The sequence below is a fragment of the Thermosulfurimonas marina genome (genome assembly GCF_012317585.1).
Lineage (GTDB): Bacteria > Desulfobacterota > Thermodesulfobacteria > Thermodesulfobacteriales > Thermodesulfobacteriaceae > Thermosulfurimonas_A > Thermosulfurimonas_A marina.
In genome coordinates this window covers 1659634-1714986 of sequence record NZ_CP042909.1, presented here as the reverse complement: position 1 = coordinate 1714986, position 55353 = coordinate 1659634, and the positions used below count along the sequence as shown (strand labels likewise).

Genomic DNA, 55353 nt, shown 5'->3' with positions numbered 1-55353 from the left:
GTCCTCGTAGAAATCGGCCACCTTGTCTAGCATCTGTTCCAGGGCCCCGGTGGCCTCTCCTACAGAAATCATTTGGGTGACCATGTGGGGGAAATACCCGCTTACGGCCATAGGTTCGGCAATGGACTGCCCCTCCGAGACACTTACCCGAACCTCCTCCACCACCCTTTCGATGACCCGATTGCCTGAGACCCTTCCGGCAATGGAAAGCCCCTGGAGAAGAGGCACTCCGCTGGCAATGAGACTGCTCAGAGTGCGGGAAAACCGAGCCAAAGCCGATTTATGAAAGAGATCTCCGAAAAGAGGAAGACGTAAAAGAAGCTTGTCTATCTGATAGCGCCCTCTTTCTGTGGCGTAGTAACGTTTTAAGAGAAAAACTAAAACGATCACTCCCAAAACAAAGAAAGGAAAGTATCTCTTGGTGAGGTTGCTGGCGGCAATCACGATCTGGGTGGGAAGCGGCAGGGCCTGGCCGGCTTCGGCAAACATCTGGGCGAACTTGGGAATCACGAAGACCATAATCACGGAGAGGACCAGGATGGTCACTACGATAATCACTATCGGATACATCATGGCGTGCTTGATTTTGGATTTGATGGCCTGAATCTTTTCTTGATAAGTGGCCAGGCGGGAGAGAATGGTATCCAGATTTCCCCCGGCCTCTCCGGCCTCCACCATCTGACAATAGAGGGTGTCGAAGACCTTGGGAAATTCCCGCAGGGCATCTGCCAGACTGCTTCCTCCCTCCACCGAACTCTTGACCTTCCGGATGACCTCCCGAAAGTAGGGATTTTTTTGCTGGCTGGCCAGGGCCTCTAGGGCCTGCACCAGAGGGAGCCCCGACTCCAGCATGGTGGCCAGCTGCCGGGTGAAGACGGCAAGTTCGCCTCCGCTTACCTTCTTGGGCTGGAAGCGGGCCAGGAAGGATTCTTTGCGCTCTTCGACCTTAAGGGGCGTAATCTGGAGACGCCTTAGCCGGGCCTCCACTAACTTGGCGTCTGCGGCCTCCATTTCCCCCCGCCGGACCTCTCCGGAAAGGGTCTTGCCTACCCAGTGATAGAGGGGCATCCCTACCTCCCTAGCCAGTAATTGGGCGCCTCTTTGACGATGGCTACGTCGTGTACGTGACTTTCACGCAAGCCCGCCATGGTGATCCTTACAAATCGGGCCTTGCGGCGGAGTTCCTCAATGGTCCGACAGCCACAGTAGCCCATCCCCGACCGCAGGCCGCCTACCAATTGGAAGATCATGTTGGAGACCGGCCCCCGGTAAGGCACCCGCCCCTCAATACCCTCGGGAACGAATTTGGCCGGTCCCTCCGCCTGACCGTAACGCTCCCGGGCCGCCCGCCCGCTCATCATGGCCCCCAGAGAGCCCATACCCCGGTAGATCTTGTAAGTCCGACCCTCATAAAGAATGGTCTCTCCCGGGGCCTCCTCGGTTCCAGCAAGAAGGGAGCCGATCATCACCGCGTGGGCCCCGGCCCCGATGGCCTTGGTGATATCCCCGGAAAACTTGATTCCTCCATCGGCGATCACCGGCACCCCGTAACGATCCGCCACCTGGGCACAGGCATGGATGGCCGTGATCTGAGGCACCCCCACCCCGGCCACAATCCGGGTGGTACAGATGGATCCCGGACCCACCCCCACCTTGATCCCGTCGGCCCCGGCCTTGATCAGGGCCTCGGCTCCTTCGGCGGTGGCCACATTCCCGGCGATGACCTGGGCTTCCGGAAAATGGGCCTTAATATCTTTGACGGTCTCGATCACGTTCCGGGAATGGCCATGGGCGGCATCCACTACCAGAACGTCACAGCCGGCCTTAAGCAGGGCCTCCGCATGAGCCAGCCTTTCTGGCCCGGTTCCCACGGCTGCCCCCACCCGGAGTCTCCCTAATTCATCCTTACAGGCGTGGGGATACTTCCGCAATTTCTCGATATCCTTGATGGTAATGAGACCTTTGAGACAGAAATTCTCGTCCACGATCAGGAGTTTTTCGATGCGGTTTTCGTGGAGGATACGCTTGGCCTCCTCCAGGGTCACTCCCGGGGGCGCGGTGATCAGATTCTCCCGGGTCATGACCTCCCTGACCGGCCGATCTAAAGCGGTCTCAAACCGGAGATCCCGGTTGGTCACAATCCCCAGGAGTTTTTTCTCCGGGCCCTCCACCACCGGAATTCCCGAAATGTGATATTCCTCCATGAGGCGCAGGACCTCCCGAATGGGGGTCTCCGGTCCCACAGTCACGGGATCGAGAATCATCCCGCTTTCGGACTTCTTGACCCGTTCCACCTCCCGGCACTGTTCCTCAATACTCATGTTGCGGTGGATGACCCCCAATCCCCCTTCCCGGGCCATACTGATGGCCATGCGGGCCTCGGTTACCGTATCCATGGCCGCGGAAACAATGGGAATATTGAGCCGGATCTTCGGGGTGATATAGGTGGAAACATCCACTTCCCGGGGAAGGACCTCGGAGTAGGCCGGGACTAAGAGAACGTCATCAAAGGTAAGGGCTTCGCCTTCCCAATAAAACTCCAACATAAAAAGACCCTCCTTTCCTTTTTAGGTGAAATTCCTCAAAAAGACAAGAGGAGGCCTTCCAAAAGACCCCATTCGCTGACCAGAAGTTCCTTGAGGCCGAAGTGACGCATAAGCTGTTCATAGATCAGGATTCCCGGAAGGGCGATATCCTCCCGCCCGCGCTCCATACCCCGCAGGCGAGCAATTTTGGAAAGGGAAAGCCCCCGCAGGTGGTCCACCAGGGCCTGAACCCTTTCCAGAGGGAGACGATGGCCGTGAAGCTTCTCCGGGAGATAGTAGGCCAGGCGGAGATCCAGAGCGGCCAGAAGGCTAGCCGTGCCCCCGCAGGCCACGAACCGGGAAGGAATCTCCGGAGGACGGAGATTCTGGAACTCCCGCACCAAATAGTTCCGCAGGCCCTGAAACTCCTCCCGGGTCAGGGGATAATCTCGGACAAAGCGCTCCCGCAATTTCACCGCTCCAAAGGGAAGACTCACCCCCCAGATACGCCGGCCTTCACGTACCAGGGAGACCTCCGTACTTCCTCCTCCGGCATCTACCAGGAAAAAGGGGTCGGCAAGTTTGAGGCCGTGGAGCACCCCCTTTAAGACCAGCTCCGCTTCCTCCTCGCCAGGGATAGGTCTTATAGCAAAGCCCAGGCGCCGGGCCTCGCGATGAAAGTCCTCGGCATTTTGGGCCTCCCGCAGGATGGCCGTCCCCACGGCCTGCACCTGCTCGACCCCCAGGTGGTCCAGGATCTTCCGGAATTCCGCAAGGGTCGCCAGACCCCTCTGGATGGCCTGCGGACTCAACTTTCCTTCCCGGAATCCCTCCCCTAGCCGAACATTTACCCGGTGCCGGAAGATGACCCGCAGGCCCCGGCCCTCTCCTTTCCCCAGGGCCAGACGAAAGGTCTGGGTGCCCAGATCTAAGACGGCCCGAGGAGGACGATTCAATCTCTCCTGGAGATCCTTTCCCACCTTGAAGACCACCCGGCGGTTGCCCCGGACATGGTAGGTCTTCTGATTTTTGGGATTGACAAAAAGACGCTCCCGCCCGTGATGGACCTCCAAGCGGCCAAAGCCCCGAAATTCCAGCGGACGGTCTTCGAGGAGGGCCTGGGTCATCTCCTCAAAGGCCGCCTCCACCAGGGCCTCCAGATCCTTCCTCCGAAGATCCGGAAAGTGGACCGAAAGCCTCAGGGCCAGATCTCTTTTTTTCATGACCCTCCCGTCCAGACAAACCAGGGCGCCGCCCAAAGTCCCAGAAGCCGGCCCTCCACCCGACCTTCAAGAAGCCTACGGAGAAGCCCTTGCTCAGGACGCCCGTAGATCACCCGGGGAGGGCCGGAAAGGCCGGCCATCTTTGCCGCAACCTCTACCGCCCGGGCCAAATTCCCGAAATCGTCGATCAGCCCCAAGGCCCGGGCCTGGCGTCCGGTAAAAATCCGGCCGTCGGCGATCCGGCGCACCTTCTCCTCCGGAAGCCCCCGGCGTTCACTCACCGCCTTTATAAACTGGGTGTGAATATCGTCGAGGACCTCCTGAAGGAGACGCTTTTCCTCCGGGGTAGGCTCCCGATAATAGGAAACCAGGTCCTTGTGGGCCCCGCTTTTTAGCACCAGGGGCTTGATGCCCAGTTTCTTAAGCAGCCCCTCCAGATTGGGCACCTGCAAAAGGACCCCAATGCTTCCGGTGACTGTGCCGGGAAGGGCCAGGATCTTTTGCCCTCCGAGAGCCACATAATAGGCCCCGGAAGTGGCCAGGGAGCCCAGGGAGACCACCACCGGTTTTTCCTGAGAGACCTGACGCAATTCTTCATAAAGTTCCTGGGAGGCCCCCACCGTGCCCCCGGGACTTTCGATACGGACCACCACCGCCCGAATCTCTTTGCGACGCCGGAAATTTTCTAAGAGGTCTATCTGATCCCGAACCTGGGTGATGAGCCCCCGAATCTCTACAACTCCGACGGCCTCCCTCCCCGGAAGGCCCTGACCCTTAAGGGTCCAAAAGGAAAGGAGAAAGGCCAGGGCCACTAAGAAAAGAAAGAAGGCCCCTACCAGGGCTAAAGCGTATAGGACCCCCTTGCGCATATAAAAAAGTCCTACTTAGATGGGGTGGCCTCTTTCAGAAAATCCCCCAGGGTGACTCCGGCCCGGCTGCCCTCTCCGAGATAGGCCTCCCTTTCCGCCTCCTCTTGATAACGGCGAATGGAAAGGGAAAGACGCCTCTTTTCGGGATCGAGCCGCAGGACCTTGGCCTTGACCTCCTGGCCCACCTCAAAGAGCTTGGCCGGGTCTTCCACCCGCTCCTCGCTGATCTCCGAAACATGGACCAGCCCTTCCAGGCCCCCCTCCACCTCCACAAAGACCCCAAAGTCGGTCACCTTGGTCACCCGACCGCTCACGGTGCTCCCCACCGGGTACTTCTGAGGAGCCACCTCCCAGGGGTCCGGACGGAGCTGCTTGATTCCCAGACTGAGCTTTTCCCTTTCGGGATCGATCTTAAGGACCACCGCCCGGACCACATCCCCGGGTTTGAATCTTTCCGAAGGGTGCTCCAAGCGCCCCCAGGAAAGGTCCGAAATATGGATAAAGCCGTCGATATCCTGGGTCACTTCCACAAAGATTCCGAAATCGGTCACCGTCTTTACCGGGGCCTCGATCACCGTTCCCGGAGGCATATTTTCCGCCAGGATCTCCCAGGGATTGGGTTCTACCCGGCGCAGACTCAGAGAAAGCCTCCGGGCCTCGGGATCCACCTTGAGGATGACCACCTCCACCTGGTCGCCCACCGAGAGCATCTCTCGGGGATGCTTGACCCTCTTGGTCCAGGAAAGCTCGGAGATGTGGATCAGACCCTCTACCCCGGGCTCCACCTCCACAAAGGCCCCAAAGGAGGTCAGGGAGACCACCCTTCCGGTCACCCGGTCTCCCTCACGATACTTTTCGGCCACCCTCTCCCAGGGGTCCGGGGTGAGCTGCTTGAGACCCACCTTGATCTTGGCCTTTTCCCGGTCCACCGAAAGGACCCGCACCCGGAGACGATCCCCTTCCCGCAGGAGGTCTTCCGGATGGCGGACCTTGCCCCAGGAAAGGTCCGAAAGATGCATAAAGGCATCCAGACCCCCGAGATCCACAAACACTCCGTAGTCCAAGATCTTGCTTACCGTACCCTCCACCACCTGTCCCTCTTCCAGGGACTCCAGGAGCTCGCGGCGGCGGGCCTCCCTTTCTTTCTCCAGGACGTTTTTATGAGAGACCACCACGTTGTTCCGCCTGCGGGAGGCCGAAAGGACCTCCACCCGAATGGTCTTCCCCACAATCTCGTTGCGCTCCCGCGGGGGCTCCAGATAGGCATGCGAGAAGGGGAGAAAGGCCCGCACCCCTTCGATCTCTACGGCAAAACCTCCCTTGATCGGTTCCACCACATAGGCCTCAAGCACCCCACCTTCTTTCTGGGCGGAAAGGATGCGCTCCCAGGCCCGAGACTGAAGGAGCTTGGCAAAGGAAAGCCGGACCAGGCCGTCCTGACCACGCACCCGCTCCACCAGAACCTCTATACGGTCCCCCTCCTGCACCCTAAGCGTGCCGTCGGCCCGCCGGAATTCCTCCGTAGCCACGATCCCTTCGGACTTATACCCGATATCCACAAAGGTCCAGTCGGGATTGATGGCGAGCACCCGGCCTTCCACCACCGCCCCTCGACGAAGGTGCACGGGCTCGCTCTGGGTTTCAAGAAGGGATTCAAAGTTTTCCGTGACCTGTGTTTCCGACATTACGACCTCCTGGGATGAAAAGGGACTTTGAAGAGCTTATACCACCGAAGCGGGGAGGCTTCAAGGGAGGCGGGAGAGGATCTCTTTCAGGACCTCCTCCGGGCTCTTTTCCGAAGTGTCGATCACCAAGGCCCCTTGAGGGATGGTCAGCGGAGCGGTCTTGCGGGTGGAATCCTTCTGGTCGCGGGCCTTAAGGCTGGCGAGAACCTCCTCCCGGGTTACGGAAAGCCCCTGGGCCCGCCAGTCCCGAAGGCGTCTTTCGGCCCGAACTTCGTCCGAGGCCGTAAGAAAGAACTTGGCCTGAGCCTCGGGAAAGACCACGGTCCCCATGTCCCGGCCCTCGGCCACCACCCGGCCCTCCCGGGCTAGCTCCCGGAGGATCTCGCCCACCAGCTCCCGCACTTCGGGCACCGCCGCAAGCTCGGAAACCCGGGCCTCCACCTCCGGAAGGCGCAACTCTTCCCTGAGGGGCTTTTCCCGGAAAAAAAGAGAAAGCCCCTTCTCCGAGGCCTCAAAACGCAAATCCGGAAGGCGCTCCCGCAAAAACTTCATCAGCCGAGGTCCCCTCTCCTTGAGAAGTTCCGGGGCCTCGGAAAGGGCCAGCCAGGTAAGGGCCCGGTAAAGACTTCCCGACTCCAGGAGCCGCCAGCCTAGATGCCGAGCGAGCATCCGGGCCACGGTGGTCTTTCCGCTTCCCGCCGGACCATCAATGGTAATGATTTCCGGAGCCCTCATGCCTTTTCCAACATCTCCCTCAGGGCCGCGACCAGGGCTTGATTCTCCTCGGGAAGCCCCACGGAGATACGCAGGGCCTCAGGGAAACCGTAGGCCTCCATGGGGCGCACAATAAGGCCCCGCTTAAGGAGGGCCTCGTAAAGGGGACGGGCCGGCCGGCCACAGTCCACCAGGACGAAGTTGGCCTGCGAGGGATAGGGCTTGAGACCCAGGGCGGAAAGCTCCCGGAGCAAAAAATCCCGTCCCTCCCAGGTCAACTCCTGGGTGCGTTGCAGGTGTTCCTCGTCGGCCAGGGCCGCCTCCGCGGCTACGGCCGCCAAGAGATTAACATTGAAGGGTTGACGAATGGCGTTAAGGACCCGAGCCAGTTCTTCGGGCATGAGCCCGTAGCCGATCCTCAGTCCGGCAAGGCCGTAAGCCTTGGAGAAGGTGCGCAGGACCGCCACCGGATAACCGGCCTGGAGAAACTCCACCCCCCGGGCAGCCTCCGGATCGCGCACAAACTCCCCGTAGGCCTCGTCGATCACCACCAGGACCCCCGAAGGAAGCTCCTCAAGAAAGGCCTTCAGTTCGGAAGCCGCGAGCACCGAGCCCGTAGGATTGTGGGGATGATCGAGAAAGATCATCCGGGTCCGGGGCCCCGAGGCCTTAAGGAAGGCCGCCAGATGGTGACGCCCCTTATGCAAGGGAATCCTGGTGATCCGGGCCCCCGCGGTCTGGGCCAGCTTTTCATACATCAGAAAGGAGGGCTCGCTCATCAGGACCTCATCCCCCGGGGAGACCAGGGCCTTAAAAAGGAGGTCCAGGACTTCGTTTGAGCCGTTTCCCAGGACCACCATCTCCGGCAAGACCCCAAAGCGCGCAGCCAGCGCCTCCCGCAAGCGGCGATAAGAGGCCTCCGGATACTGGTGCACCCGGGAAAGGGCCTCTTTAAGGGCCGCCAGGGCTCGCGGAGAGGGCCCCAGGGGATTCTCATTGGAGGCCAGTTTGTAAATGGGCCCGGTAAGACCGAGCTCCCGTCGGACCTCCTCCAGGGATTTTCCCGGAGGATAAGGGGAAAGCTCCCTCAGCCAGGGCTTTATCTCCATGGAGGATATTATAGCCCGGCCCGAGCTAATTCCACGGCCCGGTCGATCCGCTTTTGAAGTTCCGCCGGAAGTCCCTCGATACGCACGTTGAGAAAACCCTGGACGATAAGCGAGGTGGCCTCCTCCTCGGAAAGCCCTCGGGCCATGAGGTACTCAATCTCCTCCTGGGCGATCTTTCCCACCGCGGCCTCGTGGGACATATCCACGTTGGCGTAATAGGCATCCAGCTGGGGAATGGCCTTGATGGCCCCTTTGTCCGAAAGCATGAGCCCTTGGCACTCGAGATGGGCCTTAATTTCCGGGGCCTGGCCGATAAGGTGCCCCCGAGCAATAGACTCCCCCCCGGTGGAGACACTGCGGGAGATAATCTCCGCCCGAGTCCCCGGGGCCTCAAGCGAGACCCGGGCTCCCAGATCAAGGAGGCTTCCTTCAGGGGCGATAACCACCGAGCCGAAGGTGGCTCGGGCCCCGGGCCCCAGGAGACGACAGTTGGGATAGGCCTGAATAGTGGCTACCTGGTGCAGGGTTACGTAGGTGGAAATGTAAGTGCCCCCTTCTTCTACGATGACCCCGGTCCGCGGACGCACATGGGTCTCCTCACTCCACTGATGGATCATGGTGAAGGTGAGCTTTCCGTTGCGCTTGACGTAAAATTCCGAGACCCCGATATGGAAGCCAGAGCGCACCCCGGGGTGGGTGGTACAGGCGGTAATGAGGTTGAGTTCCGCCCCCTCCTCCACGATGATGAGATTGTGCACCTTCTGGACTACCTGAGGGGTGCGGATGTAAAGGCAGGTGGTTACAGGGTAGACCAGGCGGTATCCGGGAAGGACCCGGATGAAATACCCGTCGTCCAGGTCTTCGGCCGTGGCCTTGGTGTATTCGTCCTTTTCCGCAGGGACGGCCTTCCACCAGTAGTCCCCAATCCAGTCGTATTTTTTGAGGGCCTCAGTGACCGGAAGGAGCTCCAGTCCCTCGGGAAGACTCCGGCACTGGACCACCCGGGCATCCGCCTGAAGAAACTCCCCCTCCTTGGGGGCCTCCTGGTCAAACCCGGCCTCCCGGAGACGGGCTAGCTCCTCCGGAGAAAGCTCCTCCAGAGAGCGGGGGGCCTGGGCCTCTTTAGCCGGACGAAATTCCTCTATTCTGGGCTCTAGGCTTCGATTCTTCTCAGACATGATATACACTCCTCGTAGCCGTGTTTCTGAATACCCTCGAAGATCTCCTGAGGGTTCCCCTGACAGTAAATCTGTCCGTCCATCATCACATATCCCAGATCCGCCGGGACATACTGCAAAATAAAGCCCGTATGGGTGATGATGAGGCCGCTTTTGGTGCGGGGGCGATGGGTGTCTTTCTGAAGGAGTTTGCGGATCATGCGTCCGATGACCTGGAGGTTCTCCACATCCACTCCGGATTCCGGCTCATCGATCAGGGAAAGGTCCGGACTCTGGATAAGAAGCTGGAGAAGCTCGCTCTTTTTGAGCTCCCCTCCGGAAAAGCCGCGATTAACATCCCGATCCAGGAAGGCCTCGAAACCGAACTCCCGGGCCAACTCCTCAATCTTGACCCCGTTTTCCTTGGCGCAGAGCTTGAGCATCTCCCGGAGCTTAACCCCCCGGATGGTGGGCGGGCGCTGAAACATGATGCCGATGCCCCTCCGGGCCCTCTCGTAGGGGGGAAGTTGGGTAATGTCTTCGCCCTTAAAAATAATCTTTCCGTGTTTCACCCGATAGGTAGGAAAACCCATAATGGTCATGAGAAGGGTGGTCTTTCCCGAGCCATTGCGTCCGAAAAGGGCGTGGGTCTCCCCCTTGGGAATGGTCAGACTCACCCCCTTGAGGACCTCCTTGCCCTCCACCTCTACCCAGAGATCCCGCACCTCCAGAAGCGGCTCCTTCACCAGGGCCTCCTTAAAGTGGATTTAATTCATCAACTATATAAACTACTCTTTCCAACCTGTCAAGGTCTAACTTATAGGGCTTTTAAGATTTGGCAAGGCGGGCTTTTCCTTTTGGAGGCTCCGGGTTAGGTTAGGAGGGATCCTCAAAAGGGAGGCCGGTCCTATCCGCTGGTCGCGCTGGCTGGAAATTGATCTGGGGGCCCTGAGGGCCAACCTGCGGGCCTTAAAGGGGCTTCTTCCGCCGGAGACAGCCCTTCTCCCGGTGGTAAAGAGCGAGGCCTATGGACACGGTCTGGTGGAGGTAGCCCGGGTGTTGGCCCAGGAGGGGGTTTACGGCTTCGGGATCTCCGAGCCGGAAGAGGCCTTCCGCTTGAGACGGGCGGGGCTGGCCCTACCCATCCTCCTTCTTTCAGGCTTTGAAAGGCACTGGCTTCCCGAAATAGTCCAACTCCGGCTTATTCCGGCCGTGGCCTCCGTGAAAATGTTAGAGGCCGTAGCGGATTTCACCCGAAAGAAGGCCCTCTCCCTGGAGATCCATCTCAAGCTGGAGACCGGAATGCATCGCTTGGGGATCGCCCCGCAGGAGGTCCCCCGGGCCTTGGAGATCCTTAAGGCCAACCCCCAGCTCCAGGTGACCGGCCTCATGACCCATCTTGCCGCAGCCGAAAATCCCGAAGATCCCTTAACCCGAGAACAAATAGCCCTTTTCGAGGAATTAAAAAGAAAAATCCTCTCTCAGGGCCTTTCCGGGATCCGTTTTTTCCATCTGGCCAATTCGGGAGGGATTATCTTCCTGCGGGGGGCCGGGGGCAATCTGGTTCGCCCGGGACTTTCCCTTTACGGGGCCTATCCCTCCTTTCGGGCCCGGGCCTATGTAAAATTGAAACCGGTCATGACCCTGAAGGCCCGGGTGCTCGAGGTCAAGGAGGTCCCGGCCGGGGGGGCGGTGGGCTATGGTCCCCTTTACCGGGCCCGCAAGCGGGAAAGGCTGGCCCTAGTCCCGGTGGGCTACGACGACGGATACCCTCGGGCTTTGAGCAACAAGGGTTTTGCCGTCTTACGCGGTCAAAGGGTCCCCCTCCGGGGGGCGGTCTCTATGCGCACCCTGGCCCTAGGGGTCAGCGGTCTAGAGCCCCCGGTGAACCCGGGAGAAGAGGTCCTTCTCCTCGGAGGGCCGAAAGAGGAAGTCCCGGCCGACGAACTGGCCCAGCTGGCCGGAACCATCAGTTACGAGTTATTTTGCAGGCTGGGCAAAAGCCTCGAGAGGCGTTATCGAGATGTTTAATATTGGTTTCCCGGAACTGGTAACCATCCTGGTGGTGGCCCTTCTGGTCCTCGGCCCGGAGAAATTGCCGGAGGTGGGGCGGGCCATGGCCCGCCTGGTGGTGGAGTTCCGGCGGGCCACGGAGGAGCTCAAACGGGAGCTGGGAGTGGACGAACTGGAAGAGGCCCGGGAGGAAATCCGCAGCCTGGCCGATCCCCTAAAAGAGCCTTCGGCCAAAGAGGAAAAAGAGGATGCTTCCCCGCAGGGATCTCCCTCGGCTACCCCTTGAGGTCCATCTCGCCGAACTGCGCCGGAGGCTTCTGGTCTCCTTGGCCTTTCTTTTCGGCCTCTGGGTCCTTCTCTTTTCTTTCTTCCCCCGCCTTACTCCCGTTTTCCTCTGGCCCTACCGGAGGGCCCTGGGAGATTTTTCGGCCCGCATGGTCTTTACCACCCTCCCTGAGGCCATCATGGCCGCCCTCAAGGCCACCTTCTTCTTGGCCCTGGCCCTAATGCTTCCCCTTCTCCTCTACCAGGGCTGGGCCTATATCTCTCCCGGGCTTTTTCCGGAAGAACGTCGTCTGGGCCGACGCCTTCTGGTGATCTCCTTTTTCCTGATGCTGGCCGGAGGCCTGGCCGGATATTTCGTCTTTCTCCCGGCCCTGCTACACTTTTTCCTCTCCTTCGGTTACGCCCACTTTGAGGCCAACCTCCGTCTCCAGAATTATCTCTCCTTCATGGCCAAGACCCTGCTGGTTTCCGTGCTCCTTTCCGAAATCCCCCTCCTGGTGGCCCTGCTTACCCGGGTAAAAATTATCTCCCGGCGAGTGCTTTCCCGCCGGCGCTGGCACCTCCTGGGAGGTCTTTACCTGGTGGCCCTCTTTCTTACTCCGGGAGATTTTCTTTCCCAGATTCTCCTTCTTCTTACCCTCTACCTCTTTTTAGAGCTGGGCTTTCTTTTGGCTAGATTCCTTTAAAAAGTTCACGGCCTTTAAGATAAGTCCTTTTTAAATCCTGCCAAAGGTTTAAAAAAGCTCCCAAAGGATTTTATGGACTTTGACCCGGAGGGAGAAAAGGACTATATGTGTAACAAAAAGTTTAAGGAGGAGGGCTATGCGTAAGTGGCTGGTAATGCTCGGAATGGTAGGTTTGATTCTTGGGACCTACGGAGTGGGTATCGGGGGCTGTGATAAGGGTCCGGAGGTTATCAAGCTCCCGGCCCCCAAGATGAAACACAGCACGGTGGTCTTCCCTCATTGGAAGCATCAGGAGGTCCTTAAGGGCAACTGCGGAGAGTGTCACCACAGCCGCACCGCGGACTGGAAGCAGGTGCCTTACAAAGAGGGGATGAAAATCCAGGAGTGCAAGACCTGCCACAACAAAAACCACCCCAACAAAAAGCTTAACTCCGTAAAGAAGGCCATGCACACCAACTGCAAGGGCTGCCACAAGGAGATGAAAAAGGCCGGAAAGAAGACCGGTCCTACCAAGTGCACCGGCTGCCATAAGAAGTAAGTAAGAAGTAGGTTTCAGGGGTCTCGCTGAAAAATGGGGGGCAATGTCCCCCCTTTTTTTTATTTCTGCCACTTCTAGTTTTTAGGAATTTCTCCCTTGCCTTTACCCAAGACATTCGTTATAATAAATGCAAAGTCCTGCCCAGGAGGACAGGAATGCCCAAGTGGTTGGAGAAAATGGTCACCGAAAAGGACGAGCCGGTCTTTCCCATTGGGGTGGCGGCTAAGATTCTGGGAGTGAACCCCCGGACTCTCAAAATTTACGAGCAGGAAGGCCTGGTCAAACCGGTAAAGAAGGGCAATAAACGCTATTTTTCTTATAACGATATTGAATGGCTCAAGTGCCTGCGTTCTTTCATCCATGAGGAAGGCATTAGTCTGGCGGGAATTAAGAAACTCCTAGAACTTACCCCCTGCTGGGATATCAAAAACTGCCCGGAAGAGGTGCGCAAAAATTGTACGGCTTATCGGGATCGCACCCGTCCCTGTTGGCAGCTAATCAATTCCGCCTGCAAAAAGATGGAAAAATGCGAAACCTGTGAGATCTATCTGAGAGACAAGGCCCATCTCCTCCGGAAAGACCCCTCTCGGTAGAGGTTCCCCTCTTTTCCTCTCTTTCTTTTAAAGGCCTCAAGAAGTCCTGAAAAATTATTTCCGGGAATTTGGAAATAAAAATTTCCAGAAAAAGGAAAATTATACATGGATATTGACAATAATTTTCGACGTATTAAATTTTTACGAAGAATCTAATCTAGGAGGTTGGTGATGAAGGGACTCAAAGAAGTGGGGCTTTTGGGATTGGGGCTCTTGGGGTTTATGGTGCTAGGACCGTTTGCCATTATTCCGGCCATTGCGGGTCTGGCCTTTATCTCTCGGATGGGAACCGCTTACCACACGGCTACCGAAAAGGAAGAGCAGCCGGAGCTGGCTACCGCCTAACCTAGTCCACTTTCCCTATGACAAGGGGCCCCTGGCTAGGGGGCCCTTGTCATAGGGGATGGCGTGTTAGAAAGCCGTTTCAAAAATGTTAAGGGAGGGTTAAAATGTGGCAGGAGGGGTGGCTTTTTTTTAGGAACTTCGTAAGGCAGAACAAGTTTTGCTTACTGGGAACCCTTATTCTCTTGCTTACGGTCCCCCCGTTAACCATCTTCTCTATTTACGACAATATCCATCATGTAGAATCCCACGTTTGGCAAGAAATCTTTTATCTGGGACTTTTTCCCTTGATGCTTTTAGGTCTAGGGCTTTTTTGTGTGGGCATCTTTATCTCTCGCCAGGGGTTTTTCTCTCGGGAGACCGTTCAGGAATTGATGGCCAAGGCCGACAAGGCCAAGGTCCTGAGGGAGACGGCCTTTCTTACCTCGGTCATACTCACCGTGGTCCTCATTTGCATGGGGGCCATCGTTTACAGCGCTTACCACTACACGGAATCCGTGAATTTCTGCGGAAAACTCTGCCACCGGGTCATGACCCCCGAATTCACCGCTTATCAGCATTCCCCCCATGCCCATGTCAAGTGCGTGCACTGTCATATCGGTCCTGGGGCCAGCTGGTTTGTAAAGTCCAAGTTGAGCGGAATGAAAGAGGTCGTGGAATACCTCACTAATACCTATCCCCGGCCCCTTCCCACCCCGGTCCACAACCTCCGGCCGGCGCGAGAAACCTGTGAAGAGTGTCACCGTCCGGAATACTTTGTGGGTTATAAGCTGGTCATCAAAGAAAAGCGCCAGACCGACAAAAATAATAGCAAACTCTATACCGTGCTCCTTATGAAGACCGGAAGCGGTGGAATGAAGGGAAAGGCCTTCGGGATCCACTGGCACGTCTCTCCGGAGGTCAAGATCTACTACAAATATACGGACCCGAAGCGGGAAAATATCGTAGAAGTGGTCAAGATCGAAAAGGGTAAAAAGACGGTCTTTAAAGGGAGCGAAGAGGCCCGGGAAGGAGAGGTACGCCTCATGGACTGTATGGATTGTCACAATCGCCCTACCCACATCTTCCACTCCGCAGAAGAGGCCCTGGATCTCGAGTTCGTAAGCGGAGCCATGCCCGAAGACCTGCCTTTCGTAAAAAAGGTAACCCTGGAGGCTATCACCCAGAATTATCCTTCCCGCAAGGAGGCTAAGGTCAAGATCGCAGAATATATTCGCAACTATTATCAGAAAAACTATCCGGATCTAGTCAAAAATTCCCCAGAAAAGATAGAACAGGTTATTGCCGCGGCTCAGGAAGCCTATCTCCTCAATGTCTTTCCGGAAATGAAGATTACTTGGGGGACCTATACCAACTTCCTCAGCCATGACGGCTGTTTTCGCTGCCACAACGAGGAGCTGGAAAGCGAAGACGGCGAAGTTATCTCTCAGGATTGCTCCCTGTGCCACAATCTCTTGGCGGAAGAGGAGGAATCCCCGGAAATTCTGGAAACCCTTCTGGGAGAATAAATCCAAGACGGGGGGCCGGTTTCCGTCCGGCTCCCCTTTTCCTTTCGTCTAAAAACTCTCCAAAAAATTCTTTAAAGTTCTCTTAGGGTCCACCAAAAGTCTCTTCTCCCTTAAAATTCCATTTGACCTTTAAGGTCTCCTGTCGGTAAGGTTTTTATCCTAAGAAGTGGAAATTTTAAATTCCAGATTTAAAGGAGGGACCTATGGTAGTAGCTGGTAATGTTAGGCAAGGTCGAATAATGGTTTTATTTGTGATCTCCTTGATCCTTTTGGGGGTGGGGGTGGCCGCCGGGATCCGGGGTTTTCTGGTAGGACACACGGAAGTTTACGGAGTGACCCGGGAGATCCCCTGGGGCATCCTGATCTCCACTTACGTCTTCTGGGTGGTCACCTCCACCGGTCTATGTCTAACCTCTTCCATCGGGCATGTCTTTGGTTACAAGCCCATGGAGCCGGTGGCCAGCCGGAGCATTTTTCTGGCCATCGCCACCATTGTTTCGGGTTTTTTAGCCATTGGCCTAGAGCTAGAAAATCCTTGGAGGCTTCCCATATGGAACACCCTTTCTCCCAATCTGCGGTCCAACATCTGGTGGATGGGAACCCTCTATGGGGCCTACCTCTTTTTCATGCTGGTGGAGTTTGGGCTCATCCAGCTCCACAAGCACAAAGAGGCGGGGCTTGCCGGTCTCCTGGGGGTGATCTCCGGTGTGGCGGCTCACAGTAACCTAGGAGCGGTCTTCGGGCTTTTGCATGCCCACGAGTTTTGGTATGGCCCCTACATGCCCATCTACTTCATCGCCTCGGCCATGATGAGCGGGGCGGCAGCTATCCTCTTTTTTACCTGGCTGGCCTATCGCCTGACCGATCGCCAGATGGAACCCGAGGTGGTGCGCGCCTTACAGGTAACCGGAAAAGTCTACGCCCTCCTTACCGCGGTAGTGATCTTCTTTACCATCTGGAAGATCATCGCCAGCCTGGCCGGAAAACCTCACGGAAAATGGGAAACCATTATGGCCATGCTCAAAGGACCCTTCGCCTTCAATTTCTGGGTCTTTGAGATCTTCTTGGGACTGGTGCTGCCCTTCCTGGTGGTAATCGGGGTACGGGCCCGGGATATCAACGCCATGGCCTATGTGGCCGGACTGGCCCTTTTGGCCATCTTTGTCATGCGCTATGACCTAGTTGTTGGGGGTCAGATCGTGCCCCACTATCACGGTATGCATATCTACGGACTTCCCGAATACTACCACTACACCCCTTCCCTTTCGGAGTGGCTGGTAGTCTTGGGTTCTTTCGGTCTTTTCGGGGCTCTTTTTTCCTGGGGAGAGATGGCCTTTAAGGGTCATCCTCCGGTGAAACATTAAAACTCTTAAGGAGGTGAAAATATGTTCAAGGGTTTTGCCGAATGGCTCAAAAATCTTAAAAACGAAGGGGTAGAACATATTTCCGTAGAAGAAAGGCGGGCCTTTCTCAAACTGGGCCTGGTGATTACCGGGGTCTACGCCGGGGGAACCCTTCTTTCGGTGGTCTCCAGGGTAAGGGAGGTCTATGCGGATATCCCCGAGTATGTGGGACATTACCCCTATAAACCCCACTACAGCATGGTCCTTCGGACCGACCGCTGTATCGATTGCGAACGGTGCATGGAGGCCTGTCGCAAGACCAACCACGTCCCCCCTTACGGCTGGCGCACGCGTATCCTGGAACAACATTTTCCTAAAGGCCCGGGAGAGTGGGAACGACGCTTCATGCCCATCCTCTGCAATCACTGCAATGAACCCCCCTGTGTGCGGGCCTGTCCCACCAAGGCCACTTTCAAAGACCCCAAGACCGGTATCGTGCGGATGAACATCAAAAAGTGCATCGGCTGCAAAACCTGCATGGCGGCCTGTCCTTACGATATGCGGTATTTCAACGAAGAAAAACGGGCCATTGACAAGTGCGACTTCTGCTGGGAGTCCCGGCTCTCCGAGGGAGAATTTCCCACGGCCTGTGCCAAGGCCTGTCCGGCAGGGGTGCGGATCTTCGGCGATCTTTCCGATCCTGAAAGCCAGGTCTATCAGCTGGTCCATGATCCTCAGCGAGCCATCTGGGTCCTGAGACCCTCGATGGGGGCCCGGCCCAATGTCTTTTACACTATTAACTAAAGGAGGTAAGGCCATGAAAAAGAGCCTACTTCTCATCACCATATTTTTGACCCTGGGACTCATCCTGCATGCCTTGCCCTCGGTAGGGCAGGATGGTGAAGAGGAGGCGGAGTATCCCACCTACCCCATTATTTTTACCAAACCTCTAAAGGCCGTCCTTTTCGACCACAAGATCCACGTGGAAGAGGCCGGCCTTTCCTGTGAAGACTGCCATGAGGAGGTCTTTCCTATGGAAGCCGGAGCCACTCAAGAAAATGAGGACTTCAACATGGAATCCCTCTATAACGGAAATTACTGTGGGACCTGTCACGATGGAGAGACGGCCTTTGCCTCCAATACCCGCTGTGCCACCTGTCATATCGGAGTTATGGGGTGGAAGAGACTGACTCAAAAGACCGAAGAAGCTGAAGAAAAAGGAGAACACTAAAACCTCCTTGCCTCCCCCGGGCCGAGGGATTATCTTCCCCCTGGATGGCGGGGGAAGTAGTTTCCGAAAAAAGGATCGGCCCGGGGGATCGCGTCTCCTTCCGCTATCGGGTGCTGGCCGAAGGCGGCCTGGTGGACGCCTCCGAGGAGCCGGTGACCATTATCGTGGGGGAAGGCCGCTTTCCCCCTTCCGTGGAAAAGGCCCTCCTGGGGCACACGGAGGGGGAAGTCCTTTCAGTGTGGGTCCCCCCGGACGAACATTACGGCTGGTATGACCCCCGTAAGATCCAATTTCTGCCCGTAGAAAAGATCCCTCCCCAGGCCCGGCCCGGGGAGACCATCTTCGTCCCAGACGAACTGGGGGTACTTCACCCGGCAAGGCTTGCCCGGAGAGACTCCCGAGTGGCGGTAGTAGATCTCAACCATCCCCTAGCCGGAAAACCCCTGCGCTTTGACCTGGAAATCCTCAAGGTGGAAAAGATCTCCGAGCCCCAAGGAGGCCAGAAGATATGAAATACATTCTGCTGATCGGCGACGGTATGGGTGATTTCCCTTTAAAGGAGCTTGACGGGCGCACCCCTCTCGAGGTGGCCACCATACCGGGGCTGGATTTTTTGGCCCGACACGGAGAAATAGGGTTGGTTCAAACCGTGCCCCAGGGGATGCCTCCCGGAAGCGACGTGGCCAACATGAGCCTCCTGGGATATCCCCCAGAGAAAAAATACACCGGCCGGGGACCCATTGAGGCCGCAAGCTTAGGTATCCCTATGCGGCCCGAGGATGTGGCCTTCCGGTGCAACCTGGTGACCTTAAAAAGGGTGGGGCAGAACCTGATCATGGAAGACTACAGTGCCGGACACATCTCCACCGAAGAGGCCCGCATCCTCATCGAGGACCTTAACCGGGAACTGGCCGACGAAAAGTTGGAACTCTTTTGTGGGAAAAGCTACCGCCATATCCTCCTCTGGCGCGGAGGGCCGGAGGGCCTGCGCACCGTCCCTCCGCATGATCTCCTGGGGAAAAACATCTACCATGCCTGGCAGGCCTATCGGGAAGAGCCCCTGTTAAGGAATTTCCTCATGCGGGCCATCCGCATTCTGGAAAAACACCCCCTCAACCAGAAACGCATCGCCGAGGGCAAACCCCCGGCTAACGCCCTCTGGCCCTGGGGACAGGGGCGTATGCCTCTTCTGGAGCCCTTTTCCCAAAAATGGGGCCTTACCGGGGCCGTAGTGGCTGCCGTGGACCTGGTCAAGGGACTGGGGCGCCTGGCGAAACTGGAGGTGATCGAGGTAGAGGGAGCCACGGGGTACCTCGACACCAATTACGAGGGCAAGGCCTTGGCGGCGCTGGAGGCCTTAGAAAGCCGGGATTTTGTCCTGGTGCATGTGGAGGCCCCGGACGAGGCCTCCCATCAGGGGGATGTGGATCTCAAAATTAAAGCCATTCAAGACTTCGACCGTTATGTGGTTCGCACGGTCATCGAAGAGGCTGCCGCCCGTTTTGAGGCCTACCGCATCCTGGCCGCCACCGACCATCTCACCCCTATTCCCCTGCGCACGCATTCCTCCAAACCCGTGCCCTTCGTCCTCTTTGACTCCCGTTCCGGAGAGGAAAGGCGGGCCGAGGGCTTTTCCGAAAGAACGGCCCAGGCCAGCGGACTTTTCATCCCCGACGGACAGAGCCTGATGAGCCGCTTCCTGGAAAGGGAACCCCGGCTTCCAGAGGAGGCCTAGATGGCCCTCCGCACGGATATCTTGGTCATCGGCTCCGGCATCGCCGGACTCACCCTGGCTCTAAAACTGGCGGATCTGGCCGAAATCACCGTAATTACCAAAAAGCGGGCCGAAGAAACGGCCACGGCCCTGGCTCAGGGGGGTATTGCCTGTGTGATGGCCGAGGACGATTCCTTCGAGCTCCATATCGAGGACACCCTTCGGGCCGGAGACGGGCTCTGCCGAAGGGAGACCGTAGAACTGGTAGTCCGCCAGGCCCCGGAAAGGATCCGGGAGCTCCTGGAATGGGGGGTGGAATTTAGCCGGGATCCCCGGGACCCCTCCCGTTTCGATCTGGGCCTCGAGGGAGGCCATTCCCGAAGGCGGATCCTTCACGTGGAGGACCACACCGGTCGAGAGATCGAACGGGTACTCCTGGCTCGGGCCCGGGAAAGGTCCTCCATTCGCCTTCTTGAAGGTCATTTGGCGGTAGACCTTATCACTTTAGGGAAACTCCGAAGGGATACCGGAAGAGATCGGGTCCTTGGGGCCTATATCCTGCGCTGGGGGGACGGGCACATCGAGACCGTACTAGCCCCGGTGGTGGTGCTGGCCACCGGAGGGGCGGGCAAGGTCTATCTTTACACCAGCAACCCGGACAACGCTACCGGGGACGGAGTGGCTCTAGCGGTGCGGGCGGGGGCCCGGGCGGCCAACCTGGAGTTTGTCCAGTTCCACCCCACCTGTCTTTACCATCCTCGGGCCAAAAACTTCCTTATCTCCGAGGCCCTGCGGGGAGAGGGGGCCGTGCTCCTTGATCCTGAAGGCCGTCCCTTCATGCACAAGTATCATCCTGCCCGGGAGCTCGCCCCTCGGGACATCGTAGCCCGGGCCATCGACCTGGAACTCAAGCGCAGCGGGGCCGACCATGTGTGGTTGGATATCTCCCACAAACCCGCAGACTTTGTCCGTCAACGCTTCCCTTACATCTACGAGACCTGCCTGCGTTTCGGGATCGACATCACCCGGGAGCCTATTCCGGTGGTCCCCGCCGCCCATTATATGTGCGGGGGAGTGCTCACCAACCTGCGGGCCGAGACCGATCTTTTCGGGCTTTATGCCGTGGGAGAGTGCGCCTGCACCGGGCTTCACGGGGCCAACCGCCTGGCCTCCAACTCCCTCCTTGAGGCCCTGGTCTTCGCCCACCAGGCCGCCCTTTCCATCCGCGAAAACTGGTCCGCCCTGCGGGAACTTCCCCAGGTAGAAGTCCCGGACTGGGACCCCGGAGGGGCGGTGGACATGGAAGAAAAGGTCCTCATCTCCCACAACTGGGACGCCATAAGGCGCCTCATGTGGAACTATGTGGGAATCGTCCGCAGCCTGGATCGGCTGGAGCTGGCCCGCCGGCGCCTGGATTTCATCGCCCGGGAGGTAGAAGACCACTACTGGCGTTATATTCTCACCCCGGAATTTGTGGAATTGCGCAACCTCTGCCAGGTGGCCCGACTCATTGTGGCCTCAGCCCTTTCCCGCAGGGAGTCTCGCGGGGCCCATTTTCTCAAGGAATACCCGGAAAAGGACGAACGCTTCTGCCGGGAGACCCTGGTCACCCGGGAGGTCTTACGGCTTTGAGCCATGGGTAGAGTTTGGGGACCGGAAGAAATCGCCCGCCGGTTTAAGGAAATTCGGGAGCGGGTGGCGGAGGCGGCCCTGCGGGTCGGCCGCCGCCCGGAGGAGATCCGCATCCTGGGGGCGGCCAAGGGCCAAAATCCGGAAAAGATCCGGGCCGCGGCCGAGGCCGGCCTGCGCCTGGTGGGCGAAAACTACGTGCAGGAGGCCGAGCGCAAGCGTCCCCTTCTCGAGGACCTTCCCCTCTCCTGGCACCTCATCGGCTACCTCCAACGCAACAAGGCTCGCAAGGCCCTGAAGGTCTTCGATCTCATCGAGACCGTGGATCGGACAGAAATCGCCGAAAGGCTTTCTCGTCTGGCCCTAGAGGAGGGACGGAGGTTTCCGGTCTTCATCCAGGTCAAACTGGCCCCGGAAGAGCGCAAGGCCGGGGCTCCTCCGGAGGAGGTCCCGGCTCTGGCCCGCCGGGTGCTTGAGCTTCCGGGTCTGGAACCGCGCGGACTCATGACCATTCCTCCTTATTTTGAAGACCCCGAGGAGGTGCGCCCCTATTTTCGGCGCCTGCGGGAGATGCGGGATCACCTCTGGGAAACCCTGAAATTGCCTGGCCCCGGAGAACTCTCCATGGGAATGAGCCATGATTTCGAGGTGGCCATAGAGGAGGGTGCCACCCTTGTGCGCCTGGGAAGGGCCCTTTTCGGCCCCCGGCCGCCCAAGGCCTAAAAGCCCTCCGCTGCTCTTAGCCACCCCGGCGCTGGCCCTGGGTCTCCTACTCTCCTTCTGGGAAACCTCCCCTTTCCTCAAAGCCCTCCTCCTGGGAACAAGTCTTCTCCTGCGCCGGCCGACCGTCCCCTTGGCCCTTCTCCTGGGGCTCCTCCTCGGGTCCTGGCACCTCCAAAAAGACCGGAACCTCTTTCTCAAGACCCCGCAGGTTTTCTCGGGAAAGATCCTTGAAGAGAAAGCCTCCTTCGGAGGGACCCTCCTTGAGGTTCAGACCCGAAAGGGCCGGGGCCAGATCCTGGCCCGAAGGATCCCTCCGGAGTGCCGGGCAGGGGCGGACTTCGTGGCCCGGCTCTGGCCCGGACCCCGGGGCTTCCTCAATCCGTTTTCCCCAACGCTTTCCGAAAGCCTCCTCGCCCAGGGGCTCCGTTTCCGGCTCCGCCTGAAAAATAGCCGGGATCTGGAGTGTTTTCCTCGTAAATCTCGGGGAATCTCCGCCTTGAGGGCCAGGCTTTACGGTTTTGCCCTGGGGCTTTCCCCGGAGGCCCGGGGCCTCTTTTCGGCCTTGATTTTGGGAGAAAAGGTCTTTTTGGAGGAGGATTTCCGGGAAAGGATCACTCGCCTGGGCCTCTTTCACTTCCTGGCGGTCTCCGGATTTCATCTGGGTCTCCTCTACGGCCTCATCTTCTGGGCCACCCGGAACCTTCTTTCCCGCCTCTGGTCTTTCTCCGGGATCCCGGTCCAGATCCCCGCGGCCCTGGCCGGTCTTTTTTCCGCGATCTTTTACGCGGCCCTGGCCGGTTTCCCCCCTTCGGCCGAAAGGGCCCTGGCCATGCTCGGGCTCTTCACCCTCTCCCGGATCTTTTTCCGGCGGGTCTCGGGCTGGGAACTTCTGGCCGGAGCGGTGGTCCTTCTTCTTTTCCTGAAACCCCAAGAGGTGCTCTCGGTCTCTTTCCGGCTCTCCGTGGCCGCCGTAGCCGGCATCCTTTTGGCCCACGGCCTCCTGAAAGGCCGTCTTCCCCAACGACGCCTGCTGGCCTGGCCCCTGGAGGCCCTGGCCCTCTCCCTCGGGGCCTGGGCCTTCACCCTTCCTTTGGTGCTTTATTATTTCGGAGAAGCCGCCCTCCTGGGCCCCCTGAATACTCTCCTCACTTTCCCCCTTTGGTGTGCGATCCTCATTCCTGGGGAACTCCTCTGCGGGCTCCTGGCCCTGATCTCTCCAGGAACCGCTACGCCGATGGCCGAGACCCTGGGGCATCTCGCCGGAATTTTCCGCAACCTCCCCCTCCCCTCCCCCGTCCTCCGTCCCCCTTGGCCGGTGGGACTTTTCAGCCTGGCCCTGGCCTCCCTTCTCGCCTCTCTGGTTCTTTTCTTTTACCAACGGAGATCGGCGGCCCTTTTCTCCTGCGGGCTATTTTTGCTCTTAAGTGCCCTGGGTTGGGGGGCTCGGGAGAGGGTCTTTTACCTTTTGGTGAGCGATATCGGCAAAGCCAACGCCGTGGCCGTCCATCTGCCCGGAAACCAGGGAGTCCTCTTCGATGCCGGGGCCCGCTTTGGAAATTTCGAGGCCGGAAGATACGTCCTCAGGCCCCTTTTGAAAAAGTTGGGCTTTCCAGACCCGAAGCTGGTCCTTCTCTCCCATCCAGACCTTGACCACACCGGAGGACTCCCGGCCTTGAAAGAAGATTATCCTCTGCGGAAGGTCCTTTCCGGAGCCTTCCGGCCGTCTTCCTGGAGGCCCCTGGGAGAGATCCCCGAGGCCCTTAAAAAACCCATGGTCCTTTCTCTGGAAAGGGCCCAAATCTTTCTCCTTCCCGGGAGACCCGCTCCCCCGGCGCGCCTTGAAAACCGGGAGAGCCTGCTGAGCTTTTTGGAATATCGAGGGCTTACGGTCTTCTTTCCCGGGGATGCCGATAGGGAAAGACTCTTGAGACTCCTCAGGGAAGGCGCCCTTCTGCCCTCGGAGGTCTTTATCCTGCCCCATCACGGGGCTGCAAGCGGCCTTTTCGCCCCGGCCTGGGAGGCCTTGAAACCCCGGGTGGCCCTGGCCTCGGCCCGGGGCCGGAAACACCCTCACCCCGCGGTACGCCGCTGGCTCAAGGTCCACGGGATCCCCCTCTACGAGACCGCCCGAGAGGGAGCCCTCACCCTCTTTGTCCGTGGAGACCAATTCCTCCTCTGTCCGGAAAAGAGGCTGCGGAAGGGACTTCCGAAAGAACTCCTCTGGCCTTATATTCCCTATGTAGTTTCGGGAGAGTACTGCGAGGCTTATGAACTTCACACCTTACGAGACCTTTGAACACGGAGCGGACATCGGAGTCCGGGGATACGGACGGACGCTGGAGGAGGCCTTTGCCAACGGAGCCCGGGCCCTTTTCGCCCTCATGGTAGAAAACTTCGAGGAGGTTTCCCCCCGGGAAAAAACCCCGGTCACGGTCTCGGCGGAACTCCTCGACGAGCTCTTCGTGACCTGGCTCAACCGCCTTCTCACCCTTTCGGCCCTGGAACATCGAGTCTTTGCGGATTTCGAGGTGGAGATTCGGCGTGAAGGGCAGGAATTCCGTCTTACGGGCCAGGCCTGGGGCGAGCCCTTCGACCCGGAAAGACACCTCCTGGGAGTGGAGGTCAAGGGGGCCACTTTTACCCTGGCCCGGGTGGAAAAGGAGGGAGATCTCTGGGTAGCTCAGTGCGTGGTGGACGTATGAGAGCGGTAGCCGAAAAAATCTCTCTTTTCCTCCCTCCGCCCTCCCTTTCCGACCAGCGTGCGGATGAAAGGCGCCTGCGAGAGGCCCTAAGCGAAGTCCTGGGAGAGGCCCCGGAGATTCCCCTTTCCGTATTAAAAAAACTTCCGGAGACCTTGCGGGCCGGGGATTTTCAGGTGGCGACCGTGGTGGGAAAAAGGGAGCAATCCTGGGAAGTGCTGGAAGTCTGGCCCCGCAAGGGACCGGAGCCCCTGGGTTTGGCCATCGACTTGGGAAGCACCGGGGTGGTCCTCTATCTGGTGGATCTTTCCCGAAAGGAGGTCTTGGCCAAACGCTCCTTTCGCAATCCTCAGATTCCTTACGGGGAAGACATCCTCACCCGACTGCATTTTGCCTCCAAGCCGGAGGGTCTGGAAGAGCTTCGTCGAATTACTCTAGAGGGGCTCTCCGAAGAGATCCGCAAACTCCTGGGCCCAGAGGTTTCAAGGGTTTTTTACTACGCCCTTTGCGGGAACACCACCATGACCCACTTCCTTCTGGGGCTTCCCACCCGTTGGCTCTACCGCGAACCCTATATCCCGGCGGCCAACTGGCTGGACGTCCTCAAGGCCCGGGAGGTGGGTCTTCCCGGACATCCCGAGGCCCTAATCTTCCTTTTTCCCTCCGGGGGGAGCTATTTCGGAGGAGACCTCTTGGCCGGACTCTACTACGTAGAGCTCCTTCGGAAGGAGGGACTGGCCCTTTTCGTGGACGTGGGGACCAACGCGGAAGTGGTTCTGGGAAACCGGGACTTTCTTTTGGCCTGCGCCGGAGCCGCCGGCCCGGCCCTCGAAGGGGGCATCCTCTCCTGCGGTATGCAGGCCGCCCCCGGGGCCATAGAACGCGTGCGCTGGGAGGAGGGGAAATTCGTCTATCAGACCATCGGAGGAGAAAAGCCCCGCGGGATCTGTGGCTCTGGAGCCATAGATCTCCTGGCCGCCCTTTTTCTCTCCGGCCTCCTCTCCCCCGAAGGGGTTTTCCGGCCGGAAAAGGCCCCCGAACATTTCCGGGAAATTAAAGGCGAGCTGGCCTTCATCCTCGCCGACGAAAAGGAGACGGCCCACGGAAAACCCCTCTATCTTACCCAGGGAGAAGTTAAAAATCTTATCCGCTCCAAGGGAGCAATGTTTACCATTCTTAGAGTAATATGTGAAAATCTTGGTGTAACTTTTGATGATATTGAAGAAATTTTTATTGCTGGAAGCTTCGGCAACCATATTGATCCGGAGTCTGCGGTAACCATCGGGATGCTTCCGGATCTACCCCGGGAGAGATTTCGTCCGGTGGGAAACGCCGCCGGAAAGGGGGCGGTGAAATTCCTCCTTGAGGGAGGTTTTCAGGAATTGCGGGAGATCTTACGCCGGCTCACCTATCTGGAGATGAATGTGGAAAACCGTTTTATGCAACTCCTTACCGGGGCCCTCTTTCTCCCCCATACCGATCTGGATCTCTTTCCTTCGGTCAAGGAAAAGGTGGCTCGAAATGCCTAAAGTAGCCCTTATCGGACGCCCCAACGTGGGCAAATCCACCCTCTTCAACACCCTGATCGGGGAACGCAAGGCCGTGGTGGAACGCACCCCGGGGGTCACCCGGGACCGGGTTTACGGAGAGGCGGAGATCGAGGGACGACGGGTGACCTTTATCGATACCGGGGGGCTTGAGCCCGAGGAGGGAGACCTCCTCAAGCAGGAGACCCTGCGTCAGGCCGAAGCCGCCCTGAAGGAGGCCGATCTGGTTCTCCTGGTAGTGGAGGCCAAGACCGGGCTCACCCCTCTGGATGAAGAGGTAGCGGAGTTGGTCCGGGCCTCGGGAAAGCCCCTTATCCTGGTGGTCAACAAGGTGGATGGAAAAAGGGATCTCCTGAACCTTTCCGAATTTTACGCCTTGGGGCTTGAACCCCTGGTCCCCATCTCGGCCAAGCATCGCCGGGGTCTAGAAGACCTGATCCAGCTTATCCTGGAAAGACTTCCGGAAGAAGGACCTCCGGAGGAGGAAGGAAAGGCCCCGGTGGTAAAAGTAGCCCTTCTGGGAAGACCCAATGTGGGCAAAAGCTCCCTTCTTAACCGACTGGTGGGCTACGAACGTATGATTGTCTCGGACATCCCCGGCACCACTCGGGACAGTATTGATACCCTGCTCGAGCTTCCGGACGGCCGCCGCTATCTCCTCATTGACACCGCAGGCATCCGCCGCCGGGCCCGCATCAAGGAACGGGTGGAAAAGTTCAGTGTGGACAAGGCCTTTGAGGCCCTGGAGCGGGCGGAGGTGGCCCTCCTGGTGCTCACTGCGGAAGAGGGCATCACCGACCAGGATCAGAAAATCCTCTCCCAGATCGAAAAGCGTCACAAGGCCTGCCTCATCCTGGTCAACAAATGGGACCTCCTGGACGGAAAACGGGAGGAGGGAAACATCCTCCTGCAACAGATCCGCTATGGGGCGCGCTTTGTGCCCTGGGCCCCCATCCTTACCGTTTCGGCCAAGACCGGGCGACGGGTAGCCGAGATCCTTCCCCTGGTGGACGAAATTTACGCCGAATACTCTCGAAGGGTTCCTACCTCTCAGGTCAATCGGGCCCTGGAAGAGATCCGTAAGGAAAGACCCCTTTACACTCCCTCCGGTAAGAGATTAAAATTTTACTATGCTACCCAGGCGGAAATTAGGCCGCCGACCATCGTAATATTTACTAACTATCCGGAAGAGATTCCCAAAAGTGTAGAACGATTTGTGCGCAATCGCTTGCGCGAATATCTAGGGTTCACTAAAACCCCGATAAAGGTCCTCTTTCGGCCTCGGCGCTAGATGTCCAAGACGGTTTACGGTCAGACCACCGGTCTTTCCCCCAGCCAACTCCGAGCCTTGGAGCGCCTTTACCGGAGGCGAGTGCCCCCGGATTATCTGGTCACCCACGAACTCTGTCGAGAACTGGCCCACCTTTCTAAAGAACTCAACCGCCAGATCGGCCTTCTCTTGAACCGCCGAGGAGAGGTAGAATACGTCATCCTCGGGGATTATCACCGCATCGTGATTCCGGAGCTCGAAAGGCCCCGCAAAGCCCCGGGGCGCCTCCTGGGTCTGCGCTGCCTCCATACCCATCTTTCTCATCCGGGGCTGGATCAGGACGACCTTCTGGACTTGGCCTTCCTGCGCCTGGACACCATGACCGCCCTCGAGGTCCAACCCGAGGGGCTCCCCGGAAGGCTCTACACCGCCTATCTCCTTCCCCGAAAAGAAGGGAACGGTTACTACGGCTTTTTGGAACCCCTTTTCCCCTGGGAGTTGCGCGGGGACTTTCGGGATCTGGTGGAGTCCCTGGAGGAGGAGTTAGAACGCCAGCGCCCCCTCAAGGAGGTGAGCGACCGGGAGGACCGGGCCCTTCTCGTGGGGGTCTACGAGGGGCCGCGCTTTCTGGCTGAGGATCGCCTGGCGGAGTTGCGGGAACTCGCCCGTACCGCCGGGGTGGCCGTGGTGGGGGAGGTCCTTCAGCGGCGGTCCTCTCCAGACCCGCGCTACGTGGTGGGTAAGGGAAAGCTTTCGGAGATCATCATCCAGGCCATGCAGACCTCGGCCAACCTCCTGATCTTTGATCGGGAGCTTTCCCCCTCCCAGGTAAGGGCCCTCACCGAGATTACCGATCTAAGGGTGATCGACCGCACGCAACTCATCCTGGACATCTTTGCCCAGCGGGCCCGCAGCCGGGAAGGCAAGATCCAGGTAGAGATGGCCCAACTGCGCTATATGCTCCCCCGACTGCGGGCCAAAGACGACGCCTTCTCCCGGCTGACCGGAGGCATAGGGGGCCGGGGTCCGGGAGAGACCAAGCTTGAGGTGGACCGGCGGCGCATTCGGGAGCGCATGGCCCGTCTGGAACGAGAACTCAAGGCCATCTCCTCCCAGCGGGCCCTGCGGCGCAAGCGCCGCCGACGGCAGGGCCTGCCGGTGGTGGCCCTTATCGGTTATACCAACGCCGGAAAGACCACCCTCCTCAATACCCTCTCCCGGGAGGAATTCCTGGCCGAGGACAAGCTCTTCGCCACCCTGGACCCGGCCACTCGCCGGGTGCGGCTTCCCGACGGTCAGGTGGTCCTCTTTACGGACACCGTGGGTTTCATCCGGGACCTTCCTGCGGACCTCAAGCGGGCCTTTCGGGCCACCCTGGAAGAACTCTACGAGGCCGATCTCCTCCTCCATCTGGTGGACGCGAGCCACCCATCCTACGAGGAACACCTGGAGGCCGTGGAAAGCCTCCTGGAGGAGATGGATCTCCTCCGCACGCCGCGGCTTCTGGTCTTTAACAAGATCGATCGTCTGAGTCCAGAAGAGGTCCTGGCCCTGCGAAATCGTTTCCGCGCGGAAGCAATTTCCGCCATTAATCCGGAAACTCTCCCTCCTCTCCTCTCGCGCATTGCTTCCTTCCTTGACAGCCAACGCCCGGCGTGATACCCAAAAGAGGGCCAAATTCTAGCTTGAAGGAGGGAGGAAATGAGTAAGATCTATGTTGCCGGGCACAAGAGTCCGGATACGGATTCCGTCTGTTCGGCCATCGGTTACGCCTACCTTAGGAATCAGTTGGTCAAGGCCGGAAGCCCCTACGCCTCCACCCATAAAGAGGAGGCGGTGGCCGTCCGCCAGGGGGATCTCAATCCGGAGACCGAGTTCGTCCTCAAGCACTTCGGGATTCCCACGCCGGAGCTCATGACCGACGGGGCCGGCAAGAAGGTCATCCTGGTGGACCACAGCGAGCGGGGGCAGACCCTGGACAACATTGACCAGGCGGAAATCATCGCCATCATCGACCACCACAAGATCGGAGATGTGACCACCCCCAATCCCATCACCTTCATTAACATGCCCACCGGGTGCACAGCCTCCATCGTGAAGGCCCTCTTTGACTTCTTCAAGGTGGAGATCCCCAAGGAGATCGCGGGAATCCTCCTTGCGGCCATCCTTTCGGACACCGTGGCCTTCAAATCCGTGACCACCACGGAGTTTGACAAGAAGGCCGCCGAAGAGCTGGCCAAGATTGCGGGCATCGAGGACCTGATGGCCTTTGCCATGGAGATGTTCAAGGCCAAAAGTGACGTGGCCGGAAAGAGCCCGCGGGATCTTCTCTACCGGGACTTCAAGGACTACATGATGGCCGGAAAGAAAGTAGGGGCCGGACAGATCGAGGTGGTAAGCCTCGATCTCCTGGCCGAGGTCAAAGACGCCATCTACGAAGAGATGCAGAAGGTCAAGGCCGAAGGCGGCTATCACACCATTGTTCTTATGCTCACGGACATCATGAAAGAGGGGACGGAGCTCCTGGTGGTCACCGACGATCCTTCGGTGATCGAAAAGGCCTTTGGCAAGAAGCTCGAAGGAAAGAGCATCTGGCTTGACGGGGTCATGAGCCGGAAAAAGCAGGTGGTGCCGCCGCTCGAGAAGGCCTTTGGGGCCTAAGAGAGACCTGGCGTGAGCCCGGAGGGGGCGGGCCTGGCGCCCGCCCCTTTTTTATTTTTCTTGGCGCAGCCTTTCGGCGATCTCTTGAGCCACCTTCTCCCCGGAAAGGAGCATGCCCCCGAAGATGGGACCCATTCGGAAGGAGCCAAAAGTGGCGTTGGCCGCCATCCCGGCCACAAACATTCCGGGATAGACCTCCCGGGTGTTCTCGAGAGTGGTGGTTTCCGCCACCTCCGCCCAGAGAGAGCGCTCGCCCTCGATCTTCCCGCTGGGCGTGAAAAGTTTCACGTTCATCTTCCGCTGTAGGACGTGAAGCACCGAGAGTTCGTGTCCGGTGGATTCCACCACGTAGCGGGCCCGGATGGCCAGGGGGTCCACATGGAGTCCGCCCATCTCCACGGCGGTCCAGTTGATCACCAGCCCTACCACCCGGTCCTCCCGCACCATCACGTCCTCCACACTTACCAGGTTGAAGATCTTGGCCCCAGCCTTGCGGGCCGCCAGCCCCAAGGCGCAGACGCACTCCACGGCATCGGCCGTGTAATATTCCTCCTTCCAGGGGCGGACCTCTACCCCCACTTCCCGAAGGATGCGGGCCCCCTCTTCCTGGACCACGATCTCATTGAACATCATGCCCCCGCCCCACATGCCGCCGCCGATGGAGAGTTTGCGCTCGAAGACCGCTACCCGAAAGCCCTCTCGCCCCAGCTTATAGGCTGCCGTAAGCCCCGAAGGCCCGGCTCCCACGATGGCCACATCCACCTCCAGAGCTTCCTCCAGTTTCTTTGTGAAACTTTCCACAATAGCCTGGGTGATCTTGACCTCGTCCAGCGCCATACGAGCCTCCTTTTTGAGATTTGGGGAACTTTAACCACAATTTCCTACCAAAGCAATAGGAATAGAAAAATTTCACAAAGTCTACGGAAAGATCTCCACCACCTTGAGGTGGATATCCACCGCACGGGCAGAGTGCGTAAGGGCCCCCAGGGAAATGAGATCCACACCGGTTTCGGCCACGGCCCGCACATTTTCCAAGGTGACCCCACCGGAGGCCTCAAGCAGGACCCCTGGAGCCCTTTGGCGGGCCAGCTCCACCGCCGCCCGCAACTCTTCCAAAGACATGTTGTCCAGAAGGATGACCTCGGCCCCGGCCGAAAGGGCCTCTTCCAGTTCAGTCAGGGTGCGCACCTCCACCTCAATGCGAAAGACATGGGGGAGTCTTTCCCGAGCCCGGCGTACGGCCTCGGCCACTCCGCCACAGGCCCGGATATGGTTATCCTTGATCAGAATCCCCTCCGAAAGTCCGAAGCGGTGGTTGTGCCCACCCCCTATCCGGACGGCGTATTTTTCAAGAAGTCTCAGGCCCGGGGTGGTCTTGCGGGTGTCCACAATTCTCACCGGCAACCCCTCCACGGCCCGCACCACCTGTCGAACATAGGTGGCCACCCCGGAAAGGTGCTGCAGGAAATTAAGGGCCACCCTTTCGGCCTGAAGGATGGAGGCCACCCGGCCCACAATCTCGGCCAGCACCGTTCCCCCCGAAACCTCCCTCCCCTCTTCCACCAGAAAGTTTACGGCCAGCTCCGGGTCTACCTCCCTGAGCACGGTTTCGGCCACCGGAAGCCCGCAGACCACCAGGGCCTCCTTGGCCCGGATAATTGCCCGTCCCCGGAGGTCTGGGGGCACCAAGGCCTCGGTAGTGAGATCCCCGAAGGGGGCGTCCTCTTTGAGGGCCTGCCGCACCAACTCCTCATAGAGCCAACGAGAAAGCATAGGCCTATTTTACAGAGCCCCCCTCGGGACTCAACTTTCAAAAATTTGACAGAGAGGGAAATCCATGAAAAAAATAGGTTTGATGGAGATCCTGGGAAAAAGCCCGGCCATAAAGAAGGTCCTCCAACTTATAGAGAAGGTAGCTCCGCGGGACAGTACGGTCCTCATCCTGGGAGAGTCCGGGACCGGAAAGGAGTTGGTGGCCCGGGCCATTCACGCCAAAAGCCGGCGGAAGGAGGGCCCTTTCGTTCCGGTAAATTGCGGGGCCATCCCGGAAGAACTCCTGGAAAGCGAGCTTTTCGGTTACGAACGCGGGGCCTTTACCGGGGCCTCCCGCAGCAAACCCGGCCGTTTCGAGCTGGCCCACGGGGGGACCATCTTCCTGGACGAAGTCTCGGAGATGAGCCCCAAGCTCCAGGTGAAGCTCCTGCGGGTGCTCCAGGAAAGGGTGGTGGAGCGCCTGGGCTCCGAAGAACCCCGCCCGGTAGATATCCGGATCATTGCCGCTACTAACCGGGACCTGGAAAAGGAAGTGGCCCAGGGCCGCTTCCGTGAAGACCTTTACTTTCGCCTCAACGTTATTCCCATTCGCATGCCTCCCCTTCGAGAACGAAAAGAAGACATTCCCCTCCTTGCTGAACATTTTCTCCAGAAGTTCTGCGAGCGGGAAGAAGTTCCTCTGAAACGCCTCTCCCCCGGAGCCTTGGAATGCCTGATGAATTATCCCTGGCCCGGGAATGTGCGGGAGCTGGAAAACCTGATGGAAAGGCTGGTCATCTTGGTAGAAGAGGATGTGATCCGGGAAGAGGATCTTCCGGAGCACTTCCGAGGGCTGACCCCTCCTCCGGGCCTGATCCCGGTAGAGATCCCTCCTCAGGGCATCGATCTCAAACAGATGCTTCTGGAGATCGAAAAGACCTTCATCCTGAAAGCCCTGGAGCTTTCGGGAGGGGTACGGACTCACGCTGCCAAACTTCTGGGCCTCAAACGCACTACCCTGGTAGAGAAGATGAAACGCCTCGGTCTGGAATAGGCCCTGATTTTGCATAAGCTCCCATAGGATGCATTCCTTGGTGCGGAAAGTAGGAATATTTCTGCTCCTGGTCTCTGTGGCCCTCCCCGGGCTGGCCGCTGAAGCTCCGGAGAAGGATCCGGCCTGGTGGCTGGAGCAGGCCCGTTTTGCCTATGGAGAGGGGGACCTCTTGGGGGCCCTGCGCATCCTCAAGGAGACCGAAAAGCGCTTTCCGGGAAGACTAGTGCCTCCGCTACGGGCTCTGGAGGCTCGAGTACTTTTTGAATCCGGAAAGGTGGAAGAGGTCATAAAAAGGCTGGAGCCCCTTACGGCCTCTTATGCCCTCTCTCCCGAAGACCTTCTCCTTTTAGCTCGGGCCCATCTGCGGCTCCACAATTACCCCCAGGCCCTCTTCTGGGCCCGCCTGGTGGAAAAGCGGGCTCAAGGAGAATTGCGCTGTGAGGCCCAGGTGATGCTGGCCCAAAGCTATCTGGCCACCAAACTGCGTCGCAAGGCCGCCCAAAAGGCCCTGGAAGTGCTTCGGGAAAGCTGTTCAGAAAAGACCCTGGCCGGGGCCCTGGAGGTCTTGCTTGAAAGCGGCCAGGCCCTGGAGGAGGTCCAGAAAATCCTTAAGGAGCGCCCGGCCCTTCGCCTCTACGCCCCGGGAATCTTCAAGATCCTGGGAGATCGCTGGCTGGCGCAGGGGAAACTGGAAAAGGCCAAGGAGGCCTATTTCCGCTACCTGAATCTCTCGGGCTCCGAAGAGGAGGCCCCCGGAATTTTCCTGAAGCTGGCGGAGGCGGCCTTTCATCGCGGCCGCCTGCGGTGGGCCCGGACCTATTACGAGCTTTTGCTTACGGTCTGGCCCCATCTCGATGAGGCCAAGTTTGCCAAATTTCGGCTCTATCATCTTTCTTATGAATTCAAACGCCGGCTCGGGGCCCCCACCCTCAAGGAACGCAAAGTCCTCATCCCCCTGATAAACGAACTGCGTCGCACCCATCCCGACCACCCCATCACCCGAGAGGCCCACGCCTTCGAGGTGCGCCTCTATCTGGAGGACAAGAAGCCGGAAAAGGCCTTCTGGACCGCTCTGGATTTTCTCAAGCGTTACCCTCGGGACCCCCTTCGCAAGGAAGTAGAAAGCAGACTCTGTGAGGCCGACAATCTCTTCCTGGGCCAACTTTTCGCCGAAAAGGCCTACGCTCGCATTCTCAAGATCCATCGCCAGGAGGGGGCCCTGTTGGAGAAGGCCCGCTGTGGGGCCCATTTTTACTGGCTGGGAAAGACCTACGGGGTCTTTCATCTGGACCTCACCCGTACGGCCTATCTTCTGCGGGCTTATGAGTTCGGGGTCCCCCGGGCCTATCGTCCGGAACTCTATCTGGCCCTCATCCGTGAGGCCCTGGAAGAGGGCCGTCTGGAAGAGGCCTCCGAGATCCTGGAAATCTTTCCCCGGGAATTCCCCTTCTACCGGGATCATCCCCGTCTTCTCCTTCTCAAGGCCCGCTGGCTCTATCAGGCGGGCCACCTCCAGGAGGCCCGGCGGCTTTTCGAAGGCCTTCTTTCCCGCAAGGACTTCCCCAAGGAACTTCGACCGGAGGCCCTGGGTATCTTCTTCCAGCTGGCCCTCCAATTAAAGGACCTGGATTTGGCCTTCCGGATCTTAGAAGATCCCTCCTACCGGGCCACAGACGAAGACTTCGCCTTTTTGATCCAAATGGCCCTGGAAAACGAAGATTATCTCCGAGCCAAGCGGTATCTGGCTGCCGGGAAAAAACGTTTCCCCGACTCTACCCCCTTGCGCTGGCTGGAGGGAGTATATTATGAAAGAAGGGGCCAGGAAGAGGCCCTGAAGGTTTGGCAGAGCCTGGCCAGCGCCAACTCCACCGAAGGACGTCTGGCCCAGGGTATCCTCCGGGGGCTGCAGCTTATCGATCGGGCCCGCAGGGTTATATACTGATATGGCCATTGTCTTCTGGACCCCCTCGGGAAGGCTCCGGGAGCTCGCCGAAGATCTGGCCCGGGAACACTCGGTGCGTCTGCTTTCCGACCTCCTGGCGGACCTTCCCCGGGAAGATTCTCCAGAGATCCTAGTGGCCGAGGTGTCAGGGGAGGGGCCTTCCTTTCGTCAGATCCTTGACGTGGTTCGCCACCACCATCCCGGACTTCCGGTCCTGCTTCTGGCCGAAAGGGCCGGAGTAGAAGAGGCGGTGGAGGCTATAAGGGCCGGGGCCTATGACTTCCGGCTCCTTTCCACGGATAGAGACCTTCTACGGAAACTGATCCTGGCCGCCCTAGAGGAAAGGCGTCTTCTTTCAGGAGAGGAGGGCTTTCTCACCCGGGATCCGGCCCTCCGGGCCCTGCTTGAGCGTTTGCGGCCGGTGGCCGCTAGCCCTGCTCCCGTCCTCATTGTCGGGGAGTCCGGTACAGGAAAAGAGGTCCTGGCCCGCTGGCTCCACCAGGTAAGCCCTCGGGCTCGGGGACCCTTCGTGGCCATAAACTGTGCGGCTCTTCCCGAAGCCCTCCTGGAGTCCGAACTTTTCGGCTATGAAAAAGGGGCCTTCTCCGGGGCCCTGACCCGCAAAAAGGGGAAATTCGAACTGGCCGACGGAGGGACTATCCTTCTTGACGAGATCACCGAAATGCCCCTTCCCCTTCAGGCCAAACTCCTGCGAGTGTTGCAGGAGGGAGAGGTAGACCGCCTCGGTGGGGCTTACCCCGTAAAGGTAGATGTCCGGGTCATTGCCACCACCAACCGAGAGATAGAAGAAGAGGTCCGGGCGGGGCGCTTCCGGGAAGACCTCTATTTTCGCTTAAATGTGATCCCGGTAAGACTCCCCCCCTTGAGAGAACGCCGGGCGGATATTCCCTATCTGGCCGAACACTTCCTGCGCGAATTTGCCCGGCGCTACGGCAAAGAGATCCGGGGCTTTTCCCGGGAGGTCTTGGAGATCTTTGAAGGCTACGACTTTCCGGGAAATGTGCGAGAACTAAAAAATCTGGTGGAAAGGGCGGTACTTCTGGCCCGTGGGCCGGAGATCACCCCCGAGGATCTCCTCTGGGAAAGCCCCCTCTCCCCCACCGTCCCCCGGGAAGAATCCCCTCCTCCGATAAGACCCCTCCGGGAGCTCGAAAAGGAAGCCATTCTGGCGGCCCTTAAGGCTTGCGGCGGCAATCGCACCCGGGCCGCAGAGATCCTGGGCATAAGTGTCCGCACCCTCCGCAATAAGCTCAAGGCCTTTCGGGCACAAGGTTTGCTATAAAAATCTGGCGGAGGGAAGGACATGTTCGGTAGGGTCTTCGAAAAAACCTGGAATCTCGTGGCCCAAAGCCTTAAACTGCGCAATCTGCGGCAGGAGCTTCTGGCCTCCAATGTGGCCAACGTGGACACCCCGGGCTACCGGCGAAAGGATATCCCCTTCCGCAAACTCATGGAGGCCTACCTGGGAGAGGGGGAACTCCCCCTGCGTCGCACCCGGGCCAAACACCTTTCCCAGGTGAAGATCCCGCCCGAGCCCGAGGCCCTGGAGGCCCCGGAGACCGGGACCCCGAACAACGTCTCTCTCGAGGAAGAGATGTCCCGGCTCATGGAAAATCACCTCCTCTCCCAGGCCACCCTTCAGGCCCTTAAGAAGGAGATCGAGATGCTCCGCGAAGCCCTCACCGAAGGAGGTAAATAAGCCATGAATCTCCTCACCGCTCTGCGCATCGCCTCCACTGGGCTCACCGCCCAGAGGGTAAGACTCAACATCGCCTCCATGAATCTGGCCAACGCCCAGGTGACCCGCACCGCCGAGGGCGGGCCTTACCGGGCCAAGGAGGTGGTCCTTGAGGCCCACCCCCTGGAGGAGGACCCGGCTCTGGCGGAAGTGCGGGTGAAGGCCATCGTAGACGACCCCTCCCCCTTCAAGGAGGTCTACGATCCCTCTCATCCCGATGCCGACGAGAGGGGCATGGTGAAGTATCCCAATGTGGACGTCCTCACGGAGATGGTGGAATTGCTTTCCGCCGGCCGGGCCTACGAGGCCAATCTTACCGTGATCACCCTTACACGGGATCTAGCGGTAAAGACCCTGGATCTCCTACGTTAGGAGGTGCCCCATGAAGGTCAATCTCAATCCCTTAAAAAATTTTCCGGGCCAAGGGCTAGAAAAAAAGTCCGTCCAAGAAAACACCTTCGGAGAACTCCTGCGGCAGAAGATCCAGGAAGTGGATCGGGATCAAAAGGCCGCCCTTCGGGCCTTGGAGGATCTGGCCGCCGGACGCCAGACCGACCTTACCCAACTCACCCTGGCCCTCACCCGGGCCGACCTTTCCTTCAAGCTCCTTTTGAGGGTCCGCAACAAGGTGCTGGAGGCCTATCAGGAGATCATGCGCATGCAGATCTAAAGGAGGCTCCTAGATGAAACTACCCCAGCCCCAAGAGGTGGCCGCCCAGCTCCAGACCTTTTACCGGGGACTCGACCGGCGGCAGAAGTTTGTTCTCGCTGGGTCTCTGGTATTGCTCACCGCCCTTTTCGTGGGCTTCATCCTCTGGGTCTCTCAGCCCCGCTGGGGACTACTTTACCGGGGACTTCCGGAGGAGACCGCCGGAGAGGTGGTCAATTATCTCAAGAGCAAGAACATCCCCTACAAGCTTGAGCCCGACGGGACCATTCGCGTGCCCGAGGAAAAGGTGGCGGAGCTGCGCATGGAAATCGCCGCCCAGGGTCTGGTGGGCGGTCCGGGCCCGGGTTTTGAACTTTTCGACAAGGGACAGATCGGGGCCACGGAATTTCTACAGCGGGTAAATTATCAAAGGGCCTTGGAGGGGGAGCTGGCCCGGACCATCATGGCCTTGCGGGCGGTGAAATACGCCCGGGTGCACCTGGCCCTCCCCCGGGAAAGCCTTTTCATTGAAGAAGAAAAGCCCCCCAAGGCTTCGGTCTTTGTGAGTCTCAAGCCCGGCTTTCACCTCAGCCGCAAAGAGGTCCTGGGCATCGTCAACCTGGTCTCCGGGGCCGTTCCCGGACTCACCCCGGAAAATATTACCGTGGTGGACCTCAACGGACGGGTGCTTTACCGAGGGGAAAAGGAAGAGGAAAGGTTTTCCGCCACTCAGCTGGCCTACAAACACCGCTTGGAGGAGGCTTACAAGGAAAAGGTAGAGACCCTGCTTTCCCGGGTGCTGGGGCCAGGGCGGGCCGTGGCCCAGATCTCGGTAGAAGTAGACTTCGACCGAGGGGCCGTGAGGGAGGAAAGCTACGACCCGGAGATGGCGGCCGTAGTCTCGGAGTCTCTCGAGGAAAGTCAAAAGAGTGCCCAGGGCGTGGGAGGCCCTGCCGGAGTCAAAGGGGCCCTGGCGGGCAAGGTGGAGGGAAGCCTTTCTCCGGCCGGCCAGAGCGGGACCTCCTCCCGGAAGAAAGTCATCCGCAACTATGAGCCCAGTCGCACGATTAAAGAGATTTCCCTCTCCCCGGGCAAGCTCAAGCGTCTTTCCGTGGCGGTGGTGGTGGATCAAAAGGCCCTCCCCCAGGGCCAGGAAGGTGCTAAACTAGAATGGATAGAAAAACTGGTTAAGGGGGCCGTAGGTTATAATCCCGACCGGGGGGATGTGGTTGAAGTCTCGGCCCAGCCTTTCCGGATAGAGGAGGTGAAGGGCCCGGCGGTGTGGTTGGAGTATCTGAATCGCCTGATCAAGCCCCTGGTGGAACTCCTGGTCATCCTGTTGGTCCTCCTCCTGGTAGTGCGTCCACTGCTTAAGGCCCTGCTTGAGAAAAAGCCCGCCCCCGAGGCCCTGGAAGGGGTAGAGGCCCCGGGAGAGCTCCCTCCTGAAGAAGAGGCCAAGCCTCTGCCCCACGAGATGGCCTTGGGAATCGTCCAGAGCAGTCCGGAGCGGGCGGCGGTACTGGTGAAAAAGTGGCTCCTTGAAGAAAGCGCCGAAGAAAGGGCCAAGGCCCTGAAGGAGGCCGCCTAAGATGGCCAAGCTTGATCCGGAAAAACTCACCGGTCCTCAAAAGGCGGCCATCTTCCTCATGGTCATGGGGGAAGACTTCACCTCCGAGGTCTACAAGTATCTTGATGAAGAAGACATCAAGCGCATCGGGGTGGAGATGGCCAAGCTGGAGTATGTTCCGGCGGAGGCCGTAAAGAAGGTCCTGGAAGAGGCCAATCTTGAAGCCAAGGAACTCATGTCGGACCTCAGCGTCTCTCCCGAGGAGTTCCTGGAAAAGAGCCTGGTGCGGGCTTACGGGGAAAAGGGCAAACAGCTCTGGGAGGAGATCCGTAAGGAACTCGGGCCGGAGACCTTTAAAAAGCTCAAGAAGCTCGACCCCAAGACCGTGGCCAACTTCCTGCGCAACGAACACCCCCAGACCATCGCCATCGTCCTGGTGCACCTTGAGCCGGATCTAGCGGGACAAATCCTCCAGTTTCTTCCGGAAAAGATCCGTTCTGAGGTCCTCCTAAGGATCGCCCTTCTGGACAAGGTGGACCCGGAGATCGTGGAGGAGATCAGCAACGCCCTGGAGGAAGAACTTCAGGCCGTGAGAGGGACCTTGGGGCGGAAGCTCGGCGGCTCGGAGAAGGCCGCGGAAATCCTGACTCACGCCGGCCGGGAACTGGAAGACGAGATCCTTTCGGATATCGAGGAGGAAAACCCCAACCTGGCCGAAGAGATTCGGAAGTATCTCTTTACCTTCGAGGACTTCCTGCAGGTGGACGATCTGGCCATTCAGACCCTGCTGCGGGAGATCTCCACCGACGACCTGCGTTTGGCCCTCAAGGGGGCCTCCGAGGAGGTGCGGGAGAAGTTCTTCCGCAATATGAGCGAACGGGCGGCCACCCTCCTCAAGGAGGACCTGGAGGTCATGGGCCCGGTGCGACTTTCCGATGTAGAAAAGGCCCAGCAGAACATCATCAAGGTGGCCAAGCGCTTGGAACAGGAAGGGAAGATTATCCTCGGCCGCGGGGAGGAGGAATTTGTCTAAAATACTCAAAGGGGTGGAGGCCCTGCGGATCGAGTTCCAGGAGACCGAAAGTTTCCGGTCCCTGGAGGACTTCTTTGCCCCTAAAGCCCCGGAGAAAAAATCTCTCAAAAAAGAGGACCAAATCCTGTGGAAGCTTGCGGAGAAAGCCTATCGTGAAGGTTACCGTGAGGGGCTGGAGGAGGGACGGACCGCGGGATTTGAAAAGGGCTATGCGGAGGGACGGGCGCGGGCCGAAAAGGAGGCCCAGGCCCTCCGGGCCCGCCTGGAAAAAGAGTATGGAGAGAAGCGGGCACAACTCGATCAATTGCTGGCCTCCTTACAGGAGGAGATCTCTCGGGGGGTGCTCTCTCTGGACCGTGAGGTCCTAGCCCTTCTGAAACTCCTGGTCCAGAAACTCTTTTTCCGGGAATTTCTCCGGGACGAAAGCGTGATCCTGCGGGTGGTTCGGGAAGCCCTGCGGGAGGTAGTGGAGGGCTCCCGGGTGACCGTCCGGGTCCATCCGCGGGAGGCCCGAATCCTTCAAGAAACCGATCTTCGAGCCCTCTCCGAAAAGACCTTCCCCGAGATCCGGGTAGAGGCCGACCCGAGTATCTCTCCCGGAGGGTGTCTGCTGGAGACCGATTTTGGCCTGGTGGACGCCACCCTTGAAAGACGCTGGACCAATCTCCTCCGGGCCTTAGAGGAGGCGGCCGAGGGTGAAAGTTAGTCCCCTTTCCCGCTTCAAGCTGGCCCTGGCCCAGGCCCGCCCCATCGTAACCTGCGGGCGGGTGAGCCAGGTGGTGGGCCTGGTGGTAGAGGCCGAAGGCCCGGCCCTGAGGGTGGGAGATCTCTGCCGTATTGCCACCTCCTCCGGGGAAATTCTGGCCGAGGTCTCGGGCTTTCGCGACCGCCGACTTCTCCTCATTCCTCTGGGCAATCCGGTAGGCATCGAGCCCGGGGATCGGGTCTATGCCTACGAAAAACCGGTAGCCCGGGTAGGCCAGGAGCTCCTAGGCCGGGTGGTGAACGCCCTGGGGGAACCCCTGGACGGGCGACCCCTACCCTATCTCTCCGAGACCTATCCCCTCTATAACGAGCCCCTGCGCCCTTTTGAAAGAGAACGCATTCAGGAGCCCCTGGATGTGGGTATACGGGCCATCAACGCCCTCCTTACCCTGGGAAAGGGGCAGCGCGTGGCCATCATGGCTGGCTCCGGGGTGGGCAAGAGCACCCTCCTGGGCATGATGGCCCGCCACACCCAGGCCGACGTCAACGTCATCGCCCTCATCGGGGAGCGGGGCCGGGAGGTACGGGACTTTATCGAGCGCGACCTGGGGGAGGAAGGGCTTTCCCGCTCGGTGGTGGTGGTGGCCACCTCGGACGAGCCCCCGCCCCTGCGCCTCCGGGGGGCCTTCTACGCCACGGCCATCGCCGAATATTTTCGCGATCAAGGGCTGGATGTCCTTTTTATGATGGACTCCCTCACCCGCTTCTGTATGGCCCAGCGTGAAGTAGGGCTTTCCATAGGAGAGCCCCCCACAGCCCGAGGTTATACCCCTTCCGTTTTTGCCCATCTTCCCCGGCTCTTAGAAAGAATGGGACCCCGGGTGGGGGGAGGCAGTATCACCGGAATTTACACCGTCCTGGTGGAAGGGGACGACTTTAACGAACCGGTGGCCGATGCCGTGCGGGCCATCGTCGACGGACACATCGTGCTTTCCCGGGATCTGGCCCACGAGGGCCATTATCCGGCCATCGACCTCCTGGCCAGTGTGAGCCGACTTTTTAAGGATCTGGTTTCCCAGGAACATTACGCGCTTGCCCGGCGCTTGATTCGCCTCCTGGCCACCTACCGCCGGGCCGAGGACCTCATCAATATCGGGGCCTATGTGCGGGGAAGCAACCCGGAGATAGACGAGGCCCTTGACAGAATCCAGGCCATCAGGGAGTTTCTCCAGCAGGAGGTGGAGGAACGGGCCTCTTTTGAAGAGAGTGTCCAGAGGCTTAAGGAGGTGCTCGGGTGAGGCGGCCTCCCCGCATCCTGGATACCCTGACCTATATCCGGGAATTGCGCGAAGAGCGGGCCCGGGAAAGATTCGGGCTGGCGGTGCGGGCCCTGCAGGTGGCCCTCGAGGAATCTGAAGCGCTCCAGAGGACCCAGCGGGAATACTTCCAGAGCCTGGCCGGAAGGCGTCTAGATGGCGGAAGTCTCCGCCTTTGGGGAGAAGGCCTTGAGGCCACCTTTCTGGAAAGACACCGGGCCGAGGAGCGTCTGCGGGCCAGAGAAAAGGAGGTAGAGACCCTTCGAGCGGAGCTGGCCCGGGCCCATCGAGAAAGACGGGCCGCGGAGACCTTAAGAGAAAGGCGCTGGCGCACCTGGCTGGCCGAAGAAGAAAAGCGCTTCCTGCGAGAAATGGACGATCTCACCCTGATGAGGAGGGCCCGCCTTGGACGGCCGTAAAATCCTTCTAGCCCTGGCCTTAGTGTTGGTCCTCAAGGCCGGCCTGGGACTTTTCTTTCTGGAGGCTGGCGGCCCAGGGGTAAAGGCCCAGGAACCCTCCCCTTCGGAAAACGCCTCGGCTCCGTGTCCTCCGGAGCTCTTCGAGGCCCTGCGCCTAGAGCGGGCACGCCTGGAAGAACGCCAGAAGGAGATCCTCCTCCGGGAAAGGCGCCTCAAGCTCCTTGAGGCCCAGGTGGAAAAGCGCCTTACGGCCCTTCTCGAACTGGAAGACACCCTTCAGAAAAAGCTCCAGCGCCTGGAAACCATCGAAAATGAACGCTTCAAGCTCCTGGTAAAGGCCTATTCCGAGATGCGTCCTTCTAAGGCTGCCGGGCTTCTCATGAGCATGGATCCGGAAATGGCGGTCAAGATCCTTTCGGCCATGAAAAGCGACCAGGTGGCCCGGATTCTCGCGGCTATGCCCCCGGACAAGGCCGCCCCTCTGGCCGAAGCCCTTTCCGGGCTCCCCCCTAAGAACTTTTAGGCCGCAGGAGACGGGCTCCCAGGAGCCCCACCTCGAAAAGAAGATAGAGGGGAACAGCCATAAGGCTCATGTTGAAGACATCCGGGGTGGGGGTAAGCACCGCAGCCAGAATGGCGATGATCAGAATGGCGTGCCGGCGAAAGCGGGCCGCCTTATAAGGATCAAGGAGTCCGATCCGGGCAGCCAGCATCATCAAAAGGGGCACCTCGAAGATGAGTCCAAAAGCCAGAAGGAAAAGGCCCACAAAGTTTACAAAGTGACCCACGGAGATGGTGGGAACCAACTCCCCTCGACCGAAGGAAAGAAGAAAACGCATTCCGTAGGGAAGAGAAACGAAGAAACAGAAGGTCATCCCTCCGTAAAAGAGGAGGCTTCCTCCCAGAACCAGGGCCAGCCCACTCCTCCAGGAAAGGCCGTAGACCGCGGAAAGGGCCCGCCAGAGGAGGTAAAGGATAAGGGGAAAGGCCACGGTCAGGGCCAAGATGAGGGCCAGCTTGAGGACCGCCAGCCAGGACTCCGCCACCCCGAAAAAGGCCAACCGCTGACCGAAATGGCCCTCAAGCCAGAGGAGAAGCCTGGGGGCCGTCCAGAGAAAGCCTAGAGTCAAAAGAAAAAGAAGGAGCAAGATCCGGAGGAGATAACGCCGTAGAACCAGAAGGGCACGCACCAGGTCCTTGAGCGGGGCTTCCTCACTCATGAAAGAAGGGTCTCGCGGAGATAGGCCACCGCGTTCTTAAAGAGCTTGAGGCCCGGGGTCTCCGGGGGCAGCTGCTCCCGCGTCCAGCGAGGATGATTGGTGAAGTGGTTGAAGGCCTCGGGGTGCGGCATGAGGCCGAAGATACGCCCTGTGGGATCACAGATTCCGGCAACGGCCTCCACCGAACCGTTGGGATTAAAAGGATATTCCTGAGTGGGACGCCCGGTTTGAGGATGGGCATACTGGAGGACGATCTGCCCCTTCCGGAAAAGCTCCCGGAGCACATCCTCGTCCTGGGCTACGAACTTGCCCTCCCCGTGGCGCACAGGAAAATAGAGCAAGCCGGAAAGGCCCCGGGTAAAAACGCAAGGGGAGTCCGGATTGACCCGCAGCCACACCCAGCGGTCCTCAAAGCGCCCGGAATCGTTGTAAGTGAGGCTCACCCTGCGTTCTCCATAGCGGCCCCCCAGGGCCGGAAGGAGCCCCAGCTTCACCAGGAGCTGGAAGCCGTTACAGATCCCGATAACCAGCTTTCCGGCCTCGATAAATTCCAGGATCTGGTCAAGGAGCCTCTCTCCGGAGCCCACCACCCGGGCGTGCCGCAGACGATGGGCCGCAGCCTGAGCCGCCCCCAGATGATCCCCGTCAAGAAATCCCCCCGGGAAACACAAAAGATGGTAATCCCGGAGGTGTTTTTCCCCGTAAAGAAGTTCGGAAAAGTGGACGATTTCGGCCTCCGCTCCGGCCAGCCGCAGGGTGTGAGCGGTCTCCCGCTCGCAGTTGATCCCGTAGCCGGAAAGCACCAGGGCCCTGGGTTTCATGTCCCAAGTTTTAGAGTATTTTTGGAATCTTCGCAAGCGCGAGAGGAGAAAAGGGGCGGGCCTGAGCCCGCCCCTTAGGTTTAGCCCAGAATGGCTCGCAGGTCCTCGTCCGGGGTGGAAATGGGCCGGAGGTTATACTTTTCGGCCAGGAATTTCAGTACGTTTTCGGAAAGGAAGGCCGGAACACTGGGCCCCAGACGAATGTTCTTGATCCCCAGATAAAGAAGGGTGAGGAGGATGGCTACGGCCTTTTGCTCATACCAGGAGACGATCAGGGACAGCGGAAGCTGGTTTACGTCCACATTGAAGGCCTTGGAGAGGGCCAGGGCGATCTGGATGGCGCTATAGGCGTCGTTACACTGCCCCACGTCGAGAAGACGCGGGATGCCCCCGATCTCCCCCAGGTCCTTGTCGAAGAAGCGGAACTTCCCGCAGGCCAGGGTAAGGATAAGGGTGTCTTTGGGGGCCTTCTCCACGAATTCGGTGTAATAATTGCGCACGGGTTTGGCCCCGTCACAGCCTCCCACCAGGAAGAAGTGCCGCACGGACCCGCTTTTTACGGCCTCGATCACCTTGTCGGCCACGGAAAGGACGGCGTTGCGGGCAAAACCGGTCATGACCTCCTTCCCAGGCCGGTCCTCAGGAAAGCCCCCCATCTTCTTAGCCATCTCGATCACCGGGGCAAAGTTTTCGTCCGGAATATGTTTTACCCCCGGAAAGCCCACCGGCCCCAGGGTAAAGACCCGGTCCTTATAGGAATCCTTAGGAGGCATGAGGCAGTTGGTGGTCATGACAATGGGCCCGGGGAACTCCGGAAATTCCTTCTGTTGGTTCTGCCAGGCCGTTCCGTAGTGGCCTACCAGATGTTTGAACTTCTTAAGTTCCGGATAGCCATGGGCGGGAAGCATCTCTCCGTGGGTATAGACGTTGATCCCCGTGCCCTCGGTCTGCTTGAGGAGCTCATAAAGGTCCTTGAGATCGTGCCCGGAGACCAGGATGGCCGGACCGGCCTTCTGTCCCAGAGAAACTTTGGTCGGCACGGGATGGCCGAAACTTTCCGTATTCCCGGCATCCAGAAGTTCCATGGTGCGCAGGTTAATGCGCCCGGCCTCCAAGGCCCGGTTGACCCAGTCTTCGAGAGAAAGATCGTCCCGGTAAAGATCCACCAGGGCCTGCTTCATGAAGCGATAGACCTCCTCGTCCTCCTTGCCCAGCTTGGCCGCGTGGTAGGCGTAGGCGGCAATCCCCTTGAGGGCGTAAAGCACGGTGAGCTTGAGGGAGAAGATGTCCGGGTCTTTGGCCTTTTCGGGCCGGAGCTCCACCTCCTCGCCCTGCTTGATCATCCCTTCTATGGTTCCCGCGGACTCAAAACGGGCCGCCTCGGAGACCTCGCTTACCCCGGCCTCGGACCGCAGCTTCTCCCGCCACTCCACCGCCCGGCGAATGTAGTCTGCTATGCGCTCAGGATCGAAATTCACGTTAGTAAGGGTGGAAAAGAGGGCCTCGCAGAGGAAATGATCCACCTCCCGGTTCTTCACCCCCTTCTCCTCGGCCTTTAAGGCTACCTCCGAAAGGCCCACCAGGGCGTGCACCAGAAGATCCTGCAGCTCATCCACCTCGTGCGTTTTTCCACAGACCCCGATCTTAATACAGGCCTGCCCTTTAGCGGTCTGTTCACACTGATTACAAAACATAGCCTTCACCTCCTTAATGGATTTTTTCTATCCAGTTTAGAAATTTAATCCCTTCTCTCCACCCCGCCTTGACCTGGATCAAAAGCTTTCCGAAAATAAAAATATGGTTCTTAAACGTCTCTTGTCCACCGGGCTTGGGGAAGGCGAGCCCCTGGCCCTTTACCTTGCAGGACTTACGGCTTACTATTTAAAAATAATTTTCAGGAGGCGGCCATGAAAAAAATCCTCTGCGGATCCTTACTCCTGGCCCTTTTGATCCTGGCGGGGCCGAGCCGGGCGGAGGTCCTGCGCACGGTAGAAAAAGAGGTCTATGCAGTCTATCTCGTGCCCGCCCCTCGAGGCTTTCCCACGGAGTTGGGCTACGTCATGACCAACTTTGGGCCGGGGAATATCAACTTCCTGGAAAGGGTGGATGTGGTAGTAGACCGGGAAGGCCGGGTGCAGGGCCTTCAGGTGGTCTATACTCCTCCGGACGGCTTCCGGAGGCATGTCTTTTTGAGCGGGCCTCGGTCCCTGGTGGTGGAGGAGGCCCGACCCGGGTCCCTCAAAAAACGCATCCTCTTTCGGGTGATCACCACCGACGAGTTGAATCAGCTGGACTAGACCCTATCTCAAAAAATCCGCAAGGGTAAAAAGGCTGCGCAGGGGCAGGCCTTCGGCGGCAAGCCTTTCGCGCCCCCCTTCCTGGCGATCCACCAGGGCCACCACCCCTACCACCGAAAGCCCGAAATCCCGGGCCCTTTGGGCGGCCTTTAAGGCCGAGGCCCCGGTGGTCACCACGTCTTCCAGAATCACCGCCCGCATCCCGGGGCGTACATGGCCCTCGAGATAGCGTCCAGTGCCGTGTCCCTTGGCCTCCTTGCGTACGATAAACCCCTCAAGCTCCACCCTTTCCAGCCCCGCGGCCAGACATACCGCGGCCACCAGGGGATCGGCTCCAAGGGTCAACCCCCCTACCGCCTGCGGCTCAAAACCCCGGGCCTCCTCCCAGAGGAGACGCCCGATGAGCGGAAGGGCCCGGGAATAGAGGGTCACCTGTTTACAGTCCAGATAATGAGGACTTACCTTTCCGGAAGAAAGGCGGAAACCCTGGGGCTTAAAAAGATAGGCTCGGGACTTTAGGAGCTCAAAGAGGGCCTCTTTCACGGCACAATCTCCGTTCCCACGCCCTGATCGGTAAAAAGTTCAAGGAGCAGGGCATGGGGCACCCGCCCATCGATGATATGGGCCTTGTGGACCCCGGAGGCCAGGGCCTTTTTGGCACTCTTGAGCTTAGGGATCATCCCCCCCCGGGCCACCTCTTTCTGTAAAAGCTCCTCCACCTCCGCCAGGGTGAGGCTGGAAAGGAGCCGCCCCTCCTCATCCAACACCCCTTCCACGTCGGTGAGATAGATCACCTTTTCCGCGGAAAGGGCCCCGGCCACGGCCCCGGCCACCAGGTCTGCGTTAATGTTGTAGGCCTCACCCTCCGGCCCCACCCCCACCGGAGCGATCACCGGGATGAAGCCCGCCTCCATCAGGGTATGGAGCACCCCGGGATTGACCTTCTTCACCCGCCCCACCCGGCCGATATCAATAATCTCCGGAGGGCGATCCTCCCCGGTATAGCGATAGACCTGCATCTTCTCCGCCTCGATGAGGTCCCCGTCGCGCCCGGAAAGTCCCACCGCCCGGCCCCCGTGGCGATTGATGAGACTTACGATGCTCTTGTTGACCGTGCCCACCAGAACCATTTCCACCACGCTCATGGTCTCCGGATCGGTCACCCTTTGCCCTTCTACAAAAACGGGCTTGAGCCCCATCCGCTCCATGACCTGGCTGATCTGGGGCCCGCCCCCGTGGACAATCACCGGGCGGATCCCCACGTATTTCATGAGGACGATGTCCTGGGCAAAGGCCTCCTTCAGGGCCGGATCCACCATGGCGTGCCCGCCGTATTTCACCACCACCACCTTCCCGTAGAAATGGCGAATATAGGGAAGGGCCTCGATGAGGACCTGGGCGGTATCCATCCGGATATTAGACATGTTTTGCTATATAAAGCAGGGACGAAAAATCTTCAAGGCAGGCTAAAAGACCAAATGATCTTCCGGTAAGGGACGCACCCGCTTACCGTAGCCTAAATGAACCACAGGTTTGCGACAGCTCTCACACAAACGATAATACCGCACCCGGTCTTCCAGGGCATCGATTATCTTTTCTACCGCCTCCCGCATAAAGGCAAATTCCTCCGGACTCAGACGGCATTCGAAAACACTGTAAAGTACCCGCACCCCGAAATCCTCCATCACCCGGGCCACTTTCCGGAGCCTCTTTTCGTCTGCGATGTCGTAACAAACAAGATGCTTCTTGAGGCCCGGATCCTCGACGAGCTCACTCGGCTCAATACCGCTAAAGCCCTCACCAAAGGCGCTGAGATCAACGCCAAACTTCACGAAGAGGTCTACGCCACCATGCCCTAGCGGAGGTCGCGTACATGATCGGTGCTTTCTTAAACCGTTTTCGCGACAGAATTTCCTCGAAACGCCAACCCCCGCGTCCGCCGCCCGCAGACGCGGATTTTTCCTCGGGCGCTTTTTCTCTCGGCCGCTCGCCATCGATTACGAAGGCACCCTCTACAACGTCGAAACCGGCGAACGCATACCCCCTACCGAAGCGGGACGCTACCGTATCTTGCACATCACCTCCGTCCGCTCGCACGTGATGCGCGATCGGCTTGCGGGACGGTTTTCCTACACTTACCGCACGCGCGACGGCAAGTACCTCATGGCCTCCACTCTTACTCTGCCCTTCCTGCGCGATGCCGCGGCCGACCACTACCAGAGCGCCGCCGTGCTTTTCACGGCGCCTGCCGTGGCCATAGCCTGCATCGGACACCGCTACGAAGTCATCCACCTTCCCAAAGATCCCTCCGAAGCTCGGGAAGCCCTCTCTCGGTTCGCCTCGAACTTTTATCAGGGCATCCGATACGTCAGCGTCCCCTTAGATAAAGCCGTCGCTTTAGTCCAGCCAAAGAGTAAGAAACCCCTCATCGGCGCCGTGGTGGGCGGACTCGCCCTCTGCCTCTCCTTACTTCTTGGTGGAAACAGAGAAAAGACCCCTACCCTACCCCCTCCTCCGCCGCCTAAGGCCCAAACCGCTCGTCACACTGTCGTGGATCCCCATCTCATCGCTATGTGTCGCTCGAGAACTATCATCCTCCGAGCCTTCCGAGAAGGACTGCGGGCGCAACGTGACCTCGGGTTTCTAGGTGACGTCGCTTTCGATGGCAACGGACGTTTTGGCCTCTACTACCCGTTGCCTCTCGCTAACACCAAACGCGTAAACGATTTTTACGTTCGCACCGTAATCGTCGCGCCGACCGCCTCACCCGTTTGTGCTCCGCCTGAACTTTCGCCCTCCGATTGCCTCGCGACGCTCTTTACCTACCACCCCGAAATCGAAGGACAGTCCGCCACCGGGTTCGTCCTGCGGTTTGCCGGCACCTATCCCATCGAAAAGGTCGCTCACCTGCTCGCCGCTCTCGCTAAATGTCCCGCCGTGGTGCGCGGCAACGTCGCCTTCCGCGATCCCTTCAGGCGCGACCTCGCCTTGCACGTAACCGTCCTAAAACATACGCCGCAACCGGCCAGTTCCCTCAACACCGCCTCAACGCCGCTCGCTAGCAACTAGGGAAAGGACAACTCCGGTCAGATTTTTTCTGATTGGGTCGGATCGGTTCCGATTGAATCCGATTCATTCGGAAAATTCGGACTTCTCCAGTCAAGTTTTTCGGAAAATTTCGGAAAATTTCGGAAAAAACGGAGTTCTCTAGTCAAGTTTTTCGGAAAATTTCGGAAAATTTCGGAAAAAACGGAGTTCTCTAGTCAAGTTTTTCGGAAAATTTCGGAAAATTTCGGAAAAATTGGAGGGTTTACGTTACTGTAAAAGAGAAGCCTGAAGGAGCGGACAGGTCGGATTTGGGCACTCCGGACAGGCCGCCTCCGCTACCGGCGTGATGAGGCGTAAGGCCGCCCGAGTTACCTCGGGATCAAAAATTTTCCCCTCTCCTTGGCGCAGGAACTCAAGCGCCTTCTTCGGGTGCCAATCGGCGCCGCGATAACCCCGCGGGAAAAGCAACGCATCCGCCGCGTCTACCACTCGGGCCACTCGGGCCAGGAATGGAATCGAACGCCCCCTTAAACCTCGGGGATAACCGCTACCGTCCCAATTCTCATGATGATACAGGGCTATCTCCCGCGCGAGGCGCAACCCGATCGTGGTTTCAAACCTTCCGAGAGGACTTTTGAGACGCCCCGCCCGGTGCCATTCCCGGAAAAACTCGAGTATGTTCTCCCCGAACTCGGTGTGACGCTCCACCATCTCGCGCTCGGCGGACGTGAGGCGACGTCTTTTTGAAAGGAACGCCCAAGGGATAGCCATCTTACCGACGTCGTGAAGCTGAAAGGCCAACCAGAGTGCTCTGGCGGGCACCTGTCCCCAGAATTCAAAATGCCCGCACTCGCTAACTACCGCTAGTCCCAACGCCGCAAACCGCAAGCAGTGCCCCGGCGTGCGCGCCACCTCAAAGTCAATCCTCGAAAGCAACCGCAAGGCGCCCTCAAGTTCGTATTTAAACCACCCTCCAGCCGGAATGAACATCGTTTCGCTCCTTTGGACTCGCTTCGGAAAATGGACGTATAGCCGGCTTTACTGCCGTCTTGAACCGAACAACGCTTCTCGTGTGGTCTCCTCAAGAAAAGCCAGAACCCGCTCCCATTCGTCTCGGGGTAAGCTCAAATAGCTCCCCCGATCCTGACGCACCGCGAGCACAAAAAGATCCGCCCTCTGCACAAAACCGCTTCTTATCAGGCGCCCCATACCACGGGTGTCCCGAAAGGCCTCGTGCCACATGATCAACGCCTCGAACACCTCAAGCGCCGTTTGCCTGTGGCTTCCGTCGGGATCCGGGTACTCCAACGCTATGTCGTACACCACTCGCTCCGGGGGACGCCCCTGCGCGAGGTTGTTCTCCGCCTCCGAAGTCCAGACTCGCCAGCTCTCAAGCACCACCCCGGCAATGTGTTTCATCACCTTTAAACGCCGCTCGCCTTCGTTCGGCTCAAAAAAGTCAAAAATACCTTCGGGCCGCACCCGCTCGTCCCGCACCCGATGGGGAAACCGATAGGTAAAAAGGAAGTCGCTCTCCTTGAGCGTCATACGTAGAATGTGCGCGATGGTGTGCTGATCCCCTATAAGGGGAAGTATTTGCACTCGAATAAGCTTGTCCCTCACCACCACCTGCCTCCTCTCCCCGGATTACCCTTCCATCTCAAAAGCCTCCTCCGCGGCCTGCATCATGGCCTTCACGCTCGCACTAACCCGTTCGTCCGCCAGCAGTCGGTCAAGCGGCACCATCACCACTGGGACCGCCTCGTTCAGACTGCGCACGGTGTGAAAGTGCTCTCCTGGCATAAGGGGACGCCAAATCAGATCGCCTCCGTCCCAGAGGAGGAGAAACCCGTTCTCGTAGGGCAAGAACGATCCCTTGATGACGTACGCTTCCAGCATCTCGGTGCGTTTCTCAATGTAAAGCACGCCCTCGGATACCTTGCCTTGGTAAACTTCAAGGGGTGCCCTCTCCCTCTCTTCCATGACATCCTCCTCAATCGCTTTATTGTTCTCTCCTTCCCTTCGCGCGCCTTCTTGAGTATGGTCTTACGGCACTTAAACGGCAAGCTAACTTCTTTCCTTGAAACCGTTTCGGAGGCCGGAACTGAGATATGTGATGTCCCACAGAACGCAAGGATCACAAAGAAAGGGAGGATGTGAGGTTATGGACCATGAGCTCACCTATGAGGCGATTAAGCGAGAGGTCTTCGTCAACACTATCAAGCAGGCCGACCGCCTCATAAAGCGCGGGTTGGATCAATGCGGGCGCCTCGTGGAAACCACCGATCCCGAGGAGCGCCGCCACCTCGGGTTCGTGCTCAACATGACTCTCATGCGACTGCTAACCTTGTTCCGAATTCTCACCTTCTCAACCCTTATAGGGGAACCACAAACATAGGGGACTACAAACGCTTGGCAAGGGCCTGTACTACCTCGGTGTATCTCATACCTCGCTCCTCCCTTCTTTTTTACCACTAAATTAACATAACAAACACGAACCGCTTAACGCCACACTGAATTCGTCGCAAGCAAACCCTGCGTCTTTCACGGCCCTTCTCCGAAACCTTTAAACGCCAAGGGATTTCGGGGTTTCTTTTTCAGTTGGAGGGGATGTTAAGATAGAACTGAAAAATTCAGATTGGAGGAGAAAAAATGGCAAGACCGGAAAACGAAACGCAGGCGGTTAGCGTGCGGGACGCGTTGCAACGTCTGCACCAAGAAATCACCTCCTGTCACGCCTGCAACCTGCGGAACGGCGCGAGACTTCCGGTGCCAGGTTCGAAGATCGCCGAAATCCCGGATTTGCCACGGGTGCCGCTGTTGATCGTTGGGGAAGCGCCCGGACGCGAGGAGGACATTCAGGGGGCACCCTTCGTCGGTTGGGCGGGCAAGTTTCTCCGCAACGTCCTCAGACGCACTTACCTTACGGATCTGACTTACATCACCAACCTGGTCAAGTGTCGCCCGCCGGAAAACCGCGATCCCGAGCCCCAGGAAATCATCGCTTGTTCGCCACACCTCGACCGTCAGATTGAGATTGCCCGGCCCCATATAATTCTCGCGTTGGGACGATTTTCCGCGGGCTACATCTGGGAGAAGTTCCTCCACGAAAAAGAGAACCGTCCCTTTCCCGGGATCACTCGGGTGAACGGACAGGTCTTCCCTCTTGAGCGCAATGACGAACGCCTCTACGTTTCCTTCTTTTTTCACCTGGCCTACGTTCTCCGTCAAGCGCGGAAAGGCAACGAAGCTCTCCCTAAGCGCTTCCGCAATCACTTTTATGGATTGCGGATCATGCTCGAGGATTACGGCTACCCCATGCGCCCCAAGCGCTATCGATAACTTTTAAGAAATTTTTTATCTTTTGCGGGCGGGAAGACCCCTCCCGTAAGGGAGGGGATGAAAGCCCGCAGGTACGTAAGCCTTTGAAACTAAACAACCGTAAATATAAATTACAACCGCAGAGATGAAAACAAAAAGAGCAATAGTCTTTGAACTAAATCATCTAACAGAGGAACAGGAGATAATCCTCGGATACCTTACCTATCATGCAGGAAGACTCTGGAATCAAGCAAACTACCTCATAAAGAACAAGTTAGCAAAACCCGATTACAGAGACCTGTATAACAAGCTCAAGGGCGAATCCCTACACTTACGCTCCTTACAATCTCGCTCAGCCCAAATAGTTCTTGATGAACTCTCAAGAGGATGGATTAACTTCTTCAACTTTTTAGAAAATCCTGGAAAATTCAAAAAGAAAGGAATAAACATTGTCAGACCACCCAAATATGTAAACCCTGAAAATCCTCACAGAGTAGTAACGTGGGACAAAACAGGATTCAGAATAGAAGGAAGCAGAATTAGACTTTCACTGTCAAGGAGTTTAAAGAAACACCTATTAGAAAAGTTTGGAATTTCTCCTGAATACCTCTGGATAGAAACGGGATACAGAAAACTCAAAGACTTGAAAGTTCTCAACATACAGATAGTTCCGTATAAATCGTATGGACACATAAGCTATAAACTTGTTGTGGTGTATGAGTTAGAGATTCCGAATAGGAAGCCACAAGGGAACAAGGTCTTAGCGATAGACTATGGAGTATCAAACTTTGCAACCTGCGTGATAGAGGGGAACCCTGTCTCCTACATCATAGATGGGAAAGGGTTGAAGACACTTCTGTGGAAGAAGCTCAAGAAAATAGCTAAACTTCAAAGCAGATTAGACAACCTTAAAAACAAAGGAATTCCGACGACTGCATTAGAGAAGAAACTCCACAGACTCTGGAAGAGCGTAAAGAACTTGCTAAGAGACTTTGCCCACAAGGTAAGTAGTCTCATAAAGAGACTTGCAGTTTTAAGTGGAGTAAAGACGGTAGTGATAGGAAAAGTTCAAGAGTCAAAGAACAAGGGAAACAACTTAGCCGACCTTGTAAATCAGATGTTCAAGCTGCTGCCTCACGGGAAAGTAACAGAATACCTGACTTACAAGCTCAAAGAGGCGGGTATAGGAGTTAAGCTAATAGACGAGAGCTATACTTCCGTTACCGACTCCTGCGATGAAGAAGCAGGGGTAACAAAAAAGAGCAAAGGTAACGGAAGGAGAGTAAAGAGAGGACTTTTCCTATCACCGATTAAAGGGCTCATCAATGCAGATGTTAACGGAGCGAGGAACATCTTAAGGAAGTTCAAGAGGAAGTGGTTTGACCTTGTAACGGGACTTGGGAAGGTAGTAAGGGTAAGAATCTACAGAATGAGCGAAGGTATCTCCGAATCTCTGCTTTTTGCGGGGATAGGAGTATGTGGTGGAGTGAACCCGCCACGAGGGATAAGGACTGGAAAAACCAGTCAAACTCCCTCAGAAGCTCCGTCCGTAAGGGCGGAGTAGTTCACCGATAAAAGATAAGAAAAAAGTTATCGATAGGGTTCATTGGGGAACGAAAGTTATACGCCCGCGGGGGATTTTTGTTTTTCACGCTCTTCACGGCGTTTGAGTTCGTTTTCCCGAATCTTTTTGAGGCGTTCCGGGTCGCTTACCGGCCAGAGCACCCTGCCCTTTTCAAGAAAATCCTTGTAGTACAGCAGGGCCAAACGTATTCGTCGATCTTTAACCGCGCGGGCCACCACCGCGGGCGGTATGTTGGTCTTTTCTCGTATGCGAGCGAAGCTTTTCGCCGCTCTCTTAGGATCAGTTAGGTCAAGCGGATCCCGAACGCCGAATTCCTCGGCGAGCGTCTGCTCAGGAGGCGTTGTTTTAATGCGCTTAAGGAGCGTTTTTTCCGAGGGCACCTGTCTTATCTTTATGCGCAACGCGAGCCATACGACAATGCCAACAACCGCTCCTACGACGCCCACCCTCAAAGGCGAGGCCTGTGAGTTCCACACCGCTTGAAAAAAATGCGTAATAGGCACGTTAATCGCCGCGGAAGGATGCGTCAAATAGTACCACGCCGCCTTGAAGAAGGCCGTCCCCACCCCCGCATCAAACGCCATGAAGGCTTCGAGGCCCTTTACCGCGAGCACGCCGGCGTAAAGCAAACACCTCAACGGCGGAATCAGGACGAACGCCAACGTTACAAAAGTGCCGAACACGAGAACAAAAACGGAAACCAGGATAACGTCCTGTACCGGATCTTCATGATCGGACGGTCGGAACGCCATATCCCTACCTGACCATCAATTTATTAAGAGGTGCAGAAAATGTATGACA

At 58.2% G+C, this 55353-nt stretch carries 58 protein-coding genes (1 of these 58 only partly in view); 37 read left to right on the top strand and 21 right to left on the bottom strand.

The features are described from left to right. The 9 genes in view from FVE67_RS08920 to FVE67_RS08880 are tightly spaced (at most 60 nt apart) and all read right to left on the bottom strand, a layout consistent with a single transcriptional unit that may run on beyond the window. Nucleotides 1-1068: the 5' portion of a type II secretion system F family protein gene (locus FVE67_RS08920; protein WP_168720242.1), read on the bottom strand. Its footprint begins 138 nt before the window's first position; only the first 1068 of its 1206 coding nucleotides appear in the window; the start codon lies at nucleotides 1066-1068; its stop codon lies off the left edge, out of view. 2 nt (nucleotides 1069-1070) lie between these two features. Continuing rightward, nucleotides 1071-2546: an IMP dehydrogenase gene (gene guaB, locus FVE67_RS08915; RefSeq protein WP_168720241.1), complete on the bottom strand. Its 1476-nt coding sequence runs from the start codon at nucleotides 2544-2546 to the stop codon at nucleotides 1071-1073. 35 nt (nucleotides 2547-2581) lie between these two features. Then, on the bottom strand, nucleotides 2582-3748 hold the full coding sequence (locus FVE67_RS08910) for a Ppx/GppA phosphatase family protein (protein WP_168720240.1): 1167 nt from the start codon (nucleotides 3746-3748) through the stop codon (nucleotides 2582-2584). After that, entirely contained in the window at nucleotides 3745-4617 is an 873-nt protein-coding gene (sppA, locus tag FVE67_RS08905) for a signal peptide peptidase SppA (protein ID WP_168720239.1), read from the bottom strand. The genes FVE67_RS08910 and sppA overlap by 4 nt, the downstream gene beginning before the upstream one ends. An 11-nt stretch (nucleotides 4618-4628) precedes the next feature. After that, nucleotides 4629-6302 (bottom strand): 30S ribosomal protein S1, encoded by a 1674-nt coding sequence (locus FVE67_RS08900; RefSeq protein WP_168720238.1) that lies wholly within the window; start codon nucleotides 6300-6302, stop codon nucleotides 4629-4631. A 60-nt stretch (nucleotides 6303-6362) separates the two neighbouring features. Beyond that, nucleotides 6363-7037: a (d)CMP kinase gene (cmk, locus tag FVE67_RS08895; RefSeq protein ID WP_168720237.1), complete on the bottom strand. Its 675-nt coding sequence runs from the start codon at nucleotides 7035-7037 to the stop codon at nucleotides 6363-6365. Then, entirely contained in the window at nucleotides 7034-8125 is a 1092-nt protein-coding gene (gene hisC / locus FVE67_RS08890; protein ID WP_168720236.1) for a histidinol-phosphate transaminase, read from the bottom strand. The genes cmk and hisC overlap by 4 nt, the downstream gene beginning before the upstream one ends. A gap of 8 nt (nucleotides 8126-8133) precedes the next feature. After that, complete coding sequence (locus tag FVE67_RS08885; RefSeq protein ID WP_168720235.1) at nucleotides 8134-9303, bottom strand: SufB/SufD family protein; 1170 nt, start codon at nucleotides 9301-9303, stop codon at nucleotides 8134-8136. Further along, nucleotides 9279-10031 (bottom strand): ABC transporter ATP-binding protein, encoded by a 753-nt coding sequence (locus tag FVE67_RS08880; RefSeq protein ID WP_168720383.1) that lies wholly within the window; start codon nucleotides 10029-10031, stop codon nucleotides 9279-9281. The genes FVE67_RS08885 and FVE67_RS08880 overlap by 25 nt, the downstream gene beginning before the upstream one ends. A 70-nt stretch (nucleotides 10032-10101) precedes the next feature. Between FVE67_RS08880 and alr the strand changes: the two genes are divergently transcribed. From alr to FVE67_RS08780, 20 genes are all read left to right on the top strand, one after another. After that, on the top strand, nucleotides 10102-11313 hold the full coding sequence (gene alr / locus FVE67_RS08875) for an alanine racemase (protein WP_168720382.1): 1212 nt from the start codon (nucleotides 10102-10104) through the stop codon (nucleotides 11311-11313). Continuing rightward, nucleotides 11306-11581 (top strand): Sec-independent protein translocase protein TatB, encoded by a 276-nt coding sequence (gene tatB, locus FVE67_RS09515; RefSeq protein WP_168720234.1) that lies wholly within the window; start codon nucleotides 11306-11308, stop codon nucleotides 11579-11581. The genes alr and tatB overlap by 8 nt, the downstream gene beginning before the upstream one ends. Further along, nucleotides 11544-12266 (top strand): twin-arginine translocase subunit TatC, encoded by a 723-nt coding sequence (gene tatC / locus FVE67_RS08865; protein ID WP_168720233.1) that lies wholly within the window; start codon nucleotides 11544-11546, stop codon nucleotides 12264-12266. Before tatB ends, tatC (FVE67_RS08865) begins: the two co-directional genes overlap by 38 nt. Nucleotides 12267-12402: 136 nt before the next feature. Further along, nucleotides 12403-12804 (top strand): cytochrome c3 family protein, encoded by a 402-nt coding sequence (locus FVE67_RS08860; protein ID WP_210534598.1) that lies wholly within the window; start codon nucleotides 12403-12405, stop codon nucleotides 12802-12804. 155 nt (nucleotides 12805-12959) lie between these two features. Then, entirely contained in the window at nucleotides 12960-13397 is a 438-nt protein-coding gene (locus FVE67_RS08855; protein WP_246167896.1) for a MerR family transcriptional regulator, read from the top strand. 171 nt (nucleotides 13398-13568) lie between these two features. After that, a complete protein-coding gene (locus FVE67_RS08850) occupies nucleotides 13569-13742 on the top strand; it encodes a hypothetical protein (RefSeq protein ID WP_168720232.1) in 174 nt (57 codons plus the stop codon). A 287-nt stretch (nucleotides 13743-14029) separates the two neighbouring features. Beyond that, nucleotides 14030-15247: a NapC/NirT family cytochrome c gene (locus tag FVE67_RS08845; protein ID WP_168720231.1), complete on the top strand. Its 1218-nt coding sequence runs from the start codon at nucleotides 14030-14032 to the stop codon at nucleotides 15245-15247. A 251-nt stretch (nucleotides 15248-15498) separates the two neighbouring features. After that, nucleotides 15499-16611, top strand: a complete 1113-nt coding sequence (nrfD, locus tag FVE67_RS08840; protein ID WP_246167894.1) for an NrfD/PsrC family molybdoenzyme membrane anchor subunit — start codon at nucleotides 15499-15501, stop codon at nucleotides 16609-16611. A 21-nt stretch (nucleotides 16612-16632) separates the two neighbouring features. Beyond that, nucleotides 16633-17394, top strand: a complete 762-nt coding sequence (locus tag FVE67_RS08835) for a 4Fe-4S dicluster domain-containing protein (RefSeq protein ID WP_168720229.1) — start codon at nucleotides 16633-16635, stop codon at nucleotides 17392-17394. A gap of 13 nt (nucleotides 17395-17407) precedes the next feature. Continuing rightward, nucleotides 17408-17821, top strand: coding sequence for a c(7)-type cytochrome triheme domain-containing protein (locus FVE67_RS08830; RefSeq protein ID WP_210534597.1), 414 nt, complete (start codon nucleotides 17408-17410; stop codon nucleotides 17819-17821). A 44-nt stretch (nucleotides 17822-17865) separates the two neighbouring features. Then, a complete protein-coding gene (locus FVE67_RS08825; protein ID WP_168720227.1) occupies nucleotides 17866-18333 on the top strand; it encodes an FKBP-type peptidyl-prolyl cis-trans isomerase in 468 nt (155 codons plus the stop codon). Beyond that, a complete protein-coding gene (locus FVE67_RS08820; RefSeq protein ID WP_168720226.1) occupies nucleotides 18330-19556 on the top strand; it encodes a cofactor-independent phosphoglycerate mutase in 1227 nt (408 codons plus the stop codon). The genes FVE67_RS08825 and FVE67_RS08820 overlap by 4 nt, the downstream gene beginning before the upstream one ends. Then, nucleotides 19557-21167: an L-aspartate oxidase gene (nadB, locus tag FVE67_RS08815; protein ID WP_168720225.1), complete on the top strand. Its 1611-nt coding sequence runs from the start codon at nucleotides 19557-19559 to the stop codon at nucleotides 21165-21167. A 3-nt stretch (nucleotides 21168-21170) separates the two neighbouring features. Then, on the top strand, nucleotides 21171-21887 hold the full coding sequence (locus tag FVE67_RS08810) for a YggS family pyridoxal phosphate-dependent enzyme (RefSeq protein ID WP_168720224.1): 717 nt from the start codon (nucleotides 21171-21173) through the stop codon (nucleotides 21885-21887). Then, nucleotides 21838-24183, top strand: a complete 2346-nt coding sequence (locus tag FVE67_RS08805) for a ComEC/Rec2 family competence protein (protein WP_168720223.1) — start codon at nucleotides 21838-21840, stop codon at nucleotides 24181-24183. The genes FVE67_RS08810 and FVE67_RS08805 overlap by 50 nt, the downstream gene beginning before the upstream one ends. Further along, on the top strand, nucleotides 24155-24589 hold the full coding sequence (locus tag FVE67_RS08800) for an archease (RefSeq protein ID WP_168720222.1): 435 nt from the start codon (nucleotides 24155-24157) through the stop codon (nucleotides 24587-24589). The genes FVE67_RS08805 and FVE67_RS08800 overlap by 29 nt, the downstream gene beginning before the upstream one ends. Next, entirely contained in the window at nucleotides 24586-26115 is a 1530-nt protein-coding gene (locus FVE67_RS08795) for an ASKHA domain-containing protein (RefSeq protein WP_168720221.1), read from the top strand. Before FVE67_RS08800 ends, FVE67_RS08795 begins: the two co-directional genes overlap by 4 nt. After that, nucleotides 26108-27424 carry a ribosome biogenesis GTPase Der gene (gene der / locus FVE67_RS08790; protein WP_168720220.1) on the top strand — a complete coding sequence of 439 codons (1317 nt, stop codon included), beginning with the start codon at nucleotides 26108-26110 and terminating at the stop codon, nucleotides 27422-27424. The genes FVE67_RS08795 and der overlap by 8 nt, the downstream gene beginning before the upstream one ends. Further along, the gene (gene hflX, locus FVE67_RS08785; RefSeq protein WP_168720219.1) at nucleotides 27425-29062 is read left to right on the top strand and encodes a GTPase HflX; all 1638 of its coding nucleotides are present in this window, start codon (nucleotides 27425-27427) and stop codon (nucleotides 29060-29062) included. It begins immediately after the preceding gene. A 42-nt stretch (nucleotides 29063-29104) separates the two neighbouring features. Continuing rightward, entirely contained in the window at nucleotides 29105-30064 is a 960-nt protein-coding gene (locus FVE67_RS08780; protein WP_168720218.1) for a manganese-dependent inorganic pyrophosphatase, read from the top strand. Between the two features lie 51 nt (nucleotides 30065-30115). Here the strand turns inward: FVE67_RS08780 and FVE67_RS08775 are convergent, their stop codons facing one another. Together FVE67_RS08775 and nadC are read right to left on the bottom strand one after the other, a co-directional pair. Further along, a complete protein-coding gene (locus FVE67_RS08775; protein WP_168720217.1) occupies nucleotides 30116-30901 on the bottom strand; it encodes a sulfide-dependent adenosine diphosphate thiazole synthase in 786 nt (261 codons plus the stop codon). 81 nt (nucleotides 30902-30982) lie between these two features. Beyond that, nucleotides 30983-31837, bottom strand: coding sequence for a carboxylating nicotinate-nucleotide diphosphorylase (nadC, locus tag FVE67_RS08770; RefSeq protein ID WP_168720216.1), 855 nt, complete (start codon nucleotides 31835-31837; stop codon nucleotides 30983-30985). A gap of 64 nt (nucleotides 31838-31901) precedes the next feature. On the opposite strand from nadC, the gene FVE67_RS08765 reads away from it, so the two are divergent. From FVE67_RS08765 to FVE67_RS08710, 12 genes are read left to right on the top strand one after another with little or no spacing between them, the layout of a single operon-like run. Further along, nucleotides 31902-32870, top strand: a complete 969-nt coding sequence (locus FVE67_RS08765; RefSeq protein WP_168720215.1) for a sigma-54 interaction domain-containing protein — start codon at nucleotides 31902-31904, stop codon at nucleotides 32868-32870. A 37-nt stretch (nucleotides 32871-32907) separates the two neighbouring features. Then, nucleotides 32908-34812: a tetratricopeptide repeat protein gene (locus FVE67_RS08760; RefSeq protein WP_168720214.1), complete on the top strand. Its 1905-nt coding sequence runs from the start codon at nucleotides 32908-32910 to the stop codon at nucleotides 34810-34812. A 1-nt stretch (nucleotide 34813) separates the two neighbouring features. Beyond that, nucleotides 34814-36115, top strand: coding sequence for a sigma-54 dependent transcriptional regulator (locus FVE67_RS08755; protein ID WP_168720213.1), 1302 nt, complete (start codon nucleotides 34814-34816; stop codon nucleotides 36113-36115). Nucleotides 36116-36136: 21 nt separating this feature from the next. Further along, a complete protein-coding gene (flgB, locus tag FVE67_RS08750) occupies nucleotides 36137-36532 on the top strand; it encodes a flagellar basal body rod protein FlgB (protein ID WP_168720212.1) in 396 nt (131 codons plus the stop codon). Nucleotides 36533-36535: 3 nt separating this feature from the next. Continuing rightward, nucleotides 36536-36943, top strand: a complete 408-nt coding sequence (gene flgC, locus FVE67_RS08745) for a flagellar basal body rod protein FlgC (protein WP_168720211.1) — start codon at nucleotides 36536-36538, stop codon at nucleotides 36941-36943. 10 nt (nucleotides 36944-36953) lie between these two features. Further along, nucleotides 36954-37241, top strand: coding sequence for a flagellar hook-basal body complex protein FliE (gene fliE, locus FVE67_RS08740; RefSeq protein WP_168720210.1), 288 nt, complete (start codon nucleotides 36954-36956; stop codon nucleotides 37239-37241). Nucleotides 37242-37254: 13 nt separating this feature from the next. After that, the gene (gene fliF / locus FVE67_RS08735) at nucleotides 37255-38808 is read left to right on the top strand and encodes a flagellar basal-body MS-ring/collar protein FliF (RefSeq protein WP_168720209.1); all 1554 of its coding nucleotides are present in this window, start codon (nucleotides 37255-37257) and stop codon (nucleotides 38806-38808) included. A gap of 1 nt (nucleotide 38809) precedes the next feature. Then, the gene (gene fliG, locus FVE67_RS08730) at nucleotides 38810-39820 is read left to right on the top strand and encodes a flagellar motor switch protein FliG (protein ID WP_168720208.1); all 1011 of its coding nucleotides are present in this window, start codon (nucleotides 38810-38812) and stop codon (nucleotides 39818-39820) included. Beyond that, nucleotides 39813-40526 carry a FliH/SctL family protein gene (locus tag FVE67_RS08725; protein WP_168720207.1) on the top strand — a complete coding sequence of 238 codons (714 nt, stop codon included), beginning with the start codon at nucleotides 39813-39815 and terminating at the stop codon, nucleotides 40524-40526. The genes fliG and FVE67_RS08725 overlap by 8 nt, the downstream gene beginning before the upstream one ends. Continuing rightward, nucleotides 40516-41823 (top strand): FliI/YscN family ATPase, encoded by a 1308-nt coding sequence (locus FVE67_RS08720; protein WP_168720206.1) that lies wholly within the window; start codon nucleotides 40516-40518, stop codon nucleotides 41821-41823. Before FVE67_RS08725 ends, FVE67_RS08720 begins: the two co-directional genes overlap by 11 nt. Continuing rightward, nucleotides 41820-42260 (top strand): flagellar FliJ family protein, encoded by a 441-nt coding sequence (locus FVE67_RS08715; protein WP_168720205.1) that lies wholly within the window; start codon nucleotides 41820-41822, stop codon nucleotides 42258-42260. Before FVE67_RS08720 ends, FVE67_RS08715 begins: the two co-directional genes overlap by 4 nt. Beyond that, on the top strand, nucleotides 42247-42783 hold the full coding sequence (locus tag FVE67_RS08710) for a MotE family protein (protein WP_168720204.1): 537 nt from the start codon (nucleotides 42247-42249) through the stop codon (nucleotides 42781-42783). The genes FVE67_RS08715 and FVE67_RS08710 overlap by 14 nt, the downstream gene beginning before the upstream one ends. Here FVE67_RS08710 and tatC (FVE67_RS08705) read toward each other — a convergent pair. The 3 genes from tatC (FVE67_RS08705) to hcp form a co-directional block, all read right to left on the bottom strand. Continuing rightward, on the bottom strand, nucleotides 42770-43480 hold the full coding sequence (tatC, locus tag FVE67_RS08705; protein ID WP_168720203.1) for a twin-arginine translocase subunit TatC: 711 nt from the start codon (nucleotides 43478-43480) through the stop codon (nucleotides 42770-42772). The genes FVE67_RS08710 and tatC (FVE67_RS08705) overlap by 14 nt on opposite strands. Then, nucleotides 43477-44301 carry a phosphoribosylformylglycinamidine synthase subunit PurQ gene (locus FVE67_RS08700; protein WP_168720202.1) on the bottom strand — a complete coding sequence of 275 codons (825 nt, stop codon included), beginning with the start codon at nucleotides 44299-44301 and terminating at the stop codon, nucleotides 43477-43479. Before FVE67_RS08700 ends, tatC (FVE67_RS08705) begins: the two co-directional genes overlap by 4 nt. An 80-nt stretch (nucleotides 44302-44381) precedes the next feature. Further along, nucleotides 44382-45995: a hydroxylamine reductase gene (gene hcp / locus FVE67_RS08695; protein WP_168720201.1), complete on the bottom strand. Its 1614-nt coding sequence runs from the start codon at nucleotides 45993-45995 to the stop codon at nucleotides 44382-44384. Nucleotides 45996-46208: 213 nt separating this feature from the next. Between hcp and FVE67_RS08690 the strand changes: the two genes are divergently transcribed. Next, the gene (locus FVE67_RS08690) at nucleotides 46209-46598 is read left to right on the top strand and encodes a hypothetical protein (protein WP_168720200.1); all 390 of its coding nucleotides are present in this window, start codon (nucleotides 46209-46211) and stop codon (nucleotides 46596-46598) included. Between the two features lie 3 nt (nucleotides 46599-46601). Here FVE67_RS08690 and pyrE read toward each other — a convergent pair whose 3' ends face one another. From pyrE to cas2, 3 genes are read right to left on the bottom strand one after another with little or no spacing between them, the layout of a single operon-like run. Further along, a complete protein-coding gene (pyrE, locus tag FVE67_RS08685; protein WP_168720199.1) occupies nucleotides 46602-47141 on the bottom strand; it encodes an orotate phosphoribosyltransferase in 540 nt (179 codons plus the stop codon). After that, nucleotides 47138-48022, bottom strand: coding sequence for an acetylglutamate kinase (gene argB / locus FVE67_RS08680; RefSeq protein ID WP_168720198.1), 885 nt, complete (start codon nucleotides 48020-48022; stop codon nucleotides 47138-47140). The genes pyrE and argB overlap by 4 nt, the downstream gene beginning before the upstream one ends. A 42-nt stretch (nucleotides 48023-48064) precedes the next feature. Beyond that, nucleotides 48065-48295 carry a CRISPR-associated endonuclease Cas2 gene (gene cas2, locus FVE67_RS09425; protein WP_246167892.1) on the bottom strand — a complete coding sequence of 77 codons (231 nt, stop codon included), beginning with the start codon at nucleotides 48293-48295 and terminating at the stop codon, nucleotides 48065-48067. Nucleotides 48296-48698: 403 nt separating this feature from the next. Between cas2 and FVE67_RS08670 the strand changes: the two genes are divergently transcribed. Next, a complete protein-coding gene (locus FVE67_RS08670; protein WP_210534596.1) occupies nucleotides 48699-49667 on the top strand; it encodes a hypothetical protein in 969 nt (322 codons plus the stop codon). A 246-nt stretch (nucleotides 49668-49913) separates the two neighbouring features. On the opposite strand, the gene FVE67_RS08665 is transcribed toward FVE67_RS08670, so the two are convergent. Genes FVE67_RS08665 through FVE67_RS08655 form a run of 3 tightly spaced genes read right to left on the bottom strand, consistent with a single transcriptional unit; the run spans nucleotide 49914 to nucleotide 51629 of the window. Beyond that, nucleotides 49914-50636: an HD-GYP domain-containing protein gene (locus tag FVE67_RS08665; RefSeq protein ID WP_168720195.1), complete on the bottom strand. Its 723-nt coding sequence runs from the start codon at nucleotides 50634-50636 to the stop codon at nucleotides 49914-49916. Between the two features lie 48 nt (nucleotides 50637-50684). Next, nucleotides 50685-51272 (bottom strand): hypothetical protein, encoded by a 588-nt coding sequence (locus FVE67_RS08660; protein ID WP_168720194.1) that lies wholly within the window; start codon nucleotides 51270-51272, stop codon nucleotides 50685-50687. Between the two features lie 21 nt (nucleotides 51273-51293). Next, on the bottom strand, nucleotides 51294-51629 hold the full coding sequence (locus tag FVE67_RS08655) for a hypothetical protein (protein ID WP_168720193.1): 336 nt from the start codon (nucleotides 51627-51629) through the stop codon (nucleotides 51294-51296). Between the two features lie 181 nt (nucleotides 51630-51810). On the opposite strand from FVE67_RS08655, the gene FVE67_RS08650 reads away from it, so the two are divergent. The 3 genes from FVE67_RS08650 to FVE67_RS08640 all read left to right on the top strand — a co-directional run bounded on the left by FVE67_RS08650 (nucleotide 51811) and on the right by FVE67_RS08640 (nucleotide 54531). After that, complete coding sequence (locus FVE67_RS08650; RefSeq protein WP_168720192.1) at nucleotides 51811-52044, top strand: hypothetical protein; 234 nt, start codon at nucleotides 51811-51813, stop codon at nucleotides 52042-52044. Nucleotides 52045-52298: 254 nt separating this feature from the next. Beyond that, nucleotides 52299-52988, top strand: coding sequence for a uracil-DNA glycosylase (locus FVE67_RS08645; RefSeq protein ID WP_168720191.1), 690 nt, complete (start codon nucleotides 52299-52301; stop codon nucleotides 52986-52988). A 124-nt stretch (nucleotides 52989-53112) separates the two neighbouring features. Next, on the top strand, nucleotides 53113-54531 hold the full coding sequence (locus tag FVE67_RS08640) for an RNA-guided endonuclease InsQ/TnpB family protein (RefSeq protein WP_168720190.1): 1419 nt from the start codon (nucleotides 53113-53115) through the stop codon (nucleotides 54529-54531). Between the two features lie 56 nt (nucleotides 54532-54587). Here the strand turns inward: FVE67_RS08640 and FVE67_RS08635 are convergent, their stop codons facing one another. Then, nucleotides 54588-55304, bottom strand: a complete 717-nt coding sequence (locus FVE67_RS08635; protein ID WP_168720189.1) for a hypothetical protein — start codon at nucleotides 55302-55304, stop codon at nucleotides 54588-54590. Between the last annotated feature and the right edge of the window lie 49 nt (nucleotides 55305-55353).

Bases quoted from the DNA above. Each gene is read 5' to 3' on its own strand.
- guaB (WP_168720241.1), bottom strand. From the start codon at position 2,546: ATGTTGGAGTTTTATTGGGAAGGCGAAGCCCTTACCTTTGATGACGTT.
- FVE67_RS08910 (WP_168720240.1), bottom strand. From the start codon at position 3,748: ATGAAAAAAAGAGATCTGGCCCTGAGGCTTTCGGTCCACTTTCCGGAT.
- sppA (WP_168720239.1), bottom strand. From the start codon at position 4,617: ATGCGCAAGGGGGTCCTATACGCTTTAGCCCTGGTAGGGGCCTTCTTT.
- FVE67_RS08900 (WP_168720238.1), bottom strand. From the start codon at position 6,302: ATGTCGGAAACACAGGTCACGGAAAACTTTGAATCCCTTCTTGAAACC.
- cmk (WP_168720237.1), bottom strand. From the start codon at position 7,037: ATGAGGGCTCCGGAAATCATTACCATTGATGGTCCGGCGGGAAGCGGA.
- hisC (WP_168720236.1), bottom strand. From the start codon at position 8,125: ATGGAGATAAAGCCCTGGCTGAGGGAGCTTTCCCCTTATCCTCCGGGA.
- FVE67_RS08885 (WP_168720235.1), bottom strand. From the start codon at position 9,303: ATGTCTGAGAAGAATCGAAGCCTAGAGCCCAGAATAGAGGAATTTCGT.
- tatB (WP_168720234.1), top strand. From the start codon at position 11,306: ATGTTTAATATTGGTTTCCCGGAACTGGTAACCATCCTGGTGGTGGCC.
- tatC (WP_168720233.1), top strand. From the start codon at position 11,544: ATGCTTCCCCGCAGGGATCTCCCTCGGCTACCCCTTGAGGTCCATCTC.
- FVE67_RS08860 (WP_210534598.1), top strand. From the start codon at position 12,403: ATGCGTAAGTGGCTGGTAATGCTCGGAATGGTAGGTTTGATTCTTGGG.
- FVE67_RS08855 (WP_246167896.1), top strand. From the start codon at position 12,960: ATGCCCAAGTGGTTGGAGAAAATGGTCACCGAAAAGGACGAGCCGGTC.
- FVE67_RS08850 (WP_168720232.1), top strand. From the start codon at position 13,569: ATGAAGGGACTCAAAGAAGTGGGGCTTTTGGGATTGGGGCTCTTGGGG.
- FVE67_RS08845 (WP_168720231.1), top strand. From the start codon at position 14,030: ATGCTTTTAGGTCTAGGGCTTTTTTGTGTGGGCATCTTTATCTCTCGC.
- FVE67_RS08835 (WP_168720229.1), top strand. From the start codon at position 16,633: ATGTTCAAGGGTTTTGCCGAATGGCTCAAAAATCTTAAAAACGAAGGG.
- FVE67_RS08830 (WP_210534597.1), top strand. From the start codon at position 17,408: ATGAAAAAGAGCCTACTTCTCATCACCATATTTTTGACCCTGGGACTC.
- FVE67_RS08825 (WP_168720227.1), top strand. From the start codon at position 17,866: ATGGCGGGGGAAGTAGTTTCCGAAAAAAGGATCGGCCCGGGGGATCGC.
- FVE67_RS08820 (WP_168720226.1), top strand. From the start codon at position 18,330: ATGAAATACATTCTGCTGATCGGCGACGGTATGGGTGATTTCCCTTTA.
- nadB (WP_168720225.1), top strand. From the start codon at position 19,557: ATGGCCCTCCGCACGGATATCTTGGTCATCGGCTCCGGCATCGCCGGA.
- FVE67_RS08810 (WP_168720224.1), top strand. From the start codon at position 21,171: ATGGGTAGAGTTTGGGGACCGGAAGAAATCGCCCGCCGGTTTAAGGAA.
- FVE67_RS08800 (WP_168720222.1), top strand. From the start codon at position 24,155: ATGAACTTCACACCTTACGAGACCTTTGAACACGGAGCGGACATCGGA.
- FVE67_RS08795 (WP_168720221.1), top strand. From the start codon at position 24,586: ATGAGAGCGGTAGCCGAAAAAATCTCTCTTTTCCTCCCTCCGCCCTCC.
- der (WP_168720220.1), top strand. From the start codon at position 26,108: ATGCCTAAAGTAGCCCTTATCGGACGCCCCAACGTGGGCAAATCCACC.
- hflX (WP_168720219.1), top strand. From the start codon at position 27,425: ATGTCCAAGACGGTTTACGGTCAGACCACCGGTCTTTCCCCCAGCCAA.
- FVE67_RS08780 (WP_168720218.1), top strand. From the start codon at position 29,105: ATGAGTAAGATCTATGTTGCCGGGCACAAGAGTCCGGATACGGATTCC.
- FVE67_RS08775 (WP_168720217.1), bottom strand. From the start codon at position 30,901: ATGGCGCTGGACGAGGTCAAGATCACCCAGGCTATTGTGGAAAGTTTC.
- nadC (WP_168720216.1), bottom strand. From the start codon at position 31,837: ATGCTTTCTCGTTGGCTCTATGAGGAGTTGGTGCGGCAGGCCCTCAAA.
- FVE67_RS08765 (WP_168720215.1), top strand. From the start codon at position 31,902: ATGAAAAAAATAGGTTTGATGGAGATCCTGGGAAAAAGCCCGGCCATA.
- FVE67_RS08755 (WP_168720213.1), top strand. From the start codon at position 34,814: ATGGCCATTGTCTTCTGGACCCCCTCGGGAAGGCTCCGGGAGCTCGCC.
- flgB (WP_168720212.1), top strand. From the start codon at position 36,137: ATGTTCGGTAGGGTCTTCGAAAAAACCTGGAATCTCGTGGCCCAAAGC.
- flgC (WP_168720211.1), top strand. From the start codon at position 36,536: ATGAATCTCCTCACCGCTCTGCGCATCGCCTCCACTGGGCTCACCGCC.
- fliE (WP_168720210.1), top strand. From the start codon at position 36,954: ATGAAGGTCAATCTCAATCCCTTAAAAAATTTTCCGGGCCAAGGGCTA.
- fliF (WP_168720209.1), top strand. From the start codon at position 37,255: ATGAAACTACCCCAGCCCCAAGAGGTGGCCGCCCAGCTCCAGACCTTT.
- fliG (WP_168720208.1), top strand. From the start codon at position 38,810: ATGGCCAAGCTTGATCCGGAAAAACTCACCGGTCCTCAAAAGGCGGCC.
- tatC (WP_168720203.1), bottom strand. From the start codon at position 43,480: ATGAGTGAGGAAGCCCCGCTCAAGGACCTGGTGCGTGCCCTTCTGGTT.
- FVE67_RS08700 (WP_168720202.1), bottom strand. From the start codon at position 44,301: ATGAAACCCAGGGCCCTGGTGCTTTCCGGCTACGGGATCAACTGCGAG.
- hcp (WP_168720201.1), bottom strand. From the start codon at position 45,995: ATGTTTTGTAATCAGTGTGAACAGACCGCTAAAGGGCAGGCCTGTATT.
- FVE67_RS08690 (WP_168720200.1), top strand. From the start codon at position 46,209: ATGAAAAAAATCCTCTGCGGATCCTTACTCCTGGCCCTTTTGATCCTG.
- argB (WP_168720198.1), bottom strand. From the start codon at position 48,022: ATGTCTAATATCCGGATGGATACCGCCCAGGTCCTCATCGAGGCCCTT.
- FVE67_RS08670 (WP_210534596.1), top strand. From the start codon at position 48,699: ATGCGCGATCGGCTTGCGGGACGGTTTTCCTACACTTACCGCACGCGC.
- FVE67_RS08665 (WP_168720195.1), bottom strand. From the start codon at position 50,636: ATGTTCATTCCGGCTGGAGGGTGGTTTAAATACGAACTTGAGGGCGCC.
- FVE67_RS08655 (WP_168720193.1), bottom strand. From the start codon at position 51,629: ATGGAAGAGAGGGAGAGGGCACCCCTTGAAGTTTACCAAGGCAAGGTA.
- FVE67_RS08650 (WP_168720192.1), top strand. From the start codon at position 51,811: ATGGACCATGAGCTCACCTATGAGGCGATTAAGCGAGAGGTCTTCGTC.
- FVE67_RS08645 (WP_168720191.1), top strand. From the start codon at position 52,299: ATGGCAAGACCGGAAAACGAAACGCAGGCGGTTAGCGTGCGGGACGCG.
- FVE67_RS08640 (WP_168720190.1), top strand. From the start codon at position 53,113: ATGAAAACAAAAAGAGCAATAGTCTTTGAACTAAATCATCTAACAGAG.
- FVE67_RS08635 (WP_168720189.1), bottom strand. From the start codon at position 55,304: ATGGCGTTCCGACCGTCCGATCATGAAGATCCGGTACAGGACGTTATC.